The 56,683-nt window shown below is 67.5% G+C and carries 53 protein-coding genes and 1 pseudogene; 29 read left to right on the plus strand and 25 right to left on the minus strand.

What is annotated here, in order from left to right; all coding sequences use genetic code 11:
• Positions 1-355 precede the first annotated feature (355 nt).
• The 3 genes from DM816_RS05760 (at position 356) to DM816_RS05770 (ending at position 3,450) form a co-directional block, all read left to right on the plus strand.
• A complete protein-coding gene (locus DM816_RS05760) occupies positions 356-685 on the plus strand; it encodes a DUF485 domain-containing protein (protein WP_117209025.1) in 330 nt (109 codons plus the stop codon).
• Positions 682-2,325: a solute symporter family protein gene (locus DM816_RS05765; RefSeq protein WP_211588558.1), complete on the plus strand. Its 1,644-nt coding sequence runs from the start codon at positions 682-684 to the stop codon at positions 2,323-2,325. The genes DM816_RS05760 and DM816_RS05765 overlap by 4 nt, the downstream gene beginning before the upstream one ends.
• 111 nt (positions 2,326-2,436) lie before the next feature.
• Positions 2,437-3,450 carry a GNAT family N-acetyltransferase gene (locus DM816_RS05770; RefSeq protein WP_117209028.1) on the plus strand — a complete coding sequence of 338 codons (1,014 nt, stop codon included), beginning with the start codon at positions 2,437-2,439 and terminating at the stop codon, positions 3,448-3,450.
• On the opposite strand, the gene DM816_RS05775 is transcribed toward DM816_RS05770, so the two are convergent.
• The gene (locus DM816_RS05775; protein ID WP_162907146.1) at positions 3,438-4,244 is read right to left on the minus strand and encodes a DUF3152 domain-containing protein; all 807 of its coding nucleotides are present in this window, start codon (positions 4,242-4,244) and stop codon (positions 3,438-3,440) included. The two genes, DM816_RS05770 and DM816_RS05775, sit on opposite strands and share 13 nt — an antisense overlap.
• 161 nt (positions 4,245-4,405) lie before the next feature.
• On the minus strand, positions 4,406-5,149 hold the full coding sequence (locus DM816_RS05780; protein WP_117209032.1) for an isocitrate lyase/PEP mutase family protein: 744 nt from the start codon (positions 5,147-5,149) through the stop codon (positions 4,406-4,408).
• A gap of 84 nt (positions 5,150-5,233) precedes the next feature.
• On the opposite strand from DM816_RS05780, the gene DM816_RS05785 reads away from it, so the two are divergent.
• The gene (locus DM816_RS05785) at positions 5,234-5,977 is read left to right on the plus strand and encodes a GntR family transcriptional regulator (RefSeq protein WP_117209033.1); all 744 of its coding nucleotides are present in this window, start codon (positions 5,234-5,236) and stop codon (positions 5,975-5,977) included.
• Positions 5,978-5,987: 10 nt separating this feature from the next.
• Positions 5,988-6,989 (plus strand): dTDP-glucose 4,6-dehydratase, encoded by a 1,002-nt coding sequence (rfbB, locus tag DM816_RS05790; protein ID WP_117209035.1) that lies wholly within the window; start codon positions 5,988-5,990, stop codon positions 6,987-6,989.
• Here rfbB and DM816_RS45165 read toward each other — a convergent pair.
• Both DM816_RS45165 and DM816_RS05795 read right to left on the minus strand, forming a co-directional pair.
• Positions 6,978-7,103, minus strand: coding sequence for a hypothetical protein (locus DM816_RS45165; RefSeq protein ID WP_281274298.1), 126 nt, complete (start codon positions 7,101-7,103; stop codon positions 6,978-6,980). The two genes, rfbB and DM816_RS45165, sit on opposite strands and share 12 nt — an antisense overlap.
• A gap of 91 nt (positions 7,104-7,194) precedes the next feature.
• A complete protein-coding gene (locus DM816_RS05795; protein ID WP_117209037.1) occupies positions 7,195-7,653 on the minus strand; it encodes a MarR family winged helix-turn-helix transcriptional regulator in 459 nt (152 codons plus the stop codon).
• A gap of 67 nt (positions 7,654-7,720) precedes the next feature.
• Here DM816_RS05795 and DM816_RS05800 point away from each other — a divergent pair, with 67 nt between their 5' ends.
• Positions 7,721-8,284: a class I SAM-dependent methyltransferase gene (locus DM816_RS05800; RefSeq protein WP_117209039.1), complete on the plus strand. Its 564-nt coding sequence runs from the start codon at positions 7,721-7,723 to the stop codon at positions 8,282-8,284.
• Positions 8,285-8,286: 2 nt separating this feature from the next.
• Positions 8,287-8,778, plus strand: coding sequence for a gluconokinase (locus tag DM816_RS05805; RefSeq protein ID WP_117209041.1), 492 nt, complete (start codon positions 8,287-8,289; stop codon positions 8,776-8,778).
• Here the strand turns inward: DM816_RS05805 and guaD are convergent.
• The 8 genes from guaD to DM816_RS05845 form a co-directional block, all read right to left on the minus strand.
• A complete protein-coding gene (guaD, locus tag DM816_RS05810; protein WP_162907147.1) occupies positions 8,745-10,139 on the minus strand; it encodes a guanine deaminase in 1,395 nt (464 codons plus the stop codon). The two genes, DM816_RS05805 and guaD, sit on opposite strands and share 34 nt — an antisense overlap.
• A gap of 78 nt (positions 10,140-10,217) precedes the next feature.
• Positions 10,218-11,135, minus strand: coding sequence for a c-type cytochrome biogenesis protein CcsB (gene ccsB, locus DM816_RS05815; RefSeq protein WP_117209107.1), 918 nt, complete (start codon positions 11,133-11,135; stop codon positions 10,218-10,220).
• Between the two features lie 26 nt (positions 11,136-11,161).
• Positions 11,162-12,580: a cytochrome c biogenesis protein ResB gene (gene resB / locus DM816_RS05820; protein ID WP_117209044.1), complete on the minus strand. Its 1,419-nt coding sequence runs from the start codon at positions 12,578-12,580 to the stop codon at positions 11,162-11,164.
• Positions 12,577-13,311, minus strand: coding sequence for a cytochrome c biogenesis CcdA family protein (locus DM816_RS05825; RefSeq protein WP_117209046.1), 735 nt, complete (start codon positions 13,309-13,311; stop codon positions 12,577-12,579). Before DM816_RS05825 ends, resB begins: the two co-directional genes overlap by 4 nt.
• Positions 13,308-13,793, minus strand: coding sequence for a TlpA family protein disulfide reductase (locus DM816_RS05830; RefSeq protein ID WP_117209109.1), 486 nt, complete (start codon positions 13,791-13,793; stop codon positions 13,308-13,310). Before DM816_RS05830 ends, DM816_RS05825 begins: the two co-directional genes overlap by 4 nt.
• Before the next feature lie 49 nt (positions 13,794-13,842).
• A complete protein-coding gene (locus tag DM816_RS05835; RefSeq protein WP_117209048.1) occupies positions 13,843-14,463 on the minus strand; it encodes a histidine phosphatase family protein in 621 nt (206 codons plus the stop codon).
• Positions 14,464-14,518: 55 nt separating this feature from the next.
• On the minus strand, positions 14,519-15,820 hold the full coding sequence (gene hemL / locus DM816_RS05840; protein ID WP_117209051.1) for a glutamate-1-semialdehyde 2,1-aminomutase: 1,302 nt from the start codon (positions 15,818-15,820) through the stop codon (positions 14,519-14,521).
• Positions 15,821-16,086: 266 nt separating this feature from the next.
• A complete protein-coding gene (locus DM816_RS05845) occupies positions 16,087-17,256 on the minus strand; it encodes an FAD-binding oxidoreductase (protein ID WP_162907148.1) in 1,170 nt (389 codons plus the stop codon).
• A 102-nt stretch (positions 17,257-17,358) separates the two neighbouring features.
• Here DM816_RS05845 and DM816_RS05850 point away from each other — a divergent pair, with 102 nt between their 5' ends.
• Complete coding sequence (locus tag DM816_RS05850) at positions 17,359-19,443, plus strand: S9 family peptidase (protein ID WP_117209053.1); 2,085 nt, start codon at positions 17,359-17,361, stop codon at positions 19,441-19,443.
• A 9-nt stretch (positions 19,444-19,452) separates the two neighbouring features.
• Positions 19,453-20,688 carry an MFS transporter gene (locus DM816_RS05855; protein WP_117209055.1) on the plus strand — a complete coding sequence of 412 codons (1,236 nt, stop codon included), beginning with the start codon at positions 19,453-19,455 and terminating at the stop codon, positions 20,686-20,688.
• 234 nt (positions 20,689-20,922) lie between these two features.
• On the opposite strand, the gene DM816_RS05860 is transcribed toward DM816_RS05855, so the two are convergent.
• Positions 20,923-21,972, minus strand: coding sequence for an ROK family protein (locus DM816_RS05860; RefSeq protein WP_246001611.1), 1,050 nt, complete (start codon positions 21,970-21,972; stop codon positions 20,923-20,925).
• Complete coding sequence (locus DM816_RS05865) at positions 21,969-24,284, minus strand: glycoside hydrolase family 2 protein (protein WP_117209057.1); 2,316 nt, start codon at positions 24,282-24,284, stop codon at positions 21,969-21,971. Before DM816_RS05865 ends, DM816_RS05860 begins: the two co-directional genes overlap by 4 nt.
• A gap of 42 nt (positions 24,285-24,326) precedes the next feature.
• On the opposite strand from DM816_RS05865, the gene DM816_RS05870 reads away from it, so the two are divergent.
• The 10 genes from DM816_RS05870 (at position 24,327) to DM816_RS05915 (ending at position 34,829) form a co-directional block, all read left to right on the plus strand.
• Positions 24,327-25,325: a LacI family DNA-binding transcriptional regulator gene (locus tag DM816_RS05870; RefSeq protein WP_117209059.1), complete on the plus strand. Its 999-nt coding sequence runs from the start codon at positions 24,327-24,329 to the stop codon at positions 25,323-25,325.
• Positions 25,326-25,346: 21 nt separating this feature from the next.
• Positions 25,347-26,660: an ABC transporter substrate-binding protein gene (locus tag DM816_RS05875; RefSeq protein ID WP_117209061.1), complete on the plus strand. Its 1,314-nt coding sequence runs from the start codon at positions 25,347-25,349 to the stop codon at positions 26,658-26,660.
• Between the two features lie 5 nt (positions 26,661-26,665).
• Positions 26,666-27,523 carry a carbohydrate ABC transporter permease gene (locus DM816_RS05880; RefSeq protein WP_246001612.1) on the plus strand — a complete coding sequence of 286 codons (858 nt, stop codon included), beginning with the start codon at positions 26,666-26,668 and terminating at the stop codon, positions 27,521-27,523.
• On the plus strand, positions 27,520-28,344 hold the full coding sequence (locus DM816_RS05885) for a carbohydrate ABC transporter permease (RefSeq protein ID WP_117209065.1): 825 nt from the start codon (positions 27,520-27,522) through the stop codon (positions 28,342-28,344). Before DM816_RS05880 ends, DM816_RS05885 begins: the two co-directional genes overlap by 4 nt.
• A 54-nt stretch (positions 28,345-28,398) precedes the next feature.
• The gene (locus tag DM816_RS05890; protein ID WP_117209067.1) at positions 28,399-29,427 is read left to right on the plus strand and encodes a LacI family DNA-binding transcriptional regulator; all 1,029 of its coding nucleotides are present in this window, start codon (positions 28,399-28,401) and stop codon (positions 29,425-29,427) included.
• 10 nt (positions 29,428-29,437) lie between these two features.
• Complete coding sequence (locus DM816_RS05895) at positions 29,438-30,364, plus strand: LacI family DNA-binding transcriptional regulator (protein ID WP_117209068.1); 927 nt, start codon at positions 29,438-29,440, stop codon at positions 30,362-30,364.
• Positions 30,365-30,386: 22 nt separating this feature from the next.
• Entirely contained in the window at positions 30,387-31,850 is a 1,464-nt protein-coding gene (locus DM816_RS05900) for a menaquinone biosynthesis decarboxylase (protein ID WP_117209070.1), read from the plus strand.
• Positions 31,851-31,908: 58 nt separating this feature from the next.
• On the plus strand, positions 31,909-32,745 hold the full coding sequence (gene mqnP, locus DM816_RS05905) for a menaquinone biosynthesis prenyltransferase MqnP (RefSeq protein WP_425455219.1): 837 nt from the start codon (positions 31,909-31,911) through the stop codon (positions 32,743-32,745).
• Between the two features lie 216 nt (positions 32,746-32,961).
• Positions 32,962-33,231: a hypothetical protein gene (locus tag DM816_RS05910; protein WP_162907149.1), complete on the plus strand. Its 270-nt coding sequence runs from the start codon at positions 32,962-32,964 to the stop codon at positions 33,229-33,231.
• Positions 33,232-33,287: 56 nt separating this feature from the next.
• Positions 33,288-34,829 carry a hypothetical protein gene (locus DM816_RS05915; protein WP_117209074.1) on the plus strand — a complete coding sequence of 514 codons (1,542 nt, stop codon included), beginning with the start codon at positions 33,288-33,290 and terminating at the stop codon, positions 34,827-34,829.
• Here DM816_RS05915 and DM816_RS05920 read toward each other — a convergent pair.
• Positions 34,820-35,560, minus strand: a complete 741-nt coding sequence (locus DM816_RS05920) for an AAA family ATPase (protein ID WP_117209076.1) — start codon at positions 35,558-35,560, stop codon at positions 34,820-34,822. The two genes, DM816_RS05915 and DM816_RS05920, sit on opposite strands and share 10 nt — an antisense overlap.
• Before the next feature lie 241 nt (positions 35,561-35,801).
• Here DM816_RS05920 and DM816_RS05925 point away from each other — a divergent pair, with 241 nt between their 5' ends.
• Complete coding sequence (locus DM816_RS05925) at positions 35,802-36,449, plus strand: hypothetical protein (protein ID WP_246001619.1); 648 nt, start codon at positions 35,802-35,804, stop codon at positions 36,447-36,449.
• Positions 36,450-36,557: 108 nt separating this feature from the next.
• On the opposite strand, the gene DM816_RS05930 is transcribed toward DM816_RS05925, so the two are convergent.
• On the minus strand, positions 36,558-38,372 hold the full coding sequence (locus DM816_RS05930) for a GTP-binding protein (protein WP_170318786.1): 1,815 nt from the start codon (positions 38,370-38,372) through the stop codon (positions 36,558-36,560).
• A 197-nt stretch (positions 38,373-38,569) separates the two neighbouring features.
• On the opposite strand from DM816_RS05930, the gene DM816_RS05935 reads away from it, so the two are divergent.
• Positions 38,570-41,605 (plus strand): VWD domain-containing protein, encoded by a 3,036-nt coding sequence (locus DM816_RS05935; protein WP_117209081.1) that lies wholly within the window; start codon positions 38,570-38,572, stop codon positions 41,603-41,605.
• Between the two features lie 122 nt (positions 41,606-41,727).
• On the opposite strand, the gene DM816_RS05940 is transcribed toward DM816_RS05935, so the two are convergent.
• Positions 41,728-42,549 carry a class I SAM-dependent methyltransferase gene (locus tag DM816_RS05940; RefSeq protein ID WP_117209083.1) on the minus strand — a complete coding sequence of 274 codons (822 nt, stop codon included), beginning with the start codon at positions 42,547-42,549 and terminating at the stop codon, positions 41,728-41,730.
• Here DM816_RS05940 and DM816_RS45170 point away from each other — a divergent pair.
• Positions 42,543-43,007 carry a CYTH domain-containing protein gene (locus DM816_RS45170; protein WP_117209085.1) on the plus strand — a complete coding sequence of 155 codons (465 nt, stop codon included), beginning with the start codon at positions 42,543-42,545 and terminating at the stop codon, positions 43,005-43,007. The two genes, DM816_RS05940 and DM816_RS45170, sit on opposite strands and share 7 nt — an antisense overlap.
• 232 nt (positions 43,008-43,239) lie before the next feature.
• On the opposite strand, the gene DM816_RS05950 is transcribed toward DM816_RS45170, so the two are convergent.
• The gene (locus tag DM816_RS05950) at positions 43,240-44,127 is read right to left on the minus strand and encodes a hypothetical protein (RefSeq protein ID WP_117209087.1); all 888 of its coding nucleotides are present in this window, start codon (positions 44,125-44,127) and stop codon (positions 43,240-43,242) included.
• Positions 44,124-45,671: a GMC oxidoreductase gene (locus tag DM816_RS05955; RefSeq protein WP_246001621.1), complete on the minus strand. Its 1,548-nt coding sequence runs from the start codon at positions 45,669-45,671 to the stop codon at positions 44,124-44,126. The genes DM816_RS05950 and DM816_RS05955 overlap by 4 nt, the downstream gene beginning before the upstream one ends.
• A 162-nt stretch (positions 45,672-45,833) precedes the next feature.
• Here DM816_RS05955 and DM816_RS05960 point away from each other — a divergent pair, with 162 nt between their 5' ends.
• From DM816_RS05960 to DM816_RS05970, 3 genes are read left to right on the plus strand one after another with little or no spacing between them, the layout of a single operon-like run.
• Positions 45,834-46,880 carry an NAD(P)H-dependent amine dehydrogenase family protein gene (locus DM816_RS05960; RefSeq protein ID WP_117209089.1) on the plus strand — a complete coding sequence of 349 codons (1,047 nt, stop codon included), beginning with the start codon at positions 45,834-45,836 and terminating at the stop codon, positions 46,878-46,880.
• A complete protein-coding gene (locus tag DM816_RS05965; RefSeq protein WP_117209091.1) occupies positions 46,877-47,353 on the plus strand; it encodes a carboxymuconolactone decarboxylase family protein in 477 nt (158 codons plus the stop codon). Before DM816_RS05960 ends, DM816_RS05965 begins: the two co-directional genes overlap by 4 nt.
• A 6-nt stretch (positions 47,354-47,359) precedes the next feature.
• Complete coding sequence (locus DM816_RS05970; protein ID WP_117209093.1) at positions 47,360-48,106, plus strand: SMI1/KNR4 family protein; 747 nt, start codon at positions 47,360-47,362, stop codon at positions 48,104-48,106.
• Here the strand turns inward: DM816_RS05970 and DM816_RS05975 are convergent, their stop codons facing one another.
• The gene (locus DM816_RS05975; protein WP_117209094.1) at positions 48,107-48,523 is read right to left on the minus strand and encodes a chromate resistance protein ChrB domain-containing protein; all 417 of its coding nucleotides are present in this window, start codon (positions 48,521-48,523) and stop codon (positions 48,107-48,109) included. It abuts the gene before it with no gap.
• On the minus strand, positions 48,520-48,972 hold the full coding sequence (locus DM816_RS05980) for a Chromate resistance protein ChrB (RefSeq protein WP_246001625.1): 453 nt from the start codon (positions 48,970-48,972) through the stop codon (positions 48,520-48,522). Before DM816_RS05980 ends, DM816_RS05975 begins: the two co-directional genes overlap by 4 nt.
• A gap of 104 nt (positions 48,973-49,076) precedes the next feature.
• Between DM816_RS05980 and DM816_RS05985 the strand changes: the two genes are divergently transcribed.
• Entirely contained in the window at positions 49,077-49,421 is a 345-nt protein-coding gene (locus tag DM816_RS05985) for a hypothetical protein (protein WP_117209097.1), read from the plus strand.
• Positions 49,418-50,671 (plus strand): chromate efflux transporter, encoded by a 1,254-nt coding sequence (gene chrA, locus DM816_RS05990; protein ID WP_246001626.1) that lies wholly within the window; start codon positions 49,418-49,420, stop codon positions 50,669-50,671. Before DM816_RS05985 ends, chrA begins: the two co-directional genes overlap by 4 nt.
• Positions 50,672-50,684: 13 nt before the next feature.
• Here the strand turns inward: chrA and DM816_RS05995 are convergent, their stop codons facing one another.
• The 4 genes from DM816_RS05995 to DM816_RS06010 form a co-directional block, all read right to left on the minus strand.
• Complete coding sequence (locus tag DM816_RS05995) at positions 50,685-51,608, minus strand: phosphotransferase family protein (protein WP_162907151.1); 924 nt, start codon at positions 51,606-51,608, stop codon at positions 50,685-50,687.
• 134 nt (positions 51,609-51,742) lie between these two features.
• Positions 51,743-52,603, minus strand: a complete 861-nt coding sequence (locus DM816_RS06000; protein WP_117209102.1) for a carbohydrate ABC transporter permease — start codon at positions 52,601-52,603, stop codon at positions 51,743-51,745.
• Between the two features lie 2 nt (positions 52,604-52,605).
• Complete coding sequence (locus tag DM816_RS06005; protein ID WP_117209103.1) at positions 52,606-53,604, minus strand: carbohydrate ABC transporter permease; 999 nt, start codon at positions 53,602-53,604, stop codon at positions 52,606-52,608.
• Positions 53,601-54,788 (minus strand): extracellular solute-binding protein, encoded by a 1,188-nt coding sequence (locus DM816_RS06010; RefSeq protein WP_246001628.1) that lies wholly within the window; start codon positions 54,786-54,788, stop codon positions 53,601-53,603. The genes DM816_RS06005 and DM816_RS06010 overlap by 4 nt, the downstream gene beginning before the upstream one ends.
• 741 nt (positions 54,789-55,529) lie before the next feature.
• Here DM816_RS06010 and DM816_RS06020 point away from each other — a divergent pair.
• Positions 55,530-56,384 (plus strand): sigma-70 family RNA polymerase sigma factor, encoded by an 855-nt coding sequence (locus DM816_RS06020; RefSeq protein ID WP_246001630.1) that lies wholly within the window; start codon positions 55,530-55,532, stop codon positions 56,382-56,384.
• A pseudogene (locus tag DM816_RS06025) lies at positions 56,368-56,683 on the plus strand (hypothetical protein); the annotation flags it as partial. The gene DM816_RS06020 and the pseudogene DM816_RS06025, both read left to right, overlap by 17 nt.

A 56,683-nucleotide genomic window follows, 5' to 3' on the forward strand; every position in this document is an offset into this window, starting at 1 on the left:
GGTGGGACCGGGCGCGGCGAACCCGTGGGCTTGTGCGGGTTGGCTCCGTTCAGGCGAAGCCGTCCGTCTGTGGCGCGGGTGGGACCGGGCGGGGCGACCCCGTGGGCTTGTGCGGGTTGGCTCCGTTCAGGCGAAGCCGTCCGTCTGTGGCGCGGGTGGGACCGGGCGCGGAGCGATCCGGCCCCACCCGCTGCCGAGGAAACTCAGTTAAGCGGTGTGACGTAGGCCACTGGGCGCACGCGGGGGACCGTTCGGCGCAGGGTCACGCAGCTATCCAGATCATGCCTTCACGCACGCCGTTAGGCCTGCCTAACGTGCGCGAAACGTATCTGTTTCTCCGAGGCGGTGATCATCCATGGCTCCCGAACCGTACGTCGATGTACAGCGGTCGCCGGAGTTCGCAAGCTTACGAAAGGCGTTGCGCGGGTTTGTCTTCCCGATGACCGTCGCGTTCTTCCTTTGGTATGCCCTATACGTCGTTTTGTCCGCTTACGCCCGTGGTTTCATGAGCACGAAGCTCATCGGTGAGATCAACGTGGCGTTGGTGTTCGGGTTGCTGCAGTTCGTCACCACGTTCCTGATCGCGTGGCTGTACGAGCGGTACTCCTCGCGCAAGCTCGACCCGCTGGCCGAACAGCTGCGCAAGCGGATCGAGAACGGCGAAAAGATCGGGGCGGCCAAGTGACCACGCGCACCCTGACCATCATCCTGTTCCTGCTGTTCGTGGCGGCCACGCTGGCCATCACGATCTGGGCGAGCCGGCAGACCCGCACGGCCAACGACTTCTACGCCGGCGGGCGCTCGTTCTCCGGGTTCCAAAATGGAATGGCGATCGGCGGCGACTACATGTCGGCCGCGAGCTTCCTGGGCATCGCGGGCATCATCGCGCTCAACGGCTACGACGGGTTCCTGTATTCGATCGGGTTCCTGGTCGCCTGGCTGGTCGCGCTGCTGCTCGTCGCCGAGCTGCTGCGTAACGCCGGCCGGTACACGATGGCAGATGTTTTGGCCTTCAGAATGCGGCAGGTACCGGTCAGGACGGCGGCAGCGGTTTCGACGGTCACCGTGTCCATCTTCTACCTGCTGGCCCAGATGGTAGGCGCGGGCGCGCTCGTCGCCCTGCTGCTGGGGATCAAGCCGGGCGAGACGTTCCTCGGGATGGACGACACCACGGCCAAGATCGCGACGATCATCATGGTCGGCGCGCTGATGATCGTCTACGTGGTGGTCGGTGGCATGAAGGGCACCACGTACGTCCAGATCGTCAAGGCGTTCATGCTGATGATCGGCGCGGCGCTGATGACCATCCTCGTGCTGGCCGCCTACAAGTTCAACCTGTCGGCGCTGCTCGGTGATGCGGCGGTCAAGAGCGGCAAGGGCGACGCGTTCCTCAACCCCGGTCTGGTGTACGGCAAGGAAGTTGCGGGCAACGCGTTGCAGACGTTCTACAACAAGATCGATCTGCTGTCGCTCGGTATCGCGCTGGTGCTCGGCACGGCCGGCCTGCCGCACATCCTGATCCGGTTCTACACCGTGCCCACGGCCAAGACCGCACGGCGCAGCGTGCTCTGGGCGATCGGCATTATCGGCGCCTTCTACCTGATGACGCTGGCCCTCGGGTTCGGCGCGGCCGCGCTCGTCGGCGGGCAGGCGATCCGCGCACAGAACCCTGGCGGCAACACGGCCGCGCCCCAGCTGGCCGAGGCGTTGGGCATCCGATTCCTCGGCGGTACGTTCGGCGGGAGCATGTTCCTCGCGGTGATCGCGGCGGTGGCGTTCGCGACCATCCTCGCCGTGGTCGCGGGCCTCACCCTGGCGTCGTCGTCCTCGCTGGCGCACGACTTCTACGCCAACGTGGTGAAGAAGGGCACCGCCACCGAGCGGCAGGAGGTCGTCGTGGCACGGGTCTCGGCCATCGGCATCGGCGCGGTCTCGATCGTGCTCGGCATCCTGGCCCGCGACCTGAACGTGGCGTTCCTTGTGGCGCTTGCCTTCGCGGTGGCGGCATCGGGCAACCTGCCCGCGATCCTGTACAGCCTGTTCTGGAAGCGGTTCACCACGCGCGGGGCGACGTGGGCCATCTACGGTGGCCTGGGCTCGGCCGTGTTGCTGGTGTTCTTCTCGCCGGTGGTGTCGGGCCCGACGTCGGTCGTGTTCAAGACCGCCGACTGGGCCTGGTTCCCGCTTTCCAACCCCGGCATCATCTCCATCCCCCTCGGCTTCTTCTTCGGCTGGCTCGGCACGGTTCTTTCCAAGGAGCCTGCCGATGAGGAGAAGTACGCCGAAATGGAGGTGCGTGCCCTCACGGGCGCGGGCGCTCACTAAAAACGCCGCCCTCCCCCGCCGCTGCCTTCCCGTCTCCCTACCGGGAAGGCAGCGGTTTTTGGCAGGATTAATTTGGTTGCGGGTCGGGGTGGCCGTGACGAAGGTGGCGGGATGGAGATCCGTCAACTCGATCCGCACGATGAGCCCCAAGCACGGCAGTGGTATGAGGCGCTCTATGAAGGGGCCGCCGCGGGCCGGGTGGCTCCGCTTGTCGTGAGTGAGACCGCGCTGCTCACCTCGTTGCGCAGCAACGATACCAATCCCGGCTATGACCGCTGCGGCTTCGGCGCCTGGGAGGGGCCCAGATGTCTCGGCACCGCGATGGTGGATCTGCCACGGGCGGACAACACCCATTTCGCCGAGATCGACATCAACGTGCGGCCGGAAGACCGGGGGCGCGGTGTGGGGGCGGCGCTTTACGATGCGGCGCTGGCGATGGCGCGGGCGCAGGGCCGGACACTGGTCTGGAACGAGGTCTATGTCGCGCCGGGACTGTCGCTTTCGGACAGTCCCGGGGGCAGGTTCGCGTTGGCGCGCGGCTTCGCCAGCAAGCACACCGAGGAGCGGCTGCTGCTGGAGGTGCCGCTCGACGAACCAACACTGGCGGGGCTGGAGCAGTCGGCACAGGCCAAGGCCGACGGTTATCAGGTGGTCGGCTGGCACGGCATCGTCCCGGCACGCTGGCTCGGGGCGCTCGCCGAGATGCAGACCCTCATGACGCACGATGTGCCTTCGGGGGACAGCGATCGGGAGCCGATAACCCTTGCCCCCGAACGAGTGATGGCATCACAGACCCGGATGATCGAGCAGGGGTACGGCTTGCTCACGACGCTGGCGCTGGACTCGGCGGGGAGGCCTGCGGCATACACCGAGATGTATGTGACGGCGGATCGCGAAAACGTCCACCAGGACGACACCTTCGTGCTGCGCGCCCATCGCGGGCACCGGCTGGGCACGCTTGTCAAGGCGGCCAACCTGCGCCTGCTCGCGGAGCACTATCCGGGAGCGCGATATGTGCACACCTGGACCGCCCACGTCAACGATGCGATGCGGGCAATCAACGAGCGGTTCGGGTTTCGGGCGGTGGAGACCATGCACGAGGTGGAGGCGGTCTATCCAACATAATTGCTTTTGTCGGGGTACGGGAACGCGTTGACCTGGCAGCCGTTGAGTGCGATGGTCTGCGTCTGCATGACCGGCGCGAGCTGGCCGGAACCCGGGCACTTGACGTGCGAGAAGCCCAGATAGTGCCCGGCCTCGTGGTTGATGACCATGTGCCGGTAGACGGTGAGGCTGCTGAAGTGTGGCACGCCATAGGTCCAGCGGCGCAGGTTGATGAACAGGTTGTCACCGTTGCGGCACGAATACTGGTTTTGCGTGTCGACACCGGCCGATGCGCACAGGCGATCGGTCGTGTTGGGTGTGGTCAGGCGCACCCGCAGGTCGGCGGCGTCGCAAGTGGACACCCGCTGGAACATCCAGCGCTGCGAGGCGATCCAGCTCCGCTCGTCGGCCAAAATGACGTCCACAACGGAGGCGAAGCTCGCGGGCGTGAACGTGGTGATACCGTCCTCGACCTGAACGCAGTATTGCTTCAGCACGCCCGCGGTGCCGGCCACGCTGGTCCCGCCCGGTGCGGTCTGGCTGAACGTGCCCTCGCCTTCGAGCAGGACATCGGGCTGCTTCGGCGCGGGAGACGAACGCTTGGGCGACGGCTTCGGTGAGCGGCTCGGCGAGGGGGACGGAGAGGGCGAGGGTGAGGGCGACTCGACGACCGGCTCGGGCGACGGGATCGCCGATGGCGTAGCGCTTTGCGAAGCGGGAGCCGGGGTCGGCTGTGCCGCGGGCGCGCCCCGCGACGAGCAGGCCGCGATCAGGGCGGCGGTGGTCAACAGCAGCGCGCCGACGCGGATCTTCACTCGCGACAGCGTACAGATTTCCCACCGCCGCACCGCTGACCCGTTCGGCCCATCCTTGCCCATGCTTTCGAGTGGTTATGGTGACCCGGGTTTGGCGGTCATCAACGTGGTTTGCCTTGCTGCGCCTTGGTTTCAGTCGCCTCCGCCTCCGTTGCTGCGGCTCAGGTGAGCGGGCGGATGCCGTCGGGGAACGGACCGCCGGCGAGCAGGGCGGTGCCGGTGTCGGCGAGCGCGGTGAGGGCGGCGCGGTGTGGCGATGGGCCGAAGGAGAGCCGGGCGACACCGAGGGATTCCAGCTCCGCATTGGACGGCATGCCGGGCATGCCCATCAGGCTGACCTTGCGCTCGCCGATCCCCTCGACCAGCCGCGCGATGGTGTCGCGGTGGCGCGCTCCCGGCACGAACACGCACGCCGCACCCGCGTCGAGGAACGCCCGCCCGCGCGCGATCGCGTCGTCGACGTCGCCCGGCCCGCTGAGGAACTGGTCGGTGCGCGCGTTGAGCACGAACCCGGGCCCGCCCGCCTTGACCGCCGCCTCCACCGCGGCGACGGCTTCTGGCAGCGGCCTCATGGCGTCTTCGAGGTTGGCCCCGACCACGCCCGCGTCGACCGCCCGCCGGATGGTGGTGTCGACGTCGCCGTAGCCCGCCTCAAGGTCGGCGGTCACGGGCAGGTCGACCGCCGCGGCGATGCGCCCGACGGTGTCGAGCATGAGGTCGGGCGGGATCTGCTCGCCATCGGGATAACCGTGGGCTGCGGCGATGGCATAGCTTGCGGTCGCGATCGCCGCGCAGCCCGGCAGGTCGGCCACGACCTTGGCACTCGCCACGTCCCACACGTTGACCAGGACCAGCAGGGACGGATCGGTGTGCAGGCGGAGCAACTCACGCGCTTTGTCGTTCATGAGCGAACACTAACCCGGCCCTACGACATTTCCTGGCCGGACCCGGACTCCTCCATCGAGCCTAGGTCTGTATGATACAGATTCATGACAGGTCCGCGCTTTCAGCAGCTCGCGGCCGAGCTGCGCGAACGCATCGCGCTCGGGGATTACGCCCGTTCCGGTGCGCTCGACAGCGAGGCGGAGCTCGCCCGGCGTCACGGCGTGAGTCGTGTCACCGTGCGCCGGGCGCTGGAGGATCTGCGCGACCAGGGCCTGATCGCCGCGCGCAAGGGCTCGGGGTGGTTCGTGGTCTCAGGTGTCGCGTTCGGACAGTCGCTCGCGCTGGGCACGTTCCGCCACGCCAAATCGGCGGTCACCGTCCCGCTCGTGCGCCGGGTCAACTCCTACGAATACGTGCCCGCACCGGCAGACATCGCCCGGCTGCTGGAGGCGGCGTCCAAAAGCGAGCTGTTGCGCGTCGGCAGCGTGCGGCACGCCGGAAAGTCCCCGTTGGACGCCGTCGTCGAGTGGGTCCCGCTGGAGTTCGGCGCGCCGGTCAGCCGGGCCGAGGCCGAGGACCCGGGCGTCTGGGAGACGCTGCGCCGGCACGGCCACACCATCGACCTTGTCCGGCAGAGCATCACGGCCACCGCCGCGAGCGACTCGACCGCTGAGCTGCTGGAGACCCAGCCGGGCACGCCGCTGCTGCTCGTGCGGCGCCTGGCCATCGCACGCAACCGCCCGCTGGCCCTGTCCGAGCACCGCTATCTAGGCCACCGCTTCCGCCTCGACGTGGAGTTCCACGGCTGGCCGAGCCCCGACCCACCCGGCATATCCGAAACCGAATAGGAGCAACGCCATGCGCATCCTCGTCACCGGAGCCGCCGGTTTCATCGGCACCAACTTCGTGCACCACTGGGTCTCCCGCCATCCGGACGACCATGTCGTCGCGCTCGACGCGCTCACCTACGCCGGCAACTTGTCCAATTTGGACCCCGTGCGCGACCGCGTCACCTTCGCCCACGCCGACATCGCGGACGCCGGGGATCTGCTGCGCGAGCATCGGATCGACGTCATCGTGAACTTCGCCGCCGAATCACACAACAGTCTCGCGGTGCTGGATCCAGAAAGATTTTTTAAAACCAATGTTCTGGGTACCCAGAAACTGCTCGAAGCGGCACGACGGGTTGGGGTGGCGCGCTTTCATCACGTGTCCACGTGCGAGGTGTATGGCGACCTTGCGCTGGACGATCCCCGTGCCTTCACGGAGGAGTCACCCTATCGGCCGCGCACGCCCTACAACGCGAGCAAAGCCGGGGCCGACCACGCCGTCCGCGCCTATCACGAAACATTCGGCCTGCCGGCGACGATCAGCAACTGCGCCAACAACTACGGGCCCTACCAGTTCCCCGAGAAGGTGATCCCGTTGTTCATCACGCGGGTGCTGTGCGGGCTCCCGCTTCCGGTCTATGAGTCCAGTGCCAACCGGCGCGAGTGGTTGCACGTCAGTGACCACTGCACCGCCATCGAGCAGGTGTTGCTGCACGGCCGCGTCGGCGAGACCTACAACGTGGGCTCGGGCTTCGAGGTGAGCGTCGCCGCATTGGCCGAGTGCATCCTCGACCACCTGGGCCTGCCGCGCACGCTGATCGAAACCGTGCCCGACCGCCCCGGCCACGACCGGCGCTACCTGCTCGACTCCACCAAGCTGCGCACGGAAACGGGTTGGAGCCCGGTCATCGACTTCGATGCCGGGCTCGCAGCCACCATCTCGTGGTACCGGTCCAACCGCGATTGGTGGGCTCCTCTGCTGGAGAGGTCGTTGGTCAAGGAGCACGCTTGGACGGCATCATCGCGCTGACGCCTTCCGCTCCTTGCGCATCTTGCTGCCGAGGCGGTAGCGCTTGGCCTCGTCGATGAGTTCGCGCTGCCGCTGGTGGGCCATTTCGATCACTGCTTCCGGGTAATTCAACATGCACCAATACTCGGCCGCGCGGCGCTCGCGGCCATCGGGAGCGCTTACCTATCTTGTGCGCGACCCGTGCCCACGCACGCCCTAGGTATACCTAGACCCGTGGTGGGTGGGCCCACGCGGCGGGCTGCTCGCGCATGACACGGACGAAGGCGGCCAGTCCGATCAGGAGGGCCTCGCGCTCGGCGGGGGTCATGGCGTCGACCCAGCGAACGTAGCTGTCGTGGAAGGCGGCGCCCATCTCCCGGTGCATGGCCCGGCCGCGATCGGTGAGGCGCAGGCGGTAGATGCGGCGGTTGACCGGGTCGCGCTCGCGCACGAGCAGGCCCTTGCGCTCCATCTCGGCCGCCATCCGGCTGACCGAACTCTTTTCCAGGCGCAGCCGCTCGCCCAGCTCGCGTTGCGAAAGCGGGGTGTCGGTGTCGAGCTCGTGCAGGGCGAAGGCCTGGGACATGGACACGGGCTGTCCCGGGATCGCGCTCTCCGGCTGCAGCATGCCACCGGCGCGCACGAGCTGCATGAATAGCTCGTGTAGCCGTACCGCCGAATCCATGGTTGCACTTTACAACTCTGACGGCGTAGCCTATGGATAGTTGTAAGATACAACTCTGGGGGATCGCATGCACAAGCATCAGCACCGGCATCAGCGCAACATGCCGCACGTCTTCGCCGGCCGCGGCAGCCGCATCTACAACTTCTTCGCACACACCGTGTTTCGCGGCATGTATCGTCGGCTCGCGCGGGACGTCGCCGCCAACGCGCCGCAGGGCGCCGAGGTGCTCGACATCGGCACCGGGCCGGGCATGCTGCTGGCCGAGCTGGTCCGGATCCGGCCCGACCTCAGGCTGACCGGCATCGACCTGTCGCCCGACATGGTCGCGGCCGCCGCCCGCAACGCCGGCCCGCAGGTCACGGTCAAAGTCGGCGACGTGACCAACCTGCCGTTCGACGACGGGTCCTTCGACGTGATCGTGTCTTCGTTCAGCTCGCACCACTGGGACGACCCGGAGGCGGCCGCACCGGAGCTGACCCGCGTACTGCGTCCGGGCGGCAAGGCATACATCTACGATTTCCGGTTCGCCCCGTTCGATGTGCTCGACGCGGACGGGCCGCGCACGCGCGTCCGCACGGGCATCCCGTTCTTTCCGCGCTGCATCAGGCTCACGGTCTCCGCTAACGTCTAGGCGTGGTGATTGTGGTGTGCGGGGTGGCCGGGAGCGGAAAGACGACCATCGGCACGCTGCTTGCCCAGCGTCTGGGCGTGCCCTATGCCGACGCCGACGAGTTCCATCCGGAGTCCAACCGGCGCAAGATGGCCGCGGGGATGCCGCTCACCGACGTCGACCGGCTGCCGTGGCTCGAAGCCATCGCGGCCTGGATCGACGAGCGCGTCGCGGCCGGCGAGAGCGGTGTGACCTCGTGCTCGGCGCTCAAGCGGGCCTATCGCGACCTGTTGCGCGAGGGCCGCCCGCAGGTGCGGCTGGTGTTCCTCGACGTCGACCCCGAGGTGATCCAGGAGCGCCTGCGGCACCGGCACGGGCACTTCTTCCCGCCGGACCTTGCCCGCAGCCAGTTCGCGGCGCTCGACCGGCCCCACGAGGACGAGCGGCAGGTGATCATGGTCGATGGCAACCTGCCGCCGGATCAGGTGGTCGACACCATCTTGGCCAAGACATAGGTGGCGTGGGTGGCCCGCTCGTCGCCCAGCGCCATGAGCGCGAACAGCTTCTCGTGCCAGCTGCCGGCCGCCTCGACGCGCCGCTTGAGCACCGGGGTCGCGGCGAAGTCGAGCACCACGAAGTCGGCCTCGTTGCCCACGTTGAATGAGCCGATGACGTGTTCGAGGCGCAGTGCCTCGGCCCCGCCCAGCGTGGCGAGATAGAAGGCGCGCCAGGCGGTGAGTTTGTCGAACGGCAGAGGTTCGCCTTGGGCTGGGCGGACGCCCGGCAGCGGTTCGATCGGGGCGACTGTCGTGAGTGGAGGGTGGTGGCCGAGGTATTCGCGGGCTCGCATGGCCTGTGCCTGGTAGGCGGCGCCCATGGTGTGCAGGATGGAATAGCTCGTGCCTGCCCCGCAATCGGTGCCAAGGCCGACGCGGATGCGGGTGCCATCCTTGGATTTGAGCGTCTCGTACAGGTTGTGCGTCCCGCTGCCCAGGAAGAAGTTCGACGTCGGGCAGAACGCGATCGACGCGCCATGCGCCCGGAACAGCTCCCGGTCCCCCTCGTTGATCTCGCAGCAGTGTGCGAACAACGCCCGCTCGCGCAGCAGCCCACCATTGGCCACATACGCCTGCGTGTAGGTGGGTGTGCCGAACCGTGCGCGGACGATCGCCTCCTCTTCGAGGTTTTCCGACAGGTGAGTCTGCAGCCACACGTCGTGCTCGTCGAGCAGCTCACCGCACATCCGGAGCATCGCGGGGCTGCACGTGAGCGCGAAGCGCGGCGTCACGGCATAGCCCAACCGGCCCTTTCCGTGCCAGCGCTCGATCAGCTCGACGGTGTCGCGGCGGGCCGACTCCACGCTCGCGTCGTCTTGGTTGCCGCCGTGGGAGGACCCGTCCTGCACCACCTTGCCCGTGATCATGCGCAGGTCGCGGGCGTGCGCCTGGCGGAAGAAACCCTCGGCCGACTCCTTCGGCGTGCTTGACCACACCATTGCCGTGGTCGTGCCGGCCGCGAGCAGCGTGTCGAGGAAGAAGCCGGCGACGCGCTCGGCGTGGGCGACATCGTCGAACCGGGCCTCGGCCGGGTACACGTAGCGGTCAAGCCACTGCAGCACCTGTTCGCCGTGACTGGCGATCGCGTCCATCTGCACGTAGTGGACGTGCGTGTCGATCATGCCGGGCAGGATGAGCTTGCCGCTGTAGTCCACGACATCGTCGAACTGGCCGCGCCACGGCTCGACCGCCGCGACATGACCGTCATCCGTGGTGACAAGCACGCCATCGGGCAGCAGGCGCACGGCGTCTGGAGGCGGCTCCAGCGTTGCCCCCGGATCGCCCGTGAAATCCAGTATCGTGCCCCGGAACGCCCGCACAACGACCAAGATAGTGCAGGTCGGACAAAACTCCGTTCAGGCGAAGCCGTGATCTTGCCGTTGCCGAAAAATTACGGCCTACACGCCGCCGTATGAGTGGAGTCCATCGAAGAAGAGGTTGACGCCGAACAGGTTCATCAGCATCGTGAGCCAGCCGACGACGGCGATCCACGCGGTCACACGCCGCTTCACACTGGGCGTGGCGCGGGCGTGCAGGTAGGCGGCATACACGATCCAGGAGATGAACGCCCACGTCTCCTTGGGATCCCAGCCCCAGTAGCGGCCCCACGCCGCCTCGGCCCAGATCGCGCCGGCCGCGACCGCGAACGTCCACACCGGGAACGCGAAGGCGTGCATGCGAAACGACAGCCGCTCGACGGTCTCGGCGTTGGCCAGGAACCGCCCGTATGGGTAGAGCCCGCCGCGCTTGCCCTCGTCGTATCCGCTGCGGATCAGGTACATGACGGATGCCGCGAACCCGACCAGGAACAGGGCCGACGACAGCGCGGCCGTGCCCACGTGCACCACGAACCAGTACGAGTCGAGCGCCGGCACCAGCGGGCCGACCGGCGTGTTGAGCACGACCATCGCCACGCCCGTCAGCAGCACCTGCACCAGCGTCACGAACAGTCCCAAGTGGACGGTCTCGCGCCACTTGACGACCACGCCGAGCCACACGAGCGTGCCCACGAGCGTGACGGTGAGCACGAACTCGTACATGTTGCCCCACGGCAGCCGGCCCGCCTCCATCGACCGCGTCACGACCGTGACAAGGTGCGCCAGCGCGGCCAGCACGGTGAAGGCGACCGCGTATCGGCCAAGCTGGACAGGCCGTGGCTCGGGATCGGTGGTCGGCTCGGCGACGGTGTAGCCGCCCTGCCGCGTGATCGGCCCGTCCTGCGACCCGCCTGCATGCACGAGCTCCGGCTCGCGCGCCACCGCGCGTGCGACCGCGCCGCGCCGGCCGAACGCGTAGTCGGCGGCGTGCGTGAGCATCGCCGCAAGGTACAGCAGGACGGTGATTATGAGGACGTTGTCGGACACCTGGTCAACCTCGCAAACTCTTCCGCGAACCCCGGGTAGTCGGTCTTGGGAAGCCCGCCCGCCTCGGCGGAGCCGTCCGGGTGCAGTCGCCACCACACCCTACGCCGCCTGCCATAAAGCGACAGCGGCAGCCCGATCACCAGCAGCGCGGCGCCGGCGAGCACGATGGGCGTGCCCGGGTCGTGCCGGACGGAGATGGTGATCCACGGGCGGGTGCCGAGAAACTCCACCCTGCTGCCGTCTTCGAGCGTCCAGCTCTCACCCTTGCGCAGGATTTTGGCCTCGCCCATCTGCTTGAGCCGGTCCTTGTCCAATGTGTACACCGACTTGGCGAGCCCGGCGTCCAGGCCAAGGTCGCCGGAGTAGGCGAGCAGGATCAGCTGCGGGTCGTTCTCGGCCGGGTGGGTCGACCGGCCCATCGAGGCGGTCGGCAGGTACAGGCCCTCGAAGCCGATCTGCTTGGTCTTGTCGCTGCCGTTGGCGTCGGGGAACGCGGCCACGCCCTCGCTGGTAAGCATGCCGTCGACCGGCAGGAACGGGCTCACCGTGGTCTGCGTGCGCCCCTGCGCGTCGGTGTATCGGATCTCCAGCGCGTAGCCCTGCCCGAGCAGGTAGACGTTGGCCCCGTCGAGGCGCAGCGGCCGGTTCACGCTGAAGGAGAGTCCACCGTTGACCGTGGCATCGAAGAACTTCGGCACCCCATTGTCCTCATAGGACACATCAAAGTCGTTGAGCTCCAAGCAAAACCGGGGCAGATCGCTGGCCGACACGCGTGGCCCGAGCCCATAGTCGTCGTATTGCTGGAGCGTGTTGCAGAACGCCTGATCCGACCCCTGCACCAGCAGCCGGTTGGCGTGCCAGCCCCACTGCGTGCCGATCCCGACTCCCACGAGCACGAGCAGCAGCGCCGTGTGGAAGAGAAGATTTCCGGTTTCTTTGAGGTACCCGCGCTCGGCCGCGATGGTCACCGTGCCGTCAGGATGCTCGCGCCGCCTGACCCGCCACCCCTTGAGTTGTGGCTCAGGATGCGAGTCGAGTTTGGCGTAGGCGGGCAGGCGCTGCATGCGCATCGGCGCGTCCGGCGGCGGCTTGCGCAGCGCGCGGACCTGGTCGCGCAGGCGCGGCACGACGCACCCGATCAGCGACGTGAACAGCAGCAGATAGATCGCCGAAAACCACGGCGAGGCGAACACGTCGAACGCCCACAGCCGGTCGAGCACTGGCGCGAGCTTTGGATTGGCGTCGAAGTAGCCCCGGACGTCCTCCATCTTCACCGACCGCTGGGGCAGCACGGAGCCCGGAATCGCCGCCACGGCGAGCAAAAACAGCAGGATCAGCGCCGTGCGCATGCTGGTGAGCCAGCGCCAGCTGTTGCGCAGAAAAGCCAGGGGGCTCATATGCCGATGCTTCCCGCGCCGACGGTCGCCCGCAGCCACGTGATGAACTCCGACCACGCGCCGGTCACCAGCGCCAGCCCGACGACGATCAGCATGACCCCGCCGATCCGGGTGACCCATCGCGAATTACGCCGGATCGCCTGCACCACACCGGCCAGCCGGCGCATGCCGAGGCCGAAAATCAAAAACGGAAGACCAATTCCGATGCAGTATCCAATAGCGAGCACGACGGCCCGCCCGGTGTTGCCGCCCACGCCTGCCAGCCCGAGCACCGCGCCCAGGGTCGGCGACAGGCATGGGACCCAGCTCAGGGCGAACACCGCGCCGAAGACCGGCGCGCCCAGCAGGCCCGCCCGCGGGAGGTGGTGCACCCGCCACTCGTTTTGCAGCCCCGGAATCAGGCCCAGGAACGCCACGCCGAGCACGATGATCAGCGTGCCGACCGCGATCTGCACGACCCGGTCGTGCTGCACCAGCAGCCGCCCGGCCTGCGCCGCGAGCACGCTGATGGTGATGAACACCGCGGCGAAGCCGGCCGTGAACAACCCCACCCCGGCCACCACCCGGCCCGGGCGCGGGTCGTCGAGGTCGGCGCCCACCAGGCCGGTGACATAGGCCAGATAGCCCGGCACGAGGGGCAGCACACAAGGCGAGAGGAAGCTCACGAGCCCGGCCAGCGCCGCGATCCCCAGCGCGACGATCAGTGGCCCACCCGTGACGAGGTCGGTCATGACCGGCCCGCGACCTCGTCGACCAGCGCGCGCAGCTCATCCTTGAGGATCGCCTTGCGGATCACCGCGGCGATCCTGCCGTCGCGGTCGATGATCAGTGTGGCCGGAACCACATTCGGCGGGACCTGAACGAACTCCAGCGCGATCCGCCCGGCCGGGTCGAAGATGCTCGGGTAGGACGCGCGGTCCGCGTCGAAGGCGAGCGCCTTGTCCTTCTCATCGCGGGTGTTGATGCCGATGAACTCCACCTGGGGCAGATCCTTGTGCACGGCCTCCAGGTCGTCGGCCTCCACCCGGCACGGCCCGCACCAGCTGGCCCAGAAGTTGATGACGACCACGCTGCCGCGCTTGCTCGCGAGGTCGTAGGTGCCGCCGCCCTCCAGCAGCTCGCCCGTGACAGCGGGCGCCGGCACGCGCTTGTCGGGCTCGTATTTGACCACCGGGCCCGCGTCCTGCTCGGTGCACCCGGCGGCCGCCAGCATCAGCGACCCGGCCAGCCCGAAGGTGAGGAGTTTGCGGAACACGAAGACATCATGCCCCGCGGCCGACACCGGGTCCCAAGTGGGCCGCCGGTTCCGAGTATGTGATCTGGGTCAACGTCCCGTCGTCGAAGGTCAGCGACGTGAGGCTGGCCAGCCCGCACTGCCGGGTGCGCGGGTCGTGCCACAGCCGCCCGCGCGACAGGCTCCGCCGCACTGTCCAAATCGGAAGCTGGTGGGAGACCAGCACGGCCTCGTGCCCGTCGGCCTCGGCGCGGGCGGCGTCGACCGCCTGGGCCATGCGCCGGGCGATGTGCCGGTATGGCTCCCCCCAACTGGGCCGGAACGGGTTGCGCAGCATCCACCAATTGCGGGGCGAGCGCAGCGCGAGGTCGACGCGCAGCCCTTCGAACAGGTTGTCGCTCTCGATCAGCCGGGGATCGATCACGATGGGCAGGCCGAACTGCTCGGCGATCGGGAGCGCGGTCTCCTGCGCTCGTTCGAGCGGGCTGGCCACCACGTAGGTGATGTCGTGCCCGGACAGCGCGGTCGCGACCGCCTTGGCCATCTGCTGGCCCAGCTCACTGAGCTGGTATCCGGGCAGGCGCCCATAGAGCACACTGCTCGGGTTGTACACCTCGCCGTGCCGCAGCAGGTGGACGACTGTTCTCACGTGCCGCTCACTTCGCGGCCGCCGCTGCGTCCGCGCGACTGGCGCACAGCGGACCTCACTTTGCGGCCGCCGCCGCGCGGGCCGCGATCGGGAGCGCGGCCGCGATCCGGTCCATCGCCTCGTCGTTGATCGCGGTGGACACGAACCACGCCTCGAACGCGCTCGGCGGCAGATAGACGCCCTGGGCCAGCATGCTGTGGAAGAACGCCGCGAACGCCGCCACGTTCTGCCGCTTAGCCACGGTGTAGTCGGGCACGGGCCCTTCCACGAAGAAGATAGAGAACATGTTGCCGGCACTCGACAGGTGATGCGGCACCCCGGCGGCGGTCAGGGCCTCGGTGGCCAGGGCCGAGACGCGGGCGGCAGTGTCGTCGAGCCGCGCGTAGGTGGCGTCGGTGGCCAGGCGCAGCGATGCGAGGCCCGCGGCACAGGCAAGCGGATTGCCCGACAGCGTGCCCGCCTGATAGACCGGCCCGGCAGGGGCCAGGCGCGACATGATCTCCTCGCGGCCGCCGAATGCCGCAGCCGGAAGCCCGCCGCCCATCACCTTGCCGAACGTCCACAGATCGGCATCGACCGGCTCCAGGCCGTGCCAGCCCGCACGCGACACGCGGAAGCCGGTCATCACCTCGTCCATGATCAGTAGCGCGCCGTGCCGGTGGGCGAGCCGCGCCAGGCCCTCGTTGAACCCCTTCGCAGGTGCGATCACACCCATGTTGCCCGCGGCCGCCTCCGTGATGATGGCCGCGATGTCTTGTGCTGCAAGGGCTTCCGCCACGGCGTCAAGGTCGTTGTAGGGCACGACAATGGTCTCGCTCGCGGTCGCCCCGGTGACGCCCGGCGAATCGGGGATCGCCAGCGTCGCCACCCCGCTGCCCGCGGCGGCGAGCAGCCCGTCGACGTGGCCGTGGTAGCAGCCGGCAAACTTGATCACCTTTGTCCGGCCGGTGAACCCGCGCGCCAGCCGGATGGCCGACATCGTCGCCTCGGTGCCGGAGCTCACCAGGCGCACCTGATCGACGGCCGTCCGCTCGACGATCTCCTCGGCCAGCTCGACCTCGCCGGGTGTGGGCGTGCCAAAGCTCGTGCCGCGCCCGGCCGCCTCGCGCACCGCCTCGACGATCGTCGGGTGGGCGTGCCCGTGGATCAGCGGACCCCAGGAGCACACCAGATCGACGTAGCGCCGGCCGTCGGCGTCGTACAGCCACGGGCCCTCGCCGCGCAGCATGAAGCGCGGCGTGCCGCCGACGGACTTGAACGCGCGCACGGGCGAGTTCACGCCGCCGGGCACGATGGCCATGGCACGCTCGAACAGCTTCTCGGACGCCGGGGCATCCGCCGGGTACTCAGCGGTCACGTCAAAATTCTGCCAGACCTGTGACCGTGCTATGGACGCCGCTGCAGGCCCCCACAACCGGGCGCCTGCTTTCCCCCGCACTTGGCGCCGGCTTCCATGGGCATGCCCTTACCCGGCGGCCGCTCTCCAGCGGGCACGCTGCGTGGCGGTCGCAGGTGCTTCGCGGCGGGCGCCGCAGGCCCACAGGGTGTTGACCATGAAGCTGGCGCCACGACCCGCCGCCGAACATGGACGTAAGTTCATGATCGACGCGAAACGGGGCCGGGTTAGGGGTGGCGGTAGGGGCCGACGACCTCCCGGAGGTGGTGAGGGGCGGCCTGGACCACGGCCGTGCCGCCGCGGGCCAGCAGGATCTCTCGCGCGGCCTCCAGTTTGCTGATCAGGCGGAGGGGCGGGAGGTCGCCCGGCAGGCACGCCCAGCCGAGGCCGCTGCCCATGCTGCCGCGCACGGGCACGGTCGCGCCCAAGGCCCCGGCCAGCGCGTCATGCACCGCGTGCAGCTGGCCGTCGGGCGTGTGCAGGCGCAGCGCGACCTCGCCGAGGCGGAACGGATATCGGCCCCACCACGCGGGCGGATGCCCGCTCGGCTGGGCGTCGTCGAGCCCGATCCGGCGGGCCAGCTCTCGGGTGCGGTGATGCACGCTGACCGACGAACCCTCGAACAGCATCGACACCGCGCCGCCGGGCGGGGCGGTTGGGCCGAGGCCGCCGCGCCTGCCTGACGTGCTCGGCAGGTCGATCTCGACCGCGGCCGGGGCCACGTTGGCGGCCGTGATGTCCTCGCGCAGGCCCGCCAGCCGGATCGGCTCGGGCAGCGGGAACGTCACCCACAGCCGCGCCTCGGGCAGGGGATGGGTCTGCAGGGTCACGTCGACCACGCAGCACGCCGGATGCGGCCAGCCGGGATAGGCCCAGCGCAGGTCGCACACGCTGCCGCCGAGCAGCTGCACCCGGTCGGCGACGCTGGTGATCGTGCCGTCGGGCAGGACCACAGTCGCGTCGGTGACCAGCGCGGCGGGCGGGCCGAACCAGTGGGCGAGCGGCCCGGTCTCGCCGGTGACCATGATGCCGCCGAGCGTGGCCCGCGCGGACGGCGGGTCGAGCGCGAGCCGCCGTCCGTGGACGGACAGCTCCTGCGCAATGACGTCGATGCGCACGCCCGCGCCCACCGTCACGCACGCGGTTTGCGTGTCGTAACGTCGATGATCGAACGCGCTCAGGTCGAGCAGGATGTCGACGACCGGCGGCAGGTCCAGCCAGGAAAGCTTGCTGCCACCGCCGCGCGGGAGCAGCACGAGATCGCGCGCGTGCGCGATGCGCATGAGACCGCGCAGCTCAGAAAGATCTTGCGGCACGCCGACGTATCGAACGGCCGAACCCGCCAGTTGGTCGGCCAGACCGCCCTCACGACAGGATGGGAGGTCGAATGTGCTCAACAAATTGCCTCACTCTCCCGCACACGGCTTTACGGGAATTAGAACATGTGTACGAACAAGGATGGTACAGCCGAGGCCGTTCGAGGCGCTACCGTTACCGCCATGACTTCGGCCCCGATCGCTAAGCGGATTCCGTTCACCAGGAGTCACCATGGTGACGTGCTCATCGACGAATATGCGTGGCTTGAGGATAAGGACGACCCGCAGGTCGTGGCCTATCTCGCGGCCGAAAATGAGTACACCGAACAGGTGACGGCCCACCTGGCAGGGCTGCGCGACGCGCTGTTCCAGGAGATCAAATCGCGGACGCAGGAGACCGACCTGTCGGTGCCGATGCGCAAGGGTGGCTATTGGTACTACACCCGCACCCAGGAGGGCAAGCAATACGGCATCCACTGCCGCCGCGCCATCGCACCCGGTGAGACCGCCCCGCCGATCCCTGCCGACGGTGCCCCGCTGCCGGGCGAACAGGTGCTGCTCGACGGCAACGAGCTGGCCGAGGGGCACGAGTTCTTCGCCCTTGGCACGTTCGATGTCAGCCCCGATGGCCGGCTCCTCGCATATTCGACCGACTTCGCCGGTGACGAACGATTCACATTGAGGATCAAGGATCTGGCAACGGGTGAGCTGCTTCCCGATGAGATTCCGAATACGTTTTACAGCACCGCATGGGCAATTGATAATTCAACGATCTTCTATCTCAGCGTGGACGACGCCTGGCGGCCGCACAAGGTGTGGCGGCACCGGGTCGGGTCCACAGTGGACGACGAGCTCGTTTACGAGGAAACCGACGAGCGATTCTGGGTCGGCGTCGATCTGACGCGCTCGAAGCGGTACATAGTAATAGACATTCATAGCAAGGTTACCTCGGAGATCAGGCTCATCCCGTCGGACCGGCCGGGTGACGCGCCGGTGGTCTTCGGCGCCGGGCGCAGGCAGGGCGTCGAGATGTCCATCGACCACCAGGGCGACCGGTTCCTCGTGCTGCACAACGATGGAGCGATCAACTTCACCCTGGGCTGGACCCCGGAATCGGACACGACACAGTTCCATCCGATCATCGAGCACCGCGACGACACGCGGCTGGAGGGCGTTGACGCGTTCGACGGGCTGCTGGCCGTCCAGTTCAGGCGCGACGGGCTCACCGGGTTGAGGATCCTCCCAACCGACGGCGAGGCCTATGATATTTCCTTCCCCGATCCGCTCTACACCGTGGACCTGTCGAGCAACCCAGACTATGAGACGACCCAGCTGCGGCTGACATACACCTCGATGGTGACGCCGGACTCGGTGTACGACTACGACCTCGCGGCGCGGGAGTTGTTGCTGCGCAAGCAGAAGCCCGTGCTTCCCGGGCCCGACGGGGTGCCCTACGACCCGGCGCGCTACGAGCAGCACCGGGTGTGGGCCACGGCCGACGACGGCACGCGCGTGCCCATCTCGCTGGTGTGCCGGGTCGGCACGCCCCGCGACGGGTCGGCGCCGTGTGTCCTTTATGGATACGGGTCGTACGAGAGCAGCATGGACCCGTGGTTCTCCATCCCACGGCTGTCGCTGCTCAACCGGGGGGTCGTGTTCGCGGTCGCGCATGTGCGGGGCGGTGGCGAGCTGGGCCGCAGGTGGTACGAGGAGGGCAAGCTGCTGCACAAGCGCAACACGTTTACCGACTTCAACGCGTGCGCGCAGCATCTGGTCAAGTCGGGGTGGACAAGCTCCGACCGGCTCGTGGCGCGCGGCGGCTCGGCGGGCGGGCTGCTCATGGGCGCGATCGCCAACCTCGCCCCGTCTGCGTATGCGGGCATCGTGGCGCAGGTGCCGTTCGTGGACGCGCTCAACACGATTCTCAACCCGTCGCTGCCGCTGACCGTGATCGAGTGGGAGGAGTGGGGCAACCCGCTGGAGTCCCGTGAGGTCTACGAATACATGAAGGGGTATTCGCCGTACGAGAACGTGTCCGACGTGGACTATCCGGCCATCCTGGCGATGACGAGTTTGAATGACACTCGGGTACGGTACTGCGAGCCCGCGAAGTGGATAGCCAAGCTGCGCGCGGTCGCGCCCCAGGGCGACTATCTGCTCAAGACCGAGATGGGCGCCGGGCACGGCGGGCCGTCGGGCCGATACGATGCCTGGAAGGAAGAGGCGTTCATGTCGGCGTGGATCCTCGGCAGGCTGGGGCTCGCGTAGTCTGCCCGGGTGGGGCACGACTTTCGCAGGCTGTGGTTCGCCTACGGCGTCAGCGAGTTCGGCAGTTATCTGGCGATGGGCGCGCTGCCGCTCATCGCCGTACTGGTGCTCGGCTCGCCCGTGTGGCAGGTTTCGCTGCTCGCGGCGATCGGCACGATCACGTCGGCGCTGGTCGCCCTGCCGCTGGGGCCGTGGATCGAGTTCCGGCGCAAGCGGCCGATAATGATCGGCGCCGATGTGGTGCGGGCGCTGGTGTTGCTCAGCGTGCCGGTGGCCTATGCGTTGCAGGTGCTCAGCTTTGCCCAGTTGTGCGTGGTCGCCTCGGCACAGGCGCTCGGGCAGATCGTGTTCACGGCGGCGGGCGGGGCGCACCTGAAGGCGCTCGTGCCGCAGGGCGAGCGGGTGCGGGCGTTGGGGCGGCTGGAGGCCACCATGTGGTCGGCCGTCACGGTCGGCCCGATGCTGGGCGGGTTGCTGATTTCGAGCGTGGGCAAGACCGTGACGATCGCGCTCGACGCGGTGACCTTTCTGGTTTCGGCGGTCGGGATTGGACGGTTGCGCACGCCGGAGCCGCCACCGCCACCCCGGGTCGCGAGTTTTCGTTGGGGCGCAGGCGTCACCAGCGGATGGCGATATGTTTTCCAGCACGACGGCCTGCGGCCGTTGTTCCTCAACGCGATGCTGTTCGGTGGGGGCGTGATGTGGTCCAGCCCGCTCTACACCGTGCTGATGCTGCAAGAGTTGAGATTTACCCCTTGGCAGTACGGCTTGGCGCTCGGCATCCCCGGGCTGGGTGGGGTGATCGGGGCCCTGCTGGCCCGGCGGCTGGTGCGCCGGCACGGTGAGCGGCGGGTCATGCTCGTGTCGGGTGTGCTGCGCGCGATCTGGCTGCCGCTCATCCCGCTCGCGGGGCCGGGGGTCGGCGGGCTGGCGGTGATCGCGGCGGCGAACCTGGGCGTGCTGTTGTCGGCGGGCGTGTTCAACCCGGTGTTCGGGTCCTATCGCATGTCCGTGACCGTCGACGACCACATGGCGCGGGTCCAGACCACGTGGTCGATCTCGTCAAAGACGGTGCAGCCGCTGTTCATGATGGTGGGCGGGGTGTTCGCCGCGCTCACGTCTGTCCGGACAGGACTATGGGCGGCCGCGGTGCTCGTGTTGCTCAGCGTTTTTCTTCTTCCTTGGCGCCGCCGTCCGGTCAGCGCGGAGAACAGCCTCGCCCTGACCGTGCGCAGCCCGAGGTGACGCGGCGCGCGGCCGAAAAGCCGCGCAGCGTCTGGGGTGCGAATCGGTGCCCCGGCGGGTGCGGGCGCGCTCGTCGTCGCCGTGGCGGTGGGCGGGCCGGTGCTGTTTGGCGGGATTCGGGCTCGAAACGCCTGGGCCATCGAGACTGGCGCCGACGCCGATGGCTCGCAGTTTCGTCACGTTCGTCGGCGTCTCGCCACGTGACGAGGAGCGCTGCCAACTCACCCCGAAGACCTAGGCCTGGGTGAGGGCAAGCGCGGCCGCACCGTAAAGCCCGGCATCGCGGCCCAGGCTCGTGGCCTCGATCTGCAGCCGGCGCAGGAACGCCAGCCCGGCCCGGCGCTTGACCGTCTGACGCAACGGGTGCAGCAGTGTTTCGCCCGCTGCGGAGACCCCACCGCCGACGACGATGCGGTCGATGTCGCACAGTGCGGCGGCAGTGAGGAACGCTATGGCCAGTGCGTCGGCTGCACGCTCGAACGCTGCCACGGCAATGGGCACACCGATCCGTGCGTCCGCAGCGAGCATGCGCGCATCGGGCGTGGGCGATGTGGGCTGCCAGCCATGGGCGAGGGCCCAGCGGGTCATGGCGGGCCCACTGGCGATGGTTTCGACGCAGCCGACGCCGCCACACGGGCAGGGTTCGCCGTGCGGGTCGACGGTGATGTGTCCGATGTGCCCGGCGTTGCCGGTGGGCCCGAGAAAGGGTGTGCCGTCGATGACCAGGCCGCCACCGACGCCGGTGGAGACGACGACGCCGAGCATGGTGTGGCCGGGGGTGGCGTGGCCGCCGCGCCACCACTCGCCGAGCGCCATGCATTGTGCGTCGCCCGCTATCGCGACCGGCAGGCCGCCCGAGAGCTCGGAAACCTTGTCCGCCAACGGGAAGCCGCGCCAGGCCGGGATGTTCACCGGGCTGACGCGACCCCGGTCCAGCGGGCCGGCCGTGCCGATGCCCACGCCCGCCAGGCCGGGCGACGAGGCCAGCGAGCGTACGAGCGCTGACAGCGTGGCCGTGGGATCGGCACCGATGGGCACCTCCACGCGTTCCTGCATCTCGCCCGAATCGCCGACGATCGCGGCCGCGAACTTGGTGCCGCCGATGTCGAGCGCGAGCATCCGGCGATGAGTGAGATGCCGGCCGCGCTGCAGATGCTCGCCCGCGACGGCGACCGGAGAGACTGCGGTGTCGACGGGTGGCCCAGTTTCCGCCGCCCCCGTTGGCGGCGTGTTGACCATGAAGTTGATGTCGCGGCACACCGTCGAGAGTGGACCTGAGCTCATGATCGGCGCCAAGGCGAGGAGGGCTCGTTGAGGCAGCGGAGGACGGGGTGGGTGAGCAGTTGGGTGGGGTCGAGTTGCTTGGTGGTCGTGATGTGCCAGGTGACGGACTCGCCGGGCAGCAGGGTCACCAGCTGGTCGTCGATGGTCGCGTCGGGGTCGAGGCGGTCCGGGAAGAGGGCGAGCTCGCGCAGGATGGTCTCGGCGGTGATGTGCACGCGATAGCCGCCGTCGACCGGCTCGGCCGTGCCCCGCAACGAAGCCGGTGGGAACGCGATGGAGACGTCCTCCTCGGCGAACCTCACGGCTCTTTGTGCGCCGACCGAAGCCGTGACGAGGTCGGCTGGCGTGTAAGGGAATCGTGCCACGTCACGTGGTGGGATTGAGATCGGGACTTCTTGTGTGGTGAGCACTTCGCCGTGGATGGTGTGCTGGGTGGTGACGAGAGTGTCCCGCCACGGGAGTGCGGAGTCGTTGACGAGCACCAGCTCGTTGTCCTGGAAGGTGATCAGCCGATCGGCATAGGCACGCCGAAGCTCGTACCAGAGTGGCTTGCGCCGGCCCGCACCGTCGACGGCGGCCCATGACGTGACGGGCCAGCAATCGTTGAGCTGCCAGACGATCGTGCCCATGCAGTATGGCATCAATGCACGGAATCGTTGTATGCCAAAGGATACGGCACGTGCCTGGTTGAGCTGGGTGTAGTAGTGCCAGTCGTCGAAAGTTGACGGCCGTGGGAGGTGTCCCTGCAAGCCGCTGAGGAGTTTGGCTTGGCCGTCGATTGCCTTCTGATGTGAGGAGTCCGGCGTCAGCTCCGGCGCGGTGACTGAATCGCGCAGTGTGGCCCAGGTGGGCGGGCCTTGAAAGCCGAACTCCGCCACGAATCGTGGAGTGTAGGTCGCATAGTGCGTGTAATCGTGGGTCACCCAGACGGTCCAGATGTGCACCGTCCCCAATGAAGGGTCTTTGACATCAAGGGAAGGGTCTCCGGAATACGGGCTCCCCGGCCAGTAGGGACGGCTCGGATCGAGCTCGCCGACCAGGCGCGGCAGCAGGTCGTGGTAGAAACCCGCGCCCCACGACCGCCCTTCGAGCCGGTCGCGCCAACCCCAATGCTGGTGTCCCTCAAGGTTTTCGTTGTTGCCACACCAGATCACCAGCGAAGGGTGACTCATCAGGCGCACGATGTTGTCCCGCGCCTCCGCCTCGACCTCGGAAGCGAACGGCTCCTCCTCCGGGTAGGCCGCACAAGCGAACGGAAAGTCCTGCCACACCAACAATCCCAGTTCGTCGGCGGTGTTGTAGAACTCGTCGGACTCGTAGACTCCGCCGCCCCACACGCGCAAGAGATTGGCCCCGGCGTCGATGGCTTGCCGCATCCGCGTGGCCACATGGTCTGCGGTCACCCGTGTGGGAAAGCAATCATCCGGTATCCAGTTGAACCCGCGCACAAACACCGGCTTGCCGTTGACGATGAGCCGGAACGCCTCCCGCTCGATGCTGACCGTGCGCAGCCCCACCCGGCGAGACCAGGTCGACTCCCCCAAGGTCACGCTCAGGTCGTAAAGGTGTTGCTCCCCATGGCCTTGCGGCCACCACAACTGCGCATCGGGCACGTCGAGCTTCAGGACCGCCGAGGTCTGCCCGGCCGCCAGTTTGGTGTCGACCATGACCCCGCCGATGGACGCCGTCACGGTGAGCGGGTCCTCCGAGACCCGTTCCACGTCAACGAAGACGTCCACCCCGTCCAGCCGGGTTTGCGGCCGCACCGAAGCGAGCCGCGCACCCGACCACGAATGCAGCCCGATGGCCCGCCAGATCCCGGCGGTCACCAGCGTCGGGCCCCAGTCCCACCCGAAGTTGCACGCCATCTTGCGAATGAACTGGTATGGCTCGTCATATGCGCCCGGCCGGTCGCCCAGCCGTTCCCTGTGCGCCAGCGCATAGTCGTAAGCCGAGTCGAACGTGATGGACAGTGTGTTGGAACCGGCGTTCAGCGAAACCGGGAACCGATAGGTGCGGTGCATGTTCGCCGTGTGCCCGATCTCGACCCCGTTGAGCCGCAGCGTCGCGACCGTGTCCAGCCCTTCGCAGACCAGATCGACCCGGTCGTGCCCGTCGGGCGCCCAGTCGAACGTGGTCGTGTAGGTCCATCGCCTGCGCCCGATCCACGCCAGCCGGGTCTCGTTGTCGTCACGGTACGGCTCTTCGATGAGCCCGGCCGCGAGCAGGTCGGTGTGGACGCAGCCGGGGACGGTGGCTGGAATCCCGTCGTTGAAGTCGAGGGTCCACCCGTCGTGCAATCGGCGGTACATTTCTCTCCCAGGCGCTGAACCGTGTAAGTATGAGGAGCATACGTGAAGCGACCCACGATCGCCGACATCGCCCGCGAGGCGGGCGTCTCCAAGGGCGCCGTCTCCTATGCGCTCAACGGCCAGCCCGGCGTGTCCGACCAGACCCGCCGCCGCATCATCGCCATCGCACACCGGCTGGGCTTCCAGGCCAGCACCGCCGCCCGTGCCCTGGCCGGCGCGCGGGCCAAGGTGATCGGCCTGACGCTGCACCGTCCACCCCGGACACTCGGGGTGGAGCCGTTCTTCATGGAGCTCATCAGCGGGCTGGAGGCCGAGCTGTCCACCCAGTCATACGCGCTGCTCCTGCAGATGGTCCCCGACCACCATGAGGAGATCGCGTATTACCGCCGCTGGTGGACGGAGCGGCGCGTGGACGGGATGCTCGTGTGCGACCTGCGCACGCACGACGCTCGCATCCGTGCGCTCAAGGAGCTTGCCATCCCCGCGGCCGTCATCGGCCCGCCGGGTGAGCTGCCGAGCGTCTGGTCCGACGACGCGGTCTCGATGGTGGAGGCGGTCGAATATCTCGCCTCCCTCGGGCACACCCGCATCGCCCGGATCGCGGGGCTGCCCGACCTCGCGCACACCGCAATCCGTACCGAATCATTTCTCAAAGCCTGCCCGCAGGGCATCGTCGTCGCCACCGACTACACGGCCGAATCGGGTGCCCGCGCCACCCGGCGCGTGCTCAACACGCACGACCGGCCGACCGCGCTGATCTACGACAACGACATCATGGCGGTCGCCGGGGTCGCGGTCGCCTATGAGGCCGGGCTGTCCATTCCGGACGATCTGTCGATCATCGCGTGGGACGACTCGCCGATCTGCTCCCTTGTCCATCCCGCGCTCACCGCTTTGACCAGGGATATCGGCGCCTATGGCACGCATGCGGCGCGTCTGCTGCTCGATCTGATCAACGGCGCCGAGGCGCGCAGTCGCAGCGAGCAGCCCGCGCATTTGGTCTTCCGCGACTCCACGGGACGTTGTAGGGTCACGCCTTAAACGCTTTAGTGGAGGTCCGCGATGCACAAAAGAGCCCTGCTCTTGGCGGCGACGGCGGCGGCACTGCTTGCGATAACGTCCGCCTGCACGGGTGGCGGCAGCGCGCCCGCCGAACAGGACGCGCTCTCGCCCACCGACCCGTCCAAGGTCACCGGTGAGGTCACCGTCCTGACCCACCGCACCGATCTGGTCCAAGACGGCACCATGAAGAAGTACGCCGACGAATTCAAGAAGACCTATCCCAACGTCACGATCAAGTACGACGCCATCACCGACTACGAGGGCGAAGTCAAGATCCGGATGAACACCGAGAACTACGGTGACGTCCTCATGATCCCGGCCGCCATCCAGCGCAACGACTATCCCAAGTTCTTCGCGTCGCTTGGCGGCGCCGCCGACCTGTCGGCGAAATACCGCTTCACTTCCAACACCACGGTGAACGACAAGGTCTACGGCCTGGCGGGCTTCGGCGGGGTGAACGGGTTCATCTACAACAAGGAGGTCTGGGCCGCCGCCGGCGTCACCAAATGGCCGACCTCCAGCGAGGAGTTCCTTGCCGCGCTTGCGGCGATCAAGGCAAAGGGAGCCTCGGTGCCGTTCTACACCAACTACAAGGACGGCTGGCCGCTGAGCCAGCTCGGCGGTGCACTCGGCGCCATCTCGTGCGACCCCAAGGCCAGGGACAAGCTGGCGGCCAAGGAAAGCCCGTGGAAAGCGGGCAGTGACCTGCGCGCGATCGACACCCTGCTGTTCAACATCGTGAAGAACCAGCTCATCGAGTCCGACCCGGCGACGACCAACTGGGAGGATTCCAAGGGGCTGCTGGCCACCGGGAAGATCGCCACGATGGGCCTCGGCTCGTGGTCCATCGTGCAGATGCAGGACGCGGCGAAGAAGGCCGGCAAGGACCCGTCCATTATCGGGTATATGCCGTTCCCTGCGCTGCCGGGCGGCAAGCCGTGCGCCGTGCTCGGGCCCGACTATGCCTATGCGGTCAACATCCACTCCAAAGTGAAGCCTGCCGCCCGCGCGTTCATCGACTTCATGACCGACAAGTCCGGGTTCGCCGAGAGCAACCAGTCGGTGGCGGTGCTCAAGTCCGCGCCGATGCCGGCCGCGCTCAAGCCGTTTTCCGAGGCGGGGGTGCAGCTCATCGAGCTGACGCAGGAGAAGGCGGGCGAGGTCGACAAGATTGACAAGTTGTCGGAGATCGGCGCGCTGAGCACCCATGACTACCGCCAGAAGCTGGTCGACATCGCGCGCGGCGCAGCGCCCGGCGATCTCAACGGCTACCTGGACGAGCTCGGCAAGAAGTGGGTCGCGGCCGTTCCATGAGAAACATGGGGCGGCTGACGCCGTGGCTTTATCTGGCCGCACCGCTGGGACTGCTGGTGATTTTCACCTACGTCCCAGTGGTGAGCATGTTCTCGTACAGCCTTACCAACTGGGACGGGGTCAGCTACGACAGCGAGTTCGTCGGCATCGACAACTACGTGCAGCTGTTCACCCGGCCGGAGCTGTTCCAGGTGTTCTTCGTCAGCCTCTACTACCTGGCGGCGTCGTTGTTCCAGATCGTGGTGGCGCTGTATTTCGCCGTTGTGCTGAGCTTCAAGACCAGATTCCGCAATTTTTTCAAGGGAATCCTGTTCTTCCCGTACCTGATCAACGGGGTGGCCGTCGGCTTCGTGTTCCTCTACTTCTTTAAGCAGGGGGGTACGCTGGACAGCTTCCTGGGGCTACTCGGAGTCCAATCACGACAGTTTTGGCTGGGTGATCCCGATCTGGTCAACGTGTCGCTGTCGAGCGTTTCCGTGTGGCGCTTCCTGGGGCTCAACTTCGTGCTGTTCCTCGGGGCGATCTCGGCCATTCCGAGTGAGCTCTACGAGGCGGCCGAGATCGATGGGGCCAACCGCTGGCAGATCTTCCGGAGCATCATCGCGCCCGGCATCAAGCCCATCCTCGGGCTGGTGACGATCCTTTCCATTTCGGGATCGCTGTCGGTGTTCGAGATCCCGTACATCATGACCGGGGGCGCGAACGGGAGCACCACGTTCGTCATCCAGACGGTGAAGCAGGCGTTCCAGTTCGACAAGACGGGGCTCGCGTCGGCGGCAGCGGTCGTGCTTTTGGCCCTGATCCTGCTCATCACGTGGATACAGCGCAAGATCGTGCCGGACGAGAGGAACGAACTGGCATGACCCGCATCCTCGCCGCAACGGGAAAGTACGCGTCGTTGGTGGTGGCCTGCGTCGTGATGCTGCTGCCGCTGGTGACGATCTTCGCGACGTCGCTGAAGACGTCGCAGGAGATGGCGACCGGCGAAACGCTTGCGCTGCCGCGGAACTGGTTCAATTTCGACAACTATGTGACTGCGTTCGCCAAAGGGGACATGCTCGTCGCGTTCGCCAACACCGCGTTCATTCTGCTGTTCTCGATCACCGGGACGGTGCTGATTGGATCGATGGCGGCGTATGCGATTGACCGGTTCGCGTTCCGGCTCAAGCGGGTGGTGCTCGGCCTGTTCCTCGTCGCGGCCCTCGTTCCGGGCGTAACCACGCAGGTCGCCACGTTTCAGGTGATCGACGGCTTCGGGCTCTTCGACACCCGGTGGGCGCCGATCCTGCTCTATCTGGGTACCGACATCGTCGCCATTTATATCTTTCTGCAGTTCATCAGGAGCATCCCGGTCTCACTGGACGAGGCGGCCCGGGTCGACGGCGCGAGCTCGTTCAAGATCTATCGAAGTGTGATCTTCCCGCTGCTCAAGCCGGCCATCGCGACCGTGGTCATCATCAAGGGCATCACCGTCTACAACGACTTCTACATCCCGTTCTTGTACATGCCGTCGGAGGAGCTGGGCGTCATCTCGACGTCGCTGTTTAGGTTCAAGGGGCCGTTCGGAGCACACTGGGAGACCCTTTCCGCAGGTGCCGTGCTGGTCATCCTGCCCACCCTGATAGTTTTCCTGCTGCTGCAACGATTCATCTACAACGGATTCACCAGTGGTGCGACTAAGTGAGCGAGGGCGCGCCCGAGCGAACCAACAGGCATGCACCGCGGAGCGAGCGTAGGGATGCCATTGAGTAAACGTCCCACAATCAGCGACATCGCCAAGAGCGCCGGTGTGTCCATCGGCGCGGTGTCGTTCGCGCTCAACGACCGGCCCGGGGTGTCGGAGGCGACCCGGGCCCGGATCCTTGCCATAGCGCAGGAGATGGGCTGGCGGCCGAGCGCCGTGGCGCGGGGGCTGTCGGCCAGGCGAGCGGGCGCGGTCGGGCTCGTTGTCGCGCGCAACCCCGCGATGCTGGGCGCGGAGCCGTTCTTCATGAAGTTCATCGCCGGGGTGGAGAGCGAGTTCGCCAATTCGCGCACCGCACTGCTGCTTCAGGTTGTCGAGGACCACGCGCGGGCGATCGACGCGCTGACGACGTTGTGGGCGGAGCGGCGCATCGACGGGGTCATCGTCATGGACCTGTGGGCGTCCGATGCGCGGGTGCCGGTGCTGGAATCGCTTGGTGTGCCGGGGGTTTTGGTCGGGCGGCCGCGGGCCGACTCGACCATGCCCGCGGTTTGGAGCGATGACGTGGCACCCGTGAACGAGACCGTGGACTACTTGGTGGGGCTCGGGCATCAGCGGATCGCGCGGGTGGCCGGGTTGGCGGCGTTGGAGCACACGCAGATTCGCACCGCGGCCTTCCGCGCTGCGGCCGCGCGGCATGGGCTGGCCTGCGCCGCCGTGATCGACACGGACTACTCCTGGGAGGCCGGGGCGTGGGCCACCCAGAAGCTGCTGTCGTCATCGCCGCGGCCGACAGCCATCACCTACGACAGCGACGTCATGGCGACGGCCGGCCTGAGTGTGGCCCGAAAGCTCGGCATCGCGGTGCCGGGGCAGCTGTCGATCGTCGCGGGCGATGACTCGCAGCTGTGCGAGATGGTGTTCCCGGCATTGACCGCTTTGTCGCGGGATATCCAGGCTTATGGCGCGCACAGCGCGCGGGTGCTGCTTGAGCAGTTGGAGGGCGGCGGCACGGTCACGTCGTTCGAGGACAAACCGGCCAGGCTGACCCTGCGCGAAAGCACGGCCGCGCCGCCCGCGTAGCCTCGATGGCATGGCCACCACAATGCAGGACATCGCCCAGATGGCGGGGGTGTCGCGGGTGGCCGTGTCTTATGCGCTCAACGGGCGGCCTGGGGTTTCGGCGCAGGTGCGGGAGCGCATCCTCTCGATCGCGCGTGATGTCGGGTTCAGCCCCAATGCCCAGGCGCTGGCGTTGCGCGGGGCCTGTGCCAACGCGGTCGGGTTGGTGTTGCAGCGGCCCTCGTCCGGGTTCCATCAGGAGCTCATCAGCGGCATGCAGATCGCGCTGTCGGAGCGCGGGTGTGGGCTGGTGCTGCAGTTCGCCGGTGTGGGGCGGGAGGAACTCGCGATCTATCGGCGCTGGCACGCGGAGCGGCGCATCGACGGCATCGTGATATGCGACCCTCGCGTCGATGACGAGCGCATCCCGGCGTTGCGGCGGTTGGGACTGCCCACTGTCGTGATTGGAGGGCGCGGGGATTGTGCCGGGCTGGCCAACCTTTGGTGCGACGAGGCCTCGGCGGCGGTGAAGGTCGCGGGCTATCTGCGTGCTCTGGGGCATCGCCGGGTCGCGCTCTTCGCCGGGTCGCCCGGGACCGTGCAGACCGAATGGCGCACAACGGCTTTCGCCGCCGCCTGCAGGGAGTTTGGGCTCACGCTCACTGCTGATGGGGCGACCGCGATCGTGTATGACAACGACTTGATGGCGATCGCCGGGTTGCGCGCCGCGCTGGAGCGGGGCCTGTCGGTGCCGGGCGACGTTTCGGTCGTCTCGTGGGAGGACTCGGCGCTGTGTCAGGCGGTCCGGCCCCCGCTCAGCGTGCTCAAGCGCAACCTCAGTGACATCGGGGTGGCGGCGATCCGGCTGCTGTTCGAATGGATCGACGGGCAGGCGCCGCGCAGCGTGCAGCACGAGAACGCCACGTTCGTGGTGCGGGGCAGCACTGCTGGAATATGACGGGCATGTCAAGATTGGCGGCATGGCTGGACCACGGTTTCCGTACCAAAACCTGCAGGAGTTCCTCGCCGCGCTGGAGCGGGCGGGCGAGCTGCAGCGGGTGAGCGCGCCGGTCGACCCGACCCTGGAGGTCAGCGAGATCGTGACCCGCACGGTGCGGGCGGGCGGCCCGGCCCTGCTGTTCGAGCGCCCGATCCGGGGGCAGATGCCCATAGCCATCAATATTTTCGGCTCGCACAAGCGCATGGCGATGGCGCTGGGTGTCAAGCACGTCGACGAGATCGGCGCCCGCATCGGCGAGCTCATCAAGCCCGAGCTCCCGGTGGGGTTCAGCGGCATGCTGGACGGGCTCGGCAAGGTGATGCAGCTCAAATCGCTACCGCCGAGGAAGGTGCGCAGTGCTCCCTGTCAGGAGGTTGTGCTCAAGGGAGCCGATGTCGACCTCGATCTGCTTCCGGGCCTGGTGACCTGGCCGGATGACGGTGGGATCTTCCACAACTATGGGCTTACTCACACCCGGCATCCCGAGACCGGCAAGCGCAACCTCGGGCTCTATCGGCTGCAGCAGCATTCGCGCAACACGCTCGGCATGCACTGGCAGATCCACAAGGATTCGACGGCGCACCACGCGGTGGCCGAGCGGCGCGGCGAGCGGCTGCCGGTGGCCATCGCGATCGGCTGCGACCCGGTGGTTTCGTATGCGGCGAGCGCGCCGCTGCCCGGTGACATAGACGAATATCTGTTCGCGGGGTTCCTGCGCGGGGACCGGGTCGAGCTGGTCGACTGCTTGACCGTGCCGCTGCAGGTGCCGGCCGAGGCCCAGGTGGTGCTCGAAGGCTATGTGGAGCCGGGCGAGCGGGCGCCCGAGGGGCCGTTCGGCGACCACACCGGGTTTTACACCCCGGTCGAGCCGTTCCCCGTGCTGCACGTGGAGTGCATGACGATGCGGCGCGAGCCGGTCTACCACTCGATCATCACGAGCAAGCCGCCGCAGGAGGACGGGCCGATCGGCTACGCCACCGAGCGCATCTTCCTGCCGCTGATCAAGATGCTGGTGCCCGACATCGTCGACATGCACATGCCCGAGCCGGGCGTGTTCCACAACTGCCTGATCGTGTCGATCCGCAAGCGCTACCCGAAGCACGCGCAGAAGGTGATGAACGCCATCTGGGGCGCGCACCTGCTCAGCCTGACCAAGCTGATCGTGATTGTCGACGACGACTGCGACCCGCAGGACCTGCACGAGGTGGCGTTCCGGGCGTTCGGCAACGTGGACTACGCACACGATCTGCTGCTCACGCAGGGGCCGGTGGATCACCTGGACCACGCTTCGTACCAACAGTTCTGGGGTGGCAAGGCCGGGGTCGACGCGACTCGCAAGCTGCCGACCGAGGGGTATTCGCGGGGCTGGCCGGCCGAGGCGGTCATGTCGCCCGACGTGGTGTCCAAAGTGGACAAGCGCTGGAAGGAGTACGGGTTCAAGTGAAAACCGGAGCTTTCGCACTCGCTGCCGCCCCTTCTAGGGGCGGTGTAGGGTCCGTGCCGTGGTGAGGGCCTTCCTGCGGCTCGTGGCGATCGAGCATTCGGTGTTCGCGCTGCCGTTCGCCTATCTGTCGGCGTTGGTCGCGGGCGCGACGTTCTGGGACATGGTCCTGATAACGGTCGCGATGGTGGGCGCGCGCACATTCGCCATGGCCGCGAATCGGATCATCGACCGGCACATCGACGCGCGCAACCCGCGCACGGCGCGGCGGGAGCTGGTGACGGGCGTGGTGTCGGTGCGCGCGGCGTGGACCGGGGCCGTCGTGGCGCTGGTCGTCTTCTTCGCGGCGGCGGCCCTGCTCAACCCGCTGTGCCTGCTGCTCTCGCCGTTCGCCGTGGTGCCGCTGGTCGTCTATCCGTACGCGAAACGGTTCACCGACTGGCCGCACGCGATCCTCGCGCTCGCTCAGGCAGTCGGACCGGTCGGGGCTTGGCTCGCGGTGACCGGCACGTTCGCCGGGTCCGGGCCGGCATGGCTGCTCGGGGCCGCGGTGGGCCTGTGGATCGGTGGGTTCGACCTGATCTACGCGTGCCAGGACGCACTCGTGGATCGCGAGATCGGCGTGCGCAGCGTGCCGGCGCGCTACGGCGTCCCGTTCGCTCTGCGGGTCTCCACCCTCGTGCACGTCGTGACGTTCGGCATGTTCGTCGCGTTCGGACTGTGGGTCAAACTCGCCTGGCCGTGGTGGATCGGGCTCGTGCTCACGGTCGGCGCCTTCGTATATCAGCACATCATCGTGACGCCCACCGACCTGTCCAAGGTGAATCGCGCCTTCTTCACCGCCAACGGCTTCGTGGGCATCGCCCTGTTCCTGTTTGGGATCGTTTCGCTGCCATAGCACCGGGCAATGCGCGATGTCCGCGAGTCAGCGCGCTCAGTGCGTCCCGCGCTTCTGGGATATACGAGGGGCCGACCCTGACCAAACTGGACGTCTTTACAAGGCCCGTGGGCGGGGGGCAAGTGGCGCAAAGATTGAGTTTGGGCGGCGGCGGGCGATTGTTTTGGCCGATCGGCCAGTGCGCCGACGATCGGCGGCGGGAGAATGATGGCCCCTATGACCTCTGACCCGGGCGGCCTGGTCGCGACCACGGTCGCCAGCATCGAGCAGATGCCCGCGCTGGAGCGCGCGTTGTCCGCTGCCGCGTTTATAGCAGCCGTGCAAGGCGAGGATCGCCGGATCGCCCGCATCCGGTGGGCCGCGATCGCCGAGCTGCACTCGGAGGGCATGGCCATGGCCGAGATCGCCGAGAGGATCGGGGTCACGCCCGGCGCCGTGGACCTTGCGCTGCAGTCGCATCATCGGGGTGCCGCCAGCCGTAGCTGAGCATAGACATGGATGTGGTTTAGCCCCAGCCGGATACGTCGTTTAGTCTCCGTAGAATGTTGACGGCGCGCCTACGGATAAGCACCTGGCTTCTGCTTGGCTGGTGCGCGTTCATCGCCTCGTGGATCCTGGTCAACCGCGCCAAGGAGCCGATGTGCCTGCTCGGGTGGACCCGGTGTGGCGAGGACCTTTGGCTGGAGCCGGGCTCCTCCCGCCCCATCGCGGCGGTCGGCGTCGCCGGTGTGGTCGTGCTGCTCGTGCTGTGGTGGCTGGAGGGGCGGCGCGAGAAGGTCAAGGTCGACGCGCTGGCCGCCCGGACCGTGCGGCCGGTGGTGCTTGGCGTGCTGAGCTTCGTGGGCGTGCTCGGCGCGGCCCACCTGATGCTGTTCGCGCCCGTTGACGACAAGCTGCCGTGCGGCGAGCCGATACGGATCAATGCCGTGCTGGCGTACCCGCTGAACTGTGATTCCGGACTGTTCATGGAGCTCGCCCACAACCCGGGCGACATCCTTGAGCCCAACAGCGTGCGTCAGTCCCGTCCCGGCTATGTGGCGCTCGGCGCCGCGGCCACCGCCGTCATCGGCCCGATCGCCGAGTGGGCCGGGCTGAACGACCTGTACGCGCAGGACGACACCGCGTTCATTCCGCTCGTGCTGATCAATTTTGTGATCGGCGCGCTCGCGCTCGCCCTGTTTGTGTGGCTGATGCTGCGGCTGGGCGCACCACCGGGCGTGACGCTCCCGCTCGCCGCGATCTTCGCGATCAACGATGTCACCAAGGCGTACTACTGGTCGCCGCACCAACAGATGTTCAGCCTGCTCGTGCCGATCGGAACCATTCTGGTCTGCCGGTGGCTGCTGCTGCGCCGCCCGTCGTGGCGGCAGGTGGGCGTGCTCGCGCTGGGTCTTGGCCTGATCGCGCTCGTCTACGGCAGCGTGCTGATCACCGTGGCCGCGGCGGGGCTCGTGCTGCTGTGGTCGGCGTGGACGAACAGGCGGCAGCACGACGGGGAGCGCGCTGCAAATCGGACCCGTGCCACGGCGACGGTCATCGGCAAGGTGCTGCTCCTCGGCGCGATCGCGGCCGTGCCGACCGCCGCCTGGATGGCCATCTGCCGCGCCGTCACCGGCACGTACTACAACCACGAAGTCGTGGTGTATCGCCAATTTGTCTGGATACCGGAGTCCGCCCGCGAGGGATGGGCCGTCCTGCGCGAAAAGGTGGCCAACGCCAGCGCGATGACCGCGATCCAGATGATCGAGGTGACCTGGTTGCTCTCGGCCGTGCTCGTGATCCTCGCCATCGCGGCGGTGCTGGCCCGGGTCGGGCTCGGCCCGGTCACCGCCGAGCACCGCGCGGTGCTGATCGGCACGGCGCTGACCGGTGTCCTCACGCTGATTTTCCTGTGGGGCATGGGACTTTGGGCCTACCGGCTCACGTTCCACATCGTGCCCGTGTTCCTCGTGGCGATCGGGTGGGTTTCCACGCGCCTGTCCGTGCTGTCCGCCCGTGCCGCGCTGGCGACCCAAATTTTCCTGGGCCTGCTGGCCGCCGCATGGGTGGCGTTCCAGCTCGTCAGCCACGGCCCCTACAGCTGAGGCGCGGCGAGCGTGGCGCTGATGAGCGTTTGCCCGTCTCGTGCGGCCGCCGCGATGGCATCGTGCCCCTCGACGGCGAAGAAGCGCGGCCGCTCATATCCGAGCCGGACGCGATCGGTGCCCTTGGACTCCCACGCCCGCGACAGGTCGACGCGCTGCGGGTCGATGAACAGATGAGGTCCTGCGGGCGCGTCCAACACCTCCAATATTCGGGCCGCGATCTCGTCCGCCCCCGCCCGCGTGCTGTCGCACACCACGTCGTAGTTTTCCAGCCGCGTCTTGTCCGCGCCGTAACGCTCGATGAACCGCACGCGCTCGCTCTCGCTCCGCGAGGCCAGCCCGCGCAACGCCTCGTCCACCGACCCGTAACTCTCGACCGTGCTGGCGGGCCGGCCCAACGCCCGCCGCGCCGCGACCACCGGATCGGTGATCAGGTGCACCTTCACCGCGTCACGGAAGAAGTGCCAAGCGAGCCGGCTGTCCACGACCAACCGTTCCCCCGACTGGGCGATATCTCCCTGCAGCCGGTCCACGTAGTGGTCGATCTTGTCGTCCAGCTCGGCGTGCAGGTTCAGCTGGAGCGCCGTGAGCCCGCGCCGCGCCGCCATCTCCCGATAGAGGTCGCCGACGCTGATCCGGCGGATCCCCAACTGTCTTGCCAGCAGCCGCGAAACCGTGCTCTTGCCGCTGCCCAGATCGCCGTTGATCACGACCGATCGCCCGTTGGCCATGGCTGAGGCTACCCAAGCCGGCTGGAGCCCGCGTCACCGCACCACCCCACGCGCCGTTTGAATCAGGGTGAGAGGTGCGGCAGTCCTGGCCATCCTGGTCTTAACGGCGACACTGGCGGGCTCATCGGGTACCGGACAGAAAATGCCCTTCTGCCCGACCGGCCAGCCGGCGCCCACCCGGGCACCGGATGCCACCCCTTCCGCCATGTCTAAAGACGCTTGCCGCGCAAGGGTTACGGCGGTGCAGCGGGTGCGGGGGGTCGTGCCGGCGCCGGGATATCACCACTTGGGTGCGACGACGGCCGGCAAGTGGTCGGGGGTCATCGGCCGGCTGGAGGTCGTCGATCCGGGGGTGCGGCCGGACACCTACGAGTTCCTGGCGGCGCGCTTCATGGCCAAGGCCGACGTCTCCGGCGGCGTGGCGTGGCTTGAGGCGGGCTGGACCGAGACGGGCTGGTCGGGCAAGGGCCGGCAGCGCATCTACAGCTACGACACCAATCGCCAGTCATGGATATTTTTTGACGAGTATCAATTGAAGCCCGGCGATCGCATCTGGATCCACATACAGACCGAGCAGGACGGGGACCACCCGGCCTGGCAAGCGTGGCTGTGGTGGGGCGACAAGTGGAACCTGCTGGCCAATCAAAGCCTGCCGATCGGGCCCCGGGCGACCATGGAGCAGTACGTCGAGGTGCACACCGAGCGCCCGTTCGACCTGCCGAAAGTGCGCGTGGACAGCGTGGCCGTCAAGGACGGGCCCACGGGGGCACTCAGGTACTGGGACGAGCCCGCCGTCGCGACCAACCCGGGCGCTCCTACCGGCGGCGGCTATTGCCTGACCTGGGCGAGCCGGTACGACAACTGGGCGGCGGGCACGTGCACGCAATAGCTTGGCAGGGGTGATGGATGAGCGCCTGCTGGGCGAGGATGAACGCAGGCTCGACGACATCGCCGAAATTCCTTCGAGCGGGCGACACATACTGGCTCACCCGGATCGTCAATCGCGTCTCGGCGGATCTCCGCTGACCGCCCGATAGCCGCCGAAGCTCGACTCCAGCACACCCTCCCCGCCCGTCAGCCCCGGCAATTTCCGTTGCAGGTCACGCACCTTGGCCGCGGGCAGAAGTGCTTCGAGTGTGGTCAGATCGCCGTGGGTCGACTGCGCCCGCACGGCCGCGCCGAGCCGTCCGAGCGCGGTCATGATGCCGCCCGTGGCGGTCGCCGGAATCTCCAATCGCACCAACAGCATCGGCTCGCACACCACCGTGCCGGCCTGCCGCAACGCCTGCATGAGCACGATCGGGGTCAGCCCGCGGTAGTCGCCCGGGGTGCTCAGCGGCCCGCGTGTCGAAGGCGGCCCGTCGGCCGAGCTGTAGTTGCACTCGGTCAAGGTCACCAGGCAGTCGGTCACCTGCCAGCCGAACAACCCCTCCTGCAGCGCCTGCTCGGCATACTGCCGCATGGCCTGAAGAAAACCATCGAGATTCTTGTACGCATACATCGGCACAGTGCGTGCCTCGACGCTCCCCCGAAACGCCAATCCCGTGCCCACCGGAGCCGGTTCAATCCGCAACCCGACCGTCGCCGAGAACGGATTGGACTCCATGTTGATGCGCTCGACCGCCTCGCCCGTCCCGATCGGCCGCTCGACGTGCAGCAGGGTCGTCTCATGGAACACCACATCGAGCCCGTAGTCGGCGGCGAGCAGCGACTCGATGACCTCCTTCTGCACCTCCCCGTACAGCGACACGTAGATCTCCTGGCGGGAGTCGTCCTGTCGCACGTTGATCAGCGGATCCTGCTCGGCGAGCTGGGCCAGCGCGGCCCGCAGCGCGCCCTTGTCCTGCGGCCGTTTCGGCGCCACCACGGTTTCGAGTGTGGGCGGCGGGAAATGGTGCTCGACGCCCGCCTCGACGGCCCCGATCGTGTCGCCCACCCGTCCCCGGCTCAGCCCCCACACCTTGCCGATCTCACCCGCGCGCAAGCACGATCCCGGTTCTATGGCGGTCACCCGGCCCTGCGGCAGCCGGTCACGCACGCGCAGCGTGCCGGAGAACAGGCGTAGATACGCGACGCCACGCTCGACCTTGAAGATGCGCCCAGCAACCGGGCCATCGGCGTCACCCGCGTCGGTGGGCAGCAGCTCCACGAGCCCCGCCATCAACGAATCAACACCCGCGCCGGTGACCGCAGAGCCGAAGAACACCGGGTGCACGAGCGCCCGTTTCGTTTGCGCGGCAAGCGCTTCACGCAACCGTCCAGCCGAGACAGACGATTGCACATACGCCGCGAGCAAGGTGTCGTCGTTTGCCGTCAGCACGTCGATGAGCGGGTCGCGTGCCGTAGGGCGCACGGCCCGCACGGCCAGCCTGCGCGGGATCTCCCTGAGCACGCGCTCCGGATCGGCCCCGGCACGGTCAAGCTTGTTCACGAACAGCAGGGTCGGCACGCCCAGCCGCTGCAGCGCACGCATCAGCACGCGGGTCTGCGGCTGCACCCCCTCCACGGCCGAGATCACCAGCACGGCCCCGTCGAGCACGTTCAGCACGCGCTCCACCTCGGCGATGAAATCCGGGTGGCCGGGCGTGTCGATCAGATTCACCTGCACGCCGTCGACCACGAACGAGGCCACCGCCGACCGGATGGTGATGCCGCGCCGGCGCTCCAACTCCATCGAGTCGGTCTGGGTCGTGCCGGCGTCGACGCTGCCGACCTCGTCGATGACGCCGGCCTCGTACAGCAGCCGCTCCGTCAGCGTGGTCTTACCGGCGTCGACATGCGCCAAAATCCCTAGGTTCAAAGTCCTGCGCAGCAAGCGTCATACCCTTCGAGAAAATCGAGAAGCCGTCTTCGATGGACATGACCGCTGCTCGCATCTCGATCTCCCTGGGTAGCTGGACTCGGGTACGGGTACCTGTCAGGCGCAGTCAACCACGCCGCCGCCCACCGAGACGACCGAATTACGACACTTGATGGGCAGGCGGGTGCGCGGGGCCTACAGTCCCGGCCATGCCCACGACTGCGCGTTTGGCGAGCGGCGCGACCGTCCTGGCCGCCGCACTGGTGATGCTCTGGCCCGCGCCGGCGGCGCGCGCCGACGAGGGGCTCGGTCTGCAGGCCCGTGCGGCGCAGCCCAGCTTCCGGATCGACGAGCCGATCAGGCTCACGCTGGCCGTGACCAACGGCACCGGCGTGGAGTGCGGCCTTGCCCGCGATCCCGAGGGCACCGTGCAGGTGGTCGCGGTGCGCAAGGACGGGCAGGAGCTGTCCCCGCTGCTGGGCCGCAGCTTCTACGTCGACGGCATCAACAACGCCATCGTGGCCGGCATGACCAGGGCGGCACAGCAGTCCACAGTGGACGTGGCGTTCGCGAGCGTGCGCGTCCACGACGGCGCCGAGCCCGGGAGTGCCGTGCTGCGCTCGGTCGCGGCGACACCCGAGGGTGGTGGGCTCGACGCGCTCTGGCCGGTCGGCACGCCCGGCCGGTACGAGGTGACGCTCGCCTACGCCGTCCCGTCGGTGGACGGCGGCGACATCGCGCCCTGCGGCGGGGCCACGACCTCGCAAACGGTCACGTTCATCGTCGGTGAGGAAAAACCCCAATCCGTCCTGTGGGTGCTCCCCGCGGCCGCCGCGATCATCGTGCTGGTGCTCGTGCTAGTCGTCGTGCTTGTGCGCAAACGCAGGAAAGCCGGTGCGGCCGTGGCATTGTTCCTCGCCGTTGCCGTCATCAGCGTGCCCAGACCGGCCCGCGCCGCCGACTACGAAATCGACCCGAACGCGGGCATTCCCGTGCCGGGCGTGGACTTCAAGGCCGCGGTCGAGGGGTGCCTGGCCGGATTCGCCGCGCCCGGCGGGGACCCGGCCGGCATCCTGCCCCGGCTCAAGGACCCCAAGTCGCCGAAGGTGCGCATCATCCCGACCACGGGCGGGTCCAACGCGTTCGAGACGCCGGCGAGCAAGGACGGCAAAGGCTCCTCGTCGATCGCGTGGAACCCGACGAGCACCGAGGCGTATGAGGGCGATGTGGCGCGGGATCCGTGCTCGGCCCTGTACCACGAACTCGCCCACGCCGACGACATCTCCAAGGACGCCGTGCCGCAGGGCGATTGTGGCGACACGGGCATCAAGACCGCAGAGGTGAAGGCGACGTTCACCGAAAACCGGTATCGCCGGGCCAAGGGCCTGCCGCCGCGCACCAAATATCAGGGCAAGCCCCTGCCGAAGAGTCTCGACGAGTGCAAGAAGCCCAAGAAGAAGCAGCCCCCGCAGAAGGGCCCGGTGAAGCTGTGCGAGGGCGCGGGCAAGAACCAGTGCGGCAGCACCAACGGCGATCCCCATTTGGTGACGTTTGACCGTGCCTACTACGACTTCCAGGCGGTGGGCGAGTTCGTCGTGGTGCGCTCGACGTCGGGCGAGCCGCTGGAGGTGCAGGCCCGGCAGGCGCCGCTCGGCAGCTCCCGCACGGTTTCGGTCAACACGGCCGTGGGCTTCCGGGTCGGTACTCAAAAAATAGAATTAGTGATTGTCAATGGTACGACTCAGGTGCGGATGGACGGTTCGGCGGCGGGCGTGCTGCGGCGGCGCGAGTCTGACATCAATGTCGCGGGCGGTTACGACATCATCTGGCCGGACGGCTCCGAGGCGGCGGTCGACCAGATCGGCACGTATGGTTATCGCATCCTGATCCGGCTGGCCGGTTCCCGGGCGGGCAAGGTCGAAGGGCTGCTCGGTGACTTCGACGGCGACCCGGCCGACGACATCGTCCCCGCGGGCATCAGCGCCCCGCTGGCCCAACCGGTAAAGTTCGAGCAGCTGTATCCGTCCTATGCGGACAGTTGGCGGGTGGCCCAGAAGGATTCGCTGTTCACCTATGCGCCGGGGCAGAGCACGGACACCTTCACCGACCGCAGCTATCCCGAAAAGCCCATGACCGTGGCCGATCTGGAGCCCAACCGGCGCGCGCAGGCCGAGGCGATCTGCCGCCGGGCGGGCGTCACCGATCCGTGGCAACTGCTCGAATGCGTGTTCGACGTGGGAGTGAGCGGACGGCCCGAATTCGCCGTCAGCAGCGCGGTTTCCGAGGTCGTTTCGCCGCCCCGGGCCGCACCGATCACCGCCCCGCCGATCGTGTCGGGGACGCTCGCGCCAGGCGATCGGCTCACCTTCACGGGCCGCGCGGGACAGCCCGTGTTCGCGGACGCATACGCCTCGACGATGCCCGACCGGTGCTCGCCCTATCGCCTGCTCGATCCGGCGGGCAAAGTCATCGGCACGGGCTGCAACATCAACGGCTTGGGCCACATCGACCGCACGGAGCTGGTGGTGGACGGTCAATACACGGTGCTCGTCGACGCCGACGTGGTCTCCACCGGCCGCGCCACCATCCGCGTCTACGCGGCAGAGGACACCGAATCGGCCATCCAGCCCAACGGGCCGCTCATGTCGGCCACGCTCGACCGGCCCGGATCCGTTGCGCGGTATCGTTTTGCCGGCACCGCAGGGCAGCGCGTCTTCGTCGACGTGCCCGCAAGCGACCTGCCCGACCAATGCTCGCCCCTGGAGTTGCGCGACGCGTCCGGCAAACTGCTCACCACCGGCTGCGTCATCAACGGCAACGGCGAAATCGAGGGCACGCTCCTACCCGCGGACGGCACCTACACCATCGTCGTCGATCCACGGGACCGCACCACCGGGACCGTCCATTTGCGACTGTTCGTGGCGCAGGACCAGATCTCGACCATCGCCGTCAACGGAGCGCCCATGGTCGCCGACATTCGACAACCCGGTTTTGTCATCCTGTACCAATTCCAGGGCGCGGCCGGCACCTCGGTCAAGCTCGACGCGACCGACTCCACGCTGCCCGATCAGTGCTCGCCCCTGCAGCTGCACGGTCCAAACGGCAAGGTGATCAGCAGCGGCTGTGTCATCAACGGCCGGGGCAGCATCGCACCCACCGTGCTTCCCGCCACCGGCACCTACACCGTCATTGTCGACCCGCGCGGTGCCGCCACGGGAGTCGTCACCCTCAGGTTGTTGAACTGACTCACCCGCTGAATGCTGGTGACACCCACGTGCCGGACCGCAGCCACCGCGACCGGTCCAGCCGCCGCCAGCACCGGCACAACTGGAAAGGTGTGCTGCACGAGGTCGTCAAATCGAGGACGTTAGCGTAGCCATGAGGATTTGAACCCACGGCAGACGATGATCCCGCCGCGGCAGGTGATCGTGAACACTCCCGCCTCTGCGAGATGATCCATTAATCGCTGCTCCGCACGCTGGATCGTGGCGTCGAATGGAACGCCCGTCTGATCCGCCCATGCGCGATAGGACCGGAAGTGTGAAATCACGGGATCGGGTTCAGTCACCGTAATCGTGCCGGGTAGCTCGATCACCGACACATTGTTGAACTGCGAGCCGAGGAGATCGGGCGCGTCATCGAGTGGGAACCTGGTGCTGAGCGAAACCCGCCTGGGGCCTTGCGGCATCCCGAGAACATCCGCGGCAGCTTGTGACCAAAGTTCATCCAATTCGGCCTTGTCTTCAGCCGCGTTCGTGGAGGCGATCACTATCCCCTCATGTCGCAATATTCGCGCGAGTTCGGCCACGCCACGCTCAACGTTGGGCAAGTGATAGATCATGTGCATCGCCAGCACGCCATCTACCTGGCCGGATGCAAACGGAAGGTGCATCGCGTCAGCAACGACCAGGGGAGCCGCAAGCCCGGCCATGATGCCGGGCGACAGGTCGAGGCCGATCACGGTGAGGTCCGGCCTCCAAATCCGAAGAGCGTTCAGGTAGAGCCCGTTGCCGCATCCAACATCGACCAGGACTCCCCTTGTCTCTTTGATCTGCTCCGCGACGATTGCTGGCAAGTCATAGGTCGGTACCTCCGCCCCGTAGAGCCGTTGCCGGGCTCTTAGATCGTGCGCATTTCCGTATGCGTCCTTGGCGAGCCTGCCCCGGTCGGTGCTGATATTCGATGTCATCACGCCCCTTCGTGAGGCTCGGTCGTGAGCGCAGGCCCGGATTCGCTAAAGCTGATCAAACTGTCGTGCAATTCTCGGCCGACACGGCTCTCGATGCAACGCGACCTTGCAAGACGGCGGGTCAGGCCGATTGCGCGCTTGCCGACGAATATGAGACCACCGTGTCCGACCCGGTGGCGGTGCGCCACATCCTCACGGCGCTGGACTTCACCGAACTGGCGACAGTGGACAAGCACCGCGAGGAATACGTGTTCGTGAACGGCGGCGCCCCGGTCATCGTCGCGATCGACACGATCGACAGCCTCGGCGCATTCGTCGAGTTCGAGTTCACCGGCGAGGCAAGCAGTCCCGATGATGCCGCCGCGCAACTCGACGCCTTCATCACGGACATTGACATGGGACTCGGCGAGCGGATCAACCGGGGGTACCCACACATGATGTTGGGCCGGGAACACTGACCAAGACGAAGCCACCCCGCTCGTACCTCACGGGGACGGGCGGAGCGCGTGGCTGCGGGTTAGTCGCCGTAGTGGTACGGGTTGGTCTTGCTGGAGTTGTAGACCCAGCTCGGTGAATAACCCTCTTCGCCACCTGGTTCTGGACCAAGGCGGCGGTGGTCTTCTACTGGCCATCAACCTCATCCGTGGCGGCGGCCTCGGCTGAGTGGTGAATGGTGAATGGTGAATGGTGCTATTCCCAGGCGCTCAGTGTGGTCAACGCCTCGATGGTCGCGCCCGGACGGGCCTCGAACTCGATGGTCGGCGTCCATCGCCGATAGTAGATCTGCCAGCCGCCGTCGGGCTGCTGCGAGGCCGCGAGATGGTCGAGCGAGGCGCGCAGCTGCGCGTCGGTGAACCATTGCGCGGCAAGGCTTTGCGGCGTCGGCGCGTAATCGTGCGCGTAGTGGAACTCCGACTCGGCATAGCCCGGCGCGGGTTTGGCCGACTCCGGGTGCGCGGGATCGAGCAACACCAGCCCTTCCGCGAGGATGAGCTCCCCGAGGCGGGCCGCGGCCCGCTCCGCACGCGCCCGATCGGGCGCGTGGTCGAGGAAGAGCACCGTGCTCTCGGCCTCGTAGGGGTGCGTCGACACCAGGTCGTCGATGGCGCGCCAGCAGAATTCGGTCGCGGCGTCCAGCCAGGGCGTGTCGATGCCGTGTTTGTGCAGCAGGCCCACTATGCGGCCGGTCGGAAGGAGCCCGCCGGCCGGGTGTGGCGGCGGCTCGATCCAGGGCGGTCGAGGGTACCGCGAAATATTGGGAAGAAAGGCAGGCAGGCCGCCGTCGGCGGTCACCTGTTGGCCCAGCCAGGTCACGATCGCGGTGACCCGGTCGCCGGACACGGCATCGATCTCGTCGAGGATCCGCAGCGCGGTCATGACGGTCAGCGGCTGGGCGAGCGGGCCTTTGATGTCGGGCTCCAGGCCGTAGGCGTAGCCACCGTCGCCCGTGGAGTAGGCGTCGAGCGCGACGAGCACGCCCTCGGTGTCGTGCACCACGCGGCGCTGGTCAAGCACGCGCCCGGTGAGCCACACGAAGCCTTCGGCGCGCTTGCGCATGTCTTCCGTTATGCGAGTCATGCCCCCACGGTATCGACATCGGTGCGGACAATCTGCTCAATGTTGCGTTCCGCCAGCGCCGTAATGGTGACGAACGGGTTGACGCTGGTGTTTCCCGGGATCAGCGAACCGTCGATGACATACAGCCCCGGATAGCCGTGCAGGCGCCCGTAATTGTCGGTGGCCCGGCCGAGAACGGCCCCGCCGAGCGGATGATACGTGAGATGGTCTCCCCAAATCTTGTTGCTGCCGAACAGATCCGTGCGATAGATCGTGCCCTCGCGCGAGTTGATTTTGTCGAAGATCGTCTTAGCCATCGTGATGGAGGCCTGCTTCCATGCGGTCTGCCAGCTCAGGTCGACCCGCCCGGCGGTCGGGTTCCAGGTGAACTCCGCGCGGTGCGGCGTGCGCGTGATCGACAGATAGAACGACGCATACGTCTCGATCCCGGTCGGCAGCGGAGCCACCTCGGCGAACGCGCCTCCGGCCGCCCAATTGTCGATGCCGGCGGTCGGCATGGACGACTGGAGTCTGCCGGTCGGGTCCCACATGTGGTTGGCCCGCCCGCACATCACGTTGCCGTTGTCGCCCCAGCCCTTGCCGACCTCGTTGTTGAGGTTGGGCAGCGCGCCCGTGGCCTTCAGCTTCACGAGCAGTTTGCTGGTGCCCACGCTCCCGGCGGCGAAGAAGACCCGGTCGGCGGTCACGGCCTTGGTGGCCACGGTGCCGCCCGTCGTGTCGATCTGTTCAATCATTATCGTGTACCGGCCACCGCCCGCCGGAGCGACGGAGACCACGCGATGCTGGGGTGAGATGGTGACCCTTCCGGTGGCGCGCGCCCGCTGCAGATACGTCTGCTGGAGCGTCTTCTTGCCGTAGTTGTTGCCATACAGGATTTCCGCCGCGAGTGCCGACTTGGGCACCGCCCCTGCCGCCTCCCGCTCCATGTAGTCCCAGTCGTACACGTTGGGCACGAGCACGAACGGGAAGCCGGAGCGCTGGGCGTGCTTGCGCCCGACGCGAGCATATTGGTAGCAGGCCGTGCTCTCCCACCAGTCCACATCCACATTGGACACGCCAAGCCCCGCATTGGCCCGTGGGTAATACACGTTGTACATCTCGTCGGGGTTCACCGTGGGCAGGATGGCCGCGAAGTGTTCGCGCCGCGGTGTCACGGCCATGCCGCCGTTGACCAGTGAGCCACCGCCCACACCCCGGCCCTGATAGACGGTGATCCCCGCGAAGTCCTCAGCGTCCAGGATTCCGGTGTACCGCGGGATGTTCTTGTCGATCGGGAACCCGAGGAAGTTGCTGATCGGCTGCTTGGTTCGCGTGCGCAGCCAGAAGGACCGATAGTCCGGGGTCCTCGTGTTGGCGAAGATCTTTCCGTCGGTACCGGGCGTGTCCCACGCCATGCCCATCTCGACCATGTGGACGTCGACTCCGGCCTGTGCCAGGCGCAGCGCGGCCACCGAGCCGCCATAGCCGGTGCCTATCACCAGAACCGGGACGTGCGCGCCGTCGCCGATCGACGCCTTGGCGGGAGCGGGAGTGGATAGCGCCATGGCCCCGATCATCGAACCGGTTCCCACGAGAAGCCTGCGCCTAGAGATCATGACGTGCCTCGCTTTCTGGGCGGTTGGGCGAGTAGAGCGAGGCTACCAGAATTGTAACGTGTTCTAACAGAGGGCTGGTGGGCAGGCGGTCCACTTTGCTACCTTCGGCGCATGATACCGACGGCGGTATGGGGTACCGGTAACGTCGGGTGTGCCGCCGTCCAAGCCGTACTTGCCCATCCAGCGTTGGAACTCGTTGCAGTTTTGGTGCACGATCCGGCAAAGGTCGGGCGCGACTTCGCGGGCGTCACCGCGACCGACGACATCGACGCCGTGCTGGCCGCACGCCCTCGCGCGGTGGTGTATGCGGCGTCCGGCGAGATCCGCGCCGACGAGGCCATCGCGGACATCGCTCGCGCCATCCGGGCCGGAGCGGTGGTCGTCTCGCCTTCCGTGTATGCGCTTTACGACCCGCGCAGCGCGCCTGCCGAGGTGCGCGAGCCGGTTCTCGCGGCCATCGACGAGGGCGGCGGCTCGCTGTTCGTGTCCGGAGTTGACCCCGGCTGGGCCAACGATGTGCTGCCGGTCCTCATCACCGGGGTGGCCACGTCCGTCGACGTCGTGCGCTGCCAGGAGATCTTCGACTATTCAACGTACGACCAGGAAGATTCGGTGCGCTGGCTCGTCGGGATGGGACAGCCCATGGACTACGAGCCGCCGATGCTCGCCGCAGGCGTGCCGAGCATGGTCTGGGGCGGGCAGATCCGGCTGATCGCGCGGGCACTGGGCGTTTCGCTCGACGGCGTGCGCGAGACCGTGGACCGGCGCGCGCTGCAAACCACGGTCAGCACCAAGACGATGGGCGAGTTCGAGGCGGGCACACAGGGCGCGATCCGCTTCGAGGTGCAGGGAATCATCGGCGGCGCTGCGCGCATCGTCATCGAGCACGTGACCCGCATCCACCCATCGTGCGCGCCCGACTGGCCCGCACCGCCCGATGGCATTGGCGCACACCGGGTTGTCATCGAGGGCAGCCCACGCATCGAGGTCACGATCGAGGCCCGCGACGAGGATGGCAACCCGTCGGCGGGCGGCAACGCGACCGCCGTGGGCCGCCTCGTCAACGCGATCGACTGGCTCCTGACCGCGCCACCCGGGCTCTACGACGCGCTCGACGTCCCCCTGCGCCCCGGCACACTTGGAAGGAAGCGGCCATGAACATCGACATCCCTCCCGGCAAGGACCCGATCGCCTATGTGTGGGGCGAGATGGTTCCCGGCATCGGGGTCGCCGCGTCGGCCTTTTCCCTTTCCGTGTACCAGTATTCGACCCTGGGGCTGCGCGAGTTCGAGGCCGCGCGGCTACGCGTCGCGCAGATCAATGGCTGCCTGTTCTGCCTCGACTGGCGGACCGATCGCGACGGGCAGAAGGTCGAGGAGGAGTTCGCCGACGCTGTCGAGCAGTGGCGCACGACGGACGCCTTCGACGAGCGCACCCGACTGGCCGCCGAATACGCCGAGCGGTACGCGCTGGACCATCACGGGCTCGATGAGGAGTTCTGGGGCCGGATGAGCGCGCACTACAGCCAGCTGGAGATCGTGGAGCTGAGCATGTGCATCGGCTCGTGGCTCGCGTTCGGGCGGCTCAACCATGTGCTGGGGTTGGACACGCAGTGCGTGCTGCGGTATTGAAGCAGGGTGTCCAATCAGGAGAAGGATTTGAGCCGTTACGAGGCACGGCTGCAGGATCTGGTGGAGGGAAGGACCGACCCGGAGGCCTGGCTGGCCTGGTGGGACGAGCACGAGCAGGAGGTCCGGCAGCTGTGCTCGCCCGGTGTCTTCCTGCGGCTCAAGCCCGGCCACCGCAGCGACGACCCGAACCGTTCGGCGCTGTCGAGCCAGCAGGCGGCGTGCCACGTGCTGGACCGGCTCGGTGTGGCATATCAGCGGTCCGACCGCTATCAGGTGGCAGCGGACGAGGCGTTCGCGCGCTTCGTGCGTGAGCAGGAGGCCGCCGAGCGGGCCAGGGCGCAGCGGTTCAAGCCCGTCATCGCCGGTCTGGCCGGCCACTTTCCCCGGTTCGCGCGGTTCCTCCGGTCCAATCTGGAGCAGGTCGACGAGTGCGAGCCGGGCATCGACGAGCCCGCGATCGCCGAGCTGGAGCAAGCGGCGGGCTCGCGTTTTCCGGACGACTACCGGGCTTTCCTGAGGTGCTGCCGTGAGCTGACGATAGGCGACACGCTGCAGTTGACCGCCATCCACCCGTTTGCTCACCCGTTCCGGGCGCGCAGCGTGGCCATTGCGGAGTATTGGCTGGAGGCCGACGGGGACCAGGCATTGCTCGACGGTGAAGGGGTTTTCTACTACGCCCATTCGGTTCCGGCGGTCCGCCCGCTGGCCAAGACCTTCACCGCCTGGCTCGAGACCCTTCCGCGCACTCTCTGATCACCGCATGGCTGCCCGCGTGTAGTACTCGTACAGTCCGTCGAAGATGGGGCCGGAGATCTCCAGCACCCGGTTGTCGTCGCAAACCATGGACAGCCCCCGCAACACGACGTCGAGTCCCGGCGCCTCCGGGGCGTGGTAGCGCTCATCGTCGAGGTCGGCCTCGTGCACGATCTCGGCGATGCGCCACAGCGCGGGATCGTCAAAACCCTTGCGCCGCAGGATGGTTTCGAAGGTGCAGTCGCCGCCGTGATGCGCCAGGTCCACCCCTGGGATGTCGAACGGTGTCGCGTCGGGCGGCACGTCGCCGGGGTCCTTGACGAAGACGAACTCGGCCGCGGCGTCCAGACGACGGCGGATCAGCCAGGCGCAGGCGGCCCGGTCGATGTGGATGTTGGCACGCGTTGCCCACTTCATTCGTCAACTATCGCAGCCACCGCGTCGTGGGCCAGCCCTCGCTCCGGCGTCGGGAAGTAGTCGCGCCTGCCGACCCGATGCAGCTCGGCTCGCAGGCGTTTCTTCGCCGCGCGGCGGGCCGCCGCGCCCAGCCCACCCGTCTGTTCGGCCTCCTGCCGGATCGCGTCGTACTCGGCGGCACGGGCGGCCTTCAGCTCCTCGGCGAGCTCGCGGCCGATCGCCACCGTGCCGGGCCGGGCAAGCCACGTCGTCGCGGTGCCACCGGCCTCGACGATCTCGGCGGCCAGCCATTCCAGCTGCTCCCGAGTGTGCGCGTCATCGGGCAGCGCGACCAGGCCGTCGTTGAGCTGTGCCACGCCCAGCCGTTTGAGCTTGCGCCAGGTCGCGATCCGGGGGGTCGACGGCTCCCGCGGCAGCCGGTACGACAGCAGGACCCATTCGCCAGGCACCACCGGATCGTAGCGGCCGGCGCGACCTGCACGAGGCGGGCGAGCGCAGCGGGCGCCGCATCGCCACCTTCCCTTGTTGATGTAACCGTGGTTACATTACACGCATGCTGGTCGTCTTCGTCTGCCTGCACGGAGCGGGCAAGAGCCGGGTCGCCGCCGCGCTGTTCAACGCCGCGGCCCCGCCTGGGTGGCGTGCCACCTCGGCGGGGGTCACACCACAGGACGCGCCGTCGCCGCATCCCGCATCGCTGTTGGCCGGCACGGCCGCGGCCCGATGGGTCGATGACTCCATGCCGCGGGCCATGCTGGACACTCCCGCCGACCTCACCGTCGCCATCGACTGCGCCACCCCCGCCGACCGCCGATGGGACCTCGAACACGAGTGGCCCGACCCACGCGTGGCCGACGAACTGCGCACCCTCACCGCCGAGCTGGCGCGCGGACTGTGAGCGACATCCCGTTCCGCGAGGCGGTGCGCACGTGGTTTCTCATCTCCCTGCAGACCTTCGGCGGCCCGGCCGGACAGATCGCCGTCATGCAGCACATCCTGGTCGACACCAAACGATGGATCGACCAGAAGCGGTTCCTGCACGCGTTGAACTACTGCATGCTGCTTCCCGGACCCGAGGCGCAGCAGCTGGCGATCTACATTGGATGGTTGCTGCACGGAACCCGTGGCGGGCTGGTAGCCGGGATCCTGTTCGTCATTCCCGGAGTCGTGGCGCTGCTCGGCCTGTCCGTGGTCTACGTGCTTTACGGCGACACCGCGATGGTCACCGCGCTCTTCGCCGGCCTGGCCCCCGCTGTGCTGGCCATCGTCGCCCACGCTGTCTGGCGCGTCGGGCGGCGCTCACTGAAGCAGCCGGCCCAGATCGCCATCGCGTCCGCCGCGTTTGTCTGCCTTGCCTTTTTGGGGGTACCGTTCCCGGCCGTCATCGCCGTGGCGGCCCTCGCCGGATGGGTGTTCCTGCGCCGCCACACCTCCATCCCCGAGGACGAAGACGTCGCCCCGCCGCCACCCCGCTGGAGCCGGTCGGCGGCGATCGTCGTGATCGGACTCGCGCTGTGGGCGGCACCCGTCTTGGCGGTCGTCCTGTTCACCGGTTGGGGCAGCACACTTTCGCAACAGGGCCTGTTCTTCTCCGGCACCGCGCTCGTCACCTTCGGCGGCGCCTACGCGGTGCTCGCCTACGTCGCGCAGCGCGCGGTCGAAACCTACGCCTGGGTCACGCCCGACGAGATGGTCCGCGGTCTCGGGCTCGCCGAAACCACACCCGGTCCGCTCATCATGGTCGTGCAGTTCGTCGCGTTCCTCGGCGCCTACCGCGATCCCGGCGGGCTCGACCCTTGGGCCGCGGCCGTCATCGGCTCGCTGCTGACCACGTGGGTCACCTTCGTGCCCTGCTTCATGTTCATCTTCCTCGGTGCGCCCTACGTCGAACGCCTGCGCCGCAACCGGTCACTGTCGGCGGCACTCACCGGCATCACCGCCGCAGTCGTCGGCGTCATCGCCAATCTCGCCGTCTACTTCGCCGCCCACACCCTGTTCGCCGACGGTTCCGTGCGCTGGTTTTCCGTTGGTATCGCCGTGCTCGCGGCCATCATGCTGTTCGCCCTGCGATGGGGCGTGCTGCGCACGCTCGGCGTGTGCGCGCTGGTGGGCGTCCTGCCGACGATCGTTGCCCATTTGTGGGGATAACGCCTTCGACAGTTTATGGCTGTGCGACGAGTTGGCTGATCCGCCGCGTGCGGCGGATCACGGCCGGGTGGTCCGGCGGGCGGTTGAGCGGGCCGAGCCAGCGGCAGAGTTGGCGCAGCGCGAGCAGGATCGCGCTGCGCCGGATGGACTCCAGGTGATCGGCTGGCAGGGGCTGCACCCGTTGATAGCCGGTCAGCAGAGCGGGCAACCAGGCGGCTTGGTCGTGCAGGTAAAAGTGGCCCAGGTCGAACAGGCGCTCCGCCCCACGGATCTCGCTGAAGTCGATGAGGCCGGTGTAGCGGCCGTCGGCGCAGAAGATCTGGGTGAGATCGAAGTCGCCGTGCGTCAGCAGCGCCGGCGCGTATGGCTGGTGGCGCTCGTGTTCGATGCGGACCTCGATGGCGTCGAGGACCGGCGTGGCGAAAAGCGACGCCAGCGGGCCGGGCCAGGGCGATGGCAGGTAGGAGGTGGCAAACTCCGCATAGCTGGGGTATTCGGCGTGCAGCGGCCAGCGGCGCCCACGCCGTCGCACCCAACCGAATCCGTCCACCGGTTGCTGGTTGAGCACCGCGAGGTCGGCCCCGGCCGCCTCGACGACGGCAGCGTCGATCGTGGGTGTCTCGGCCAGCGAGGTGCCAGGGACCTCGGTCGTGATCATCGTGGAGCGGCCGATGCCGGCGTTGAACGGCTCGACATGGATGGGCTCGGCGACCCGCACACCGAGGTCGCGGAGCCGCTGGTGTAGCTCCGCATCGGTTTGCAGATTGTCGTCGGGCTCCTCGGCGATGCGCAGATAGAAGGTTTCCGGTCCGTGCAGGACCCGATAGACCTGCGCGGACACCCCGTCGAGCGTGCGTTGCCAGGTCACCGAGGTGCCGAAGACCTGCTGCAATAGGGCATCGACAGCGGTGGCGTCGACGTCTGGCTTACGGACCACCAAAACTCCTCCACCTACGGGCCGAGCATGAACTTACGTCCATGTTCGACGGCGTGTCGCCGCATTAACTTCATGGTCAACGCGAAGTGGGGCGCCCCTTGAGGAACGCCCCACGCATAGGAGAGCAGTCTTGCCTATCCCTTGACCGCGCCCTGCAGGCCCCCGACGATCCGCCGCTCGGCGAGCGTGAAGAACAGCAGAGCGGGCAACATCGCCAGCGAGGTGAAGGCGAGGATTCCAGCGGTGTCGGAGGTGTACTGCGTCGAGAAGTTCTGCACGCCCAGCGGCAGCGTGTGCAGATTGGCGTCATTGAGCACGAGCAGCGGCAACAGGAATGCGTTCCAGCTCGTCACGAAAGCGAGCACACCGACGGTGACGAGCGCCGGCCCCGACAGCGGCAACAGGATGCGCCAGAAGAAGCCGAGCCGGCTACTGCCGTCGATGTATGCCGCGTCCTCCAGCTCAGTCGGGATGGCGAGCAGAAACGGACGCAGGATCACGATCGTGACCGGCAACTGGAAGGCGACCTGGGGGAGGATCACGGCGTAGTACGAGTTGATCAGATCCATGTCGCGCAGCATGAGATACAGCGGCAGGATCGCCGCGCCCGCCGGGAAAAGCAGGCCCAGGGTGAAAAACGTGTAGAGCACTTCCCGGCCGCGGAAGGTGTAGCGGGCGAGCACGAACGCGGCGCACACACCCAGGGCGATCACGCAGAGCGTGGTGCCGAGGGCGATCACCGCGCTGTTCAGCGCCTGCGCCCAGAACCGCCCCTGGGACAGCACCCTTCCGTAGGTGCTCGGGACCCATGGGTCGGGCAGCCCGGCCGGGTCCGCGTTGAGCTGGGCGGTGTCGCGGAAGCCGCCGAGAACCACATACAGCACCGGCACGATCGACACGGCCGCGATGGCAAGCGCCAGCGCGTAGGTGAGCGGACTGCTCCAATGCACCGGACGGCGCCTTTTCGACGCGGAAAGGACTTCGGTCGCGGACATTTTCAGCCCACCCTCCCCGTTAGCGCTCCCTGAATGTCGCGGCGTAGGACGAAGCGCTGGAACACCAGCGCCGCGACGAACGATATGACAAACAGGATCACCGCCACGGCATTGCCGTAACCCCACAGCCGGGCGAAGAAGCCGTTGTCCACCATGTAGGTGGCCATGGTGTTGGCGGCGCCGAGCGACCGGGTCGAAGGCGCGGCGACCACCCAGATGACGTCGAAGACCTGTAGCGAACCGATCACCGACAGGAACATCCAGATCCGGATCGTCGGCCCCAGCAGGGGCAAAGTGATGTGCCGCTGGATTTGCCACCAGCTCGCGCCGTCGATCGCGGCCGCCTCGGTCAGCTCATGGGGCACATTGGACAGTCCGGCGAGGAACAGGATGATGGCGAACCCAACGTATTTCCACGTGAGGATGAACAGCAGTGTCCAGATGATGACCGGGAGGTCGGAGAGCCACCCCTGCACCAGGTTGCCCAGCCCGAGCGACTTCAGCAGCGCGTCGGCGCTGCCGTCACGCGTCAGGATGAGCCGCCACATGATGCCGACGGTGACCTCGGCGAGCACATATGGGACGAACATCAGGAGCCGGAAGAACGCACGGCCCCGGAAACGGCGGTTGAGCAGCAGCGCGACACCGATGGCGATCGGGCCCTGCACCAGCAGCGACCCGACGACGATGATGAGGTTGTTCCACAGCGCGTCGCGGAAGATCGGGTCTTCGAAGGCGACCAGATAATTGCGCCATCCGACGAACTCGGTGGGTGGCCCGACGCCACGCCACCGGTAGAGGCTGTAGTAGACCGCGAAGCCCATCGGCACCAGAACGAACATCGTGTAGACGACGATCGCGGGCGTGGTCAGCCCGATGATCTCGTACCACTTGCGCCGGGTGCGAGCGGCGCGGCTGGAGGAACCGTTTGCGGACCGGTGCCCCGCCAACCGCGCACCGGCGCGGTTGGCGGAGCCCAGCGACTGGCTGGTCTGGGTCATTTCTTCGCGGCCGACTTCATGTCATCGACCACCTTCTGCGGCGTCCCGGTCCCGGCGAAGATCGCGATGATCCCGTCGTTCATCGCGTTGCCGACCGTGCTGCCGTAGGCCGTGTCCAGCCACAGCTGGACGTAGCTCGCCTCGGTGGTTGCCTTCAGGATCGACGCCAGGACCGGCTCTGAGACGCCACTCTCGGCGCCCTTGGCGACGGGGAGGCCGACACCGGTTGCGGCGTAACCCTTCTGGACCTCGGGGCTGGCTATGTACTTGAGGAACTCCACGCACTCCGGCGGGGCCTGCTTGGCGCAGGCGAACCCGTCACCGCCGCCAAGGGCCGCCTTCGGGTCGCCTGGAGCACCCGTGATCGCGGGGAACGGGAACCAGCCGATGTTGGGCTTCATGGCGGCCCAGCCGTCGCCGGCGAGGGTCTCCATGGTGCCGAAGTTCCAGTCGCCCATGAGCTCCATCGCGGCCTTGCCGGTCGCGACCAGGCCGGCCGAGCTGCCCGCACCCTGCTGGGAAACCGTGGCGATGAAGTTCGGCTGGAACGGCTGGATGCCGATGAAGTCCTTCAGGTCGGTGCCGGCCTTCACGAAGCACGGGTCGTCGAACTTGAGCTCGAGGCTCGCCTTCTTCAGGGTGTCGATGGAGCAGGCGCGCAGCGCGAAGTTGTACCAGTAGTGTGCGGCGGGCCACTTGTCCCCGGCGCCCACCGAGATCGGGATGACGTTGGCGGCCTTCAGCTTGGCGACGGCCTGCTTCAGCTCATCCAGTGTCTTCGGCGGAGCTGTGATGCCCGCATCGGCGAACAATTTCTTGTTGTACCAGAAGCCCTCGATGCCCATCCGGAAGGGCAGGCCATACTGACGTCCTTCGACCTGCCAGATGGCGGCCGAGCTGCCGATGTTGGCGACCTCGGTCTTGGTCTGGTCGGTGATGTCCTTGAGATAGTCGGCCTTTACCTGTTCGATTATCTCGCCGCCACCCCACGCCTGGAAGATGTCGGGCGGGTCGTTGCTCAGCAGGGCCGCCGGGATCCGGGTGCGCTGAAGCTGGTTGGTCTCGATCGCCTCGATCTGGATCGTGACGGTCGGGTGGAGCTTGTTGAAGTCGTCGGCGACCTTTTGCCAGAATCGCTTTCCTGGCCCCTCATCGGAGGCGTTGTGCCACCAGGTAAGGGTCACCGGGTTCTTGTACAGCTCAGCTTCGGCTGGAGGCTGTTCCTTAGTGCACGCGCTTGGCAGCAACAGAGTGGTCGTCGCCATTAGCGCCAAGGCGGCGCGAACACGGCGCGATCGTGCCATTGGAGTCTCCTCAAAACGGTTGTCGCGTCAGGTACCGAAACTTTCTGTCGTGATCCGAAAATTACCGGGAATGCCGCGGACGTTACGGTGTGATTGCGGTCTCGGTCAAGGGGTTGGCCGATCTCCTGTGCATCGGTTTGTCGGCGGATCCGTTCCGGTTTGGTCTCCATGCAGCACATGTGTGCTAGGCCGGGCTGTCCACCGGTGCGCGGATTGCGATCAAGACGGGCCGGTGATCGGCGACTCGTGCCTTGACTGCTCCTGCGGGCGCGGCATCGGCGGAGCGTGTGTGAGAAGGATTTCGCTTGCGCCCCAACGAATCGGACCGGCGCAGCCGGCCGGGCTCGCCGCTTCCGGAAGTTGCGGAACTTTTCCGGAATAGGCCCCGCGATGCCAGGACGTCACCTGCCGTGATGCTCTCGCGCGCGTCTGGACCACGCCCGTTGACGGGTTCCAGATGGCGGGCCATCCCGGCCGATTGGCGGTCATGGTTGTCGAGATTGGACGGCGCGCGCTCGTGCGCTCGGCGCGACAGAGCATCCGGGTTGTGCGCGTCGAATACCTAGAAGTACTATGCATCGCACTCCCATGCATAGGGCTTCGAGGGTTAGGTGGGTGATCATGCGCATTTCCAGGGACCTCACCGCCGCGTCGGCCGTCCCGCTGGTGCTCGGCATCGTGGCACCGCGCGAGCATCACGGGTACTCGATCATGAAAGGGGTCAGAGAATCGTCCGGCGGTCGTTCGGACTGGGCGGACGGATTGCTCTACCCCTTGCTGCACCGGCTGGAGCGGCTGGGCTACCTGGAATCGATCTGGCGCGCCACGCCAAGCGGGCGCCGCCGTAAGTACTACCGCTACCGGATGTCACATCCGGGGCCCCGGTGGTGCTCCGAAGATGTGGAAGAAAATGTGGGGCTCGCAGGGCACGGTCAGACCGCACTGGCCGTCGCCGTTCCGGCCGCTCCTGCGGGACGAGGGAACATCCGCCCGGATCTCGAACAGGTCTTCCGCACCGCCTATCCGAGGGTCGTCGCCGTCGCGGCCCGGGTGCTCGGCTCCCGGGACGAGGCCGAGGACGTGGCGCAGGAGGTGTTCCTGGCGTTCGGGCGTTCCTCGGTGCCGGCCGGTGAGGCGGTGGGCTGGTTGTCCGTCGCCACGGCGCACACCGCGCTGAACCACCTGCGCTCCAGCCGTCGCCGTGCCTCCCGTGAAGAGGCCGCCAACCGCGGCGACGGCGTCTGGCCGGATGTGGCCGACGCCGTCGTGACACTCGACGAGCGCCGCCGGGTGCGTGCGGCGCTTGCCCGGCTGCCCCGCAAGCAGGCGGTCGCGCTCGTGCTGCGGCACAGCGGCCTGAGCTACGCCGAGGTCGCCGCCGCTCTCGATCTGTCCGTCGGCAGCGTGGGCACCACTGTGCGGCGCGCCGAATCCAACCTACGCAAGGAGTTGAACCGTCATGCGTCATCCGACTGACGGCACGTTGCGCCGGCTCGTGGATGAGCCGGCCGGTGTCGCCGACGCCGATCACGAGCACGTCGCCGGTTGCCAGGTGTGTCTGTCCACATTGGAAAACGCGCGGCAGGACGCGGCGATGGCCGGTGCGGCGCTGCACTTCGAGGTCACCACCGACGTCGACGAAGGGTGGCGTCGCCTGTCCGGTGCGCTCGCCGCGGACGGTGCGCTCGCCGCGGACACACCCCGGCCGCGGGTGGCCGCCTCCACCCGCGGCCGGCGGTGGCGCGCGGCGTTGCGCAGCCCGGTGATCGCCGTCG

The organism is Allorhizocola rhizosphaerae, from assembly GCF_003426775.1.
GTDB classification, from domain to species: domain Bacteria; phylum Actinomycetota; class Actinomycetes; order Mycobacteriales; family Micromonosporaceae; genus Allorhizocola; species Allorhizocola rhizosphaerae.

Coding starts and splice junctions, on each gene's coding strand:
- DM816_RS06020 (WP_246001630.1), top strand. CDS start 55,530: ATGCGCATTTCCAGGGACCTCACCGCCGCGTCGGCCGTCCCGCTGGTG.
- DM816_RS05895 (WP_117209068.1), top strand. CDS start 29,438: ATGGCCACCACAATGCAGGACATCGCCCAGATGGCGGGGGTGTCGCGG.
- DM816_RS05830 (WP_117209109.1), bottom strand. CDS start 13,793: ATGCTGGCGGCCGCCGGGTGCACCGAGCAGGACGCGGGCCCGGTGGTC.
- DM816_RS05955 (WP_246001621.1), bottom strand. CDS start 45,671: ATGGCGCTATCCACTCCCGCTCCCGCCAAGGCGTCGATCGGCGACGGC.
- DM816_RS05875 (WP_117209061.1), top strand. CDS start 25,347: ATGCACAAAAGAGCCCTGCTCTTGGCGGCGACGGCGGCGGCACTGCTT.
- DM816_RS05865 (WP_117209057.1), bottom strand. CDS start 24,284: ATGTACCGCCGATTGCACGACGGGTGGACCCTCGACTTCAACGACGGG.
- DM816_RS05800 (WP_117209039.1), top strand. CDS start 7,721: ATGCACAAGCATCAGCACCGGCATCAGCGCAACATGCCGCACGTCTTC.
- DM816_RS05935 (WP_117209081.1), top strand. CDS start 38,570: ATGCCCACGACTGCGCGTTTGGCGAGCGGCGCGACCGTCCTGGCCGCC.
- DM816_RS05860 (WP_246001611.1), bottom strand. CDS start 21,972: ATGAGCTCAGGTCCACTCTCGACGGTGTGCCGCGACATCAACTTCATG.
- DM816_RS05910 (WP_162907149.1), top strand. CDS start 32,962: ATGACCTCTGACCCGGGCGGCCTGGTCGCGACCACGGTCGCCAGCATC.
- DM816_RS05760 (WP_117209025.1), top strand. CDS start 356: ATGGCTCCCGAACCGTACGTCGATGTACAGCGGTCGCCGGAGTTCGCA.
- DM816_RS05780 (WP_117209032.1), bottom strand. CDS start 5,149: ATGAACGACAAAGCGCGTGAGTTGCTCCGCCTGCACACCGATCCGTCC.
- DM816_RS05950 (WP_117209087.1), bottom strand. CDS start 44,127: ATGACTCGCATAACGGAAGACATGCGCAAGCGCGCCGAAGGCTTCGTG.
- ccsB (WP_117209107.1), bottom strand. CDS start 11,135: ATGCTCACGCACGCCGCCGACTACGCGTTCGGCCGGCGCGGCGCGGTC.
- DM816_RS05825 (WP_117209046.1), bottom strand. CDS start 13,311: ATGACCGACCTCGTCACGGGTGGGCCACTGATCGTCGCGCTGGGGATC.
- DM816_RS45165 (WP_281274298.1), bottom strand. CDS start 7,103: ATGTTGAATTACCCGGAAGCAGTGATCGAAATGGCCCACCAGCGGCAG.
- rfbB (WP_117209035.1), top strand. CDS start 5,988: ATGCGCATCCTCGTCACCGGAGCCGCCGGTTTCATCGGCACCAACTTC.
- DM816_RS05975 (WP_117209094.1), bottom strand. CDS start 48,523: ATGAAGTGGGCAACGCGTGCCAACATCCACATCGACCGGGCCGCCTGC.
- DM816_RS05920 (WP_117209076.1), bottom strand. CDS start 35,560: ATGGCCAACGGGCGATCGGTCGTGATCAACGGCGATCTGGGCAGCGGC.
- DM816_RS05795 (WP_117209037.1), bottom strand. CDS start 7,653: ATGGATTCGGCGGTACGGCTACACGAGCTATTCATGCAGCTCGTGCGC.
- DM816_RS45170 (WP_117209085.1), top strand. CDS start 42,543: ATGTCATCACGCCCCTTCGTGAGGCTCGGTCGTGAGCGCAGGCCCGGA.
- DM816_RS05785 (WP_117209033.1), top strand. CDS start 5,234: ATGACAGGTCCGCGCTTTCAGCAGCTCGCGGCCGAGCTGCGCGAACGC.
- DM816_RS05900 (WP_117209070.1), top strand. CDS start 30,387: ATGGCTGGACCACGGTTTCCGTACCAAAACCTGCAGGAGTTCCTCGCC.
- DM816_RS05940 (WP_117209083.1), bottom strand. CDS start 42,549: ATGACATCGAATATCAGCACCGACCGGGGCAGGCTCGCCAAGGACGCA.
- DM816_RS05965 (WP_117209091.1), top strand. CDS start 46,877: ATGAACATCGACATCCCTCCCGGCAAGGACCCGATCGCCTATGTGTGG.
- DM816_RS05890 (WP_117209067.1), top strand. CDS start 28,399: ATGCCATTGAGTAAACGTCCCACAATCAGCGACATCGCCAAGAGCGCC.
- DM816_RS05770 (WP_117209028.1), top strand. CDS start 2,437: ATGGAGATCCGTCAACTCGATCCGCACGATGAGCCCCAAGCACGGCAG.
- DM816_RS05885 (WP_117209065.1), top strand. CDS start 27,520: ATGACCCGCATCCTCGCCGCAACGGGAAAGTACGCGTCGTTGGTGGTG.
- DM816_RS06005 (WP_117209103.1), bottom strand. CDS start 53,604: ATGACCCAGACCAGCCAGTCGCTGGGCTCCGCCAACCGCGCCGGTGCG.
- DM816_RS05960 (WP_117209089.1), top strand. CDS start 45,834: ATGATACCGACGGCGGTATGGGGTACCGGTAACGTCGGGTGTGCCGCC.
- DM816_RS05880 (WP_246001612.1), top strand. CDS start 26,666: ATGGGGCGGCTGACGCCGTGGCTTTATCTGGCCGCACCGCTGGGACTG.
- DM816_RS06000 (WP_117209102.1), bottom strand. CDS start 52,603: ATGTCCGCGACCGAAGTCCTTTCCGCGTCGAAAAGGCGCCGTCCGGTG.
- DM816_RS05915 (WP_117209074.1), top strand. CDS start 33,288: ATGTTGACGGCGCGCCTACGGATAAGCACCTGGCTTCTGCTTGGCTGG.
- DM816_RS05850 (WP_117209053.1), top strand. CDS start 17,359: ATGACTTCGGCCCCGATCGCTAAGCGGATTCCGTTCACCAGGAGTCAC.
- DM816_RS05985 (WP_117209097.1), top strand. CDS start 49,077: ATGCTGGTCGTCTTCGTCTGCCTGCACGGAGCGGGCAAGAGCCGGGTC.
- resB (WP_117209044.1), bottom strand. CDS start 12,580: ATGAGCCCCCTGGCTTTTCTGCGCAACAGCTGGCGCTGGCTCACCAGC.